This window comes from Edwardsiella piscicida (genome assembly GCF_001896205.1).
Lineage (GTDB): Bacteria > Pseudomonadota > Gammaproteobacteria > Enterobacterales > Enterobacteriaceae > Edwardsiella > Edwardsiella piscicida.
Genome location: NZ_MPNU01000001.1, coordinates 1,446,288 through 1,503,958, shown reverse-complemented (window position 1 = coordinate 1,503,958; position 57,671 = coordinate 1,446,288). Strand labels below are relative to the sequence as shown.

Genomic DNA, 57,671 nt, shown 5'->3' with positions numbered 1-57,671 from the left:
CCAAAGTTCAGCGAGCTGTTCAGGATCGCGCCCTCAACCAGTCCCAGGCTTTCCGCCAGCTGGCTGCCCTGCATATACAGGCCATCCTGCGGCTGACCGGCCACGATCTCCAACGCCCCGTCGCCACAGGCGATCGTCAGCGGCGACGCCGACAGCACTGTACCGGGACGCGCGGCAGGCAGATCGCTGCGCACCCGCGCCTGCCAGACCGTAAACTGACGGTTGCCGGCATAGCTAAAGGCGCCCGGCCACGGCTCCGTCACCGCGCGAACCAGGTTATACAGCGCCCGCGCCGGTTTACTCCACTCCAGGCGGCCATCGGCCGGCGTACGGCGGCCAACGTAGGTGGCGGCGCTTTCATCCTGCGGGAACTCTGCGTAGCTGCCGCCGCGGATCTGCGGCAGCGCCTCGGCCAGCAGCGCGCGGGCGCACTGGCACAGTTTGTGGTGCAGCGTCAGCGCCGTGTCCTCTTCGGCAATCGCGATACAGCGCTGAGCGATAATATTCCCAGCATCCGCACGCGTCTCCATACGGTGCAGCGTCACCCCGGTCTCCGTCTCGCCGTTGACCAGCACCCAGTTCAGCGGGGCACGGCCACGGTAGGCCGGCAACAGCGAACCATGCAGGTTAAACGCGCCCTGCGGCGCCAGCGTTAAAATCGCGTCGCTCAGCAGATGGCGATAGTAGAAGGAGAAGATCACCTGCGGCTGCAGCGCCCGCAGACGCTCAACCCACAGCGGGTGATTCACATCATCCGGCGCAAACACCGGAATATTATGCTGGGCCGCAAGGCGAGCGACCGAGCCAAAGAACAGATTTTCACCGGGAGCATCCTGGTGAGTAACAATGGCAGCGATTTCATAACCAGCATCAATCAATGACTGCACACCGGCACAACCCATATCGTGATAGGCAAAAACAACAGCTTTCATGATCATTTTTCCTGTTCTTCGTCCGGCGGGTTAGCGCGAACGACATTCTGAATAAAATAGCGGGGACGGGCGCGCACGTCGTTATAGATGCGGCCGATGTACTCACCCAGCAGGCCCATCCCAACAAACTGCGCGCCGATAAAGATGAACAGCACGGCAAACAGGGTAAATACCCCTTCCGCAGCCCACTGTGGTCCAAGGGTTAAACGCATCAGGATCAGCAGTACGGCAAAGGCGAAGCCCAGCAGCGCGATAACGCTGCCAAAAATGCTCAGCGCCCTCAGCGGGGTCGTGGTCAGGCAGGTCACCAGGTCGTACATCAGATTGATCAGCTTCATCAGCCCATACTTGGACTCGCCGTGCTCACGCTCGGCGTGTTTCACCGGGATCTCGATGGTGCGACGGGCAAAGCTGTTGGCCAGAATGGGGATAAAGGTGCTGCGCTCATGGCAGTGCAGCATGGCCTTGATGATGCTGCTGCGGTAGGCGCGCAGCATGCAGCCATAGTCGCTCATGCTCTTGCCGGTGGTGCGCTGGATCAGGCCATTGATCATGCGCGAGGCGCGCTTACGGAACCAGCTATCCTGACGGTTCTGGCGAATGGTGCCCACCACGTCATAGCCCTGATCGGCGGTCTCCACCAGACGCGGAATCTCCTCCGGCGGATTCTGCAGGTCGGCATCCAGCGTGATCACCAGATCGCCTTTAATGTGGCTGAATCCGGCCATAATCGCCGAATGTTGACCATAGTTACGGTTCAGCAACACCGCGACTACCCGGCTCCCCGGGCGCTGCGCCGCCTCGCGGAGGATCTCGGCCGATCTATCGCTGCTGCCGTCGTCCACCAGGACTATCTCATACTGTTTTCCCGTGGCATCGCAGGCGGCGATGGTCCTTTTCAACAGCTCCGGCAGGCTCTCCTGCTCGTTGTAAACCGGTATCACCACCGATACAAACTGGATGGTTTTAAAATCACTCATTGTCATATCCAACCGTTACTGCTCAATAATCTCTTTCAACGCGCCGATCACCCGATCTACGTCTGCCTCGGTCATATCCGGAAACAGCGGCAGGGAGCAGATACGCTGTGAACTCCACTCCGTCTGCGCCAGACGTAGCTGTGGATAGGTCTCACGGTAATATTTTTGCGTGTGGGCGGCGCGAAAGTGCAGCCCGCTGCCGATGTTGCGCTCTTTGAGCGCCTGCATCAGCCGATCGCGATCCACGCCGCAGTGGGCCTCGTCGCAACGGATGATAAACAGGTGCCAAGCATGCTGATGCGGCCAGTCGGGCGCGCTCAGCGGAGTGAACGGCAGCTGATGCAGCGCCAACTGCTGCAGATAATAGGCCGCCAGCCGGGCGCGCTGGGCGTTGAGCTCAGGCAGTTTTGCCAGCTGCACCCGGGCTATCGCCGCGTTGATGTCGGCCAAGTTGTACTTGTATCCCGGCGTCACCACCTCTGCCTGCGGCGCCCGGCCATGGGTCTGGCGATCGTAGGCATCCACGCCCAGACCGTGAAACTTCAGACTGCGCACCTTCTGCGCCAGAGCATCATCATCGGTCACCACCATGCCACCCTCGGCACAGGTGACGTTTTTGATCGCATGAAACGAGAAAATGGCGGTGCCGCGTTGGCCGATAGGCTCACCGCGGTAGGCGGTGCCAATGGCATGGGCCGCGTCTTCGATCAGGGCAATGCCGTGCCGCTGCGCCAGCGCGCGGATCGGGTCAAGATCGACGGGGGCGCCGGCGAAATGGACGGGAATAATCGCCTTGGTGCGCGGCGTTATCGCCTCGGCAATAGCCTCTGGCGTCACCATCAGCGTATCGCGATCGACATCGATCATCACGGGGGTCGCCCCCAGCAGCGTGATGATATTCAGGGTGGACACCCAGGTCATTGACGGGGTTATCACTTCATCCCCCGGCCCAATGCCCAGCGCCATCAGGGTAACGTGCATTCCCGCCGTCGCGGAGCACACGGCGATAGCATGACGGGCGCCGATAGCCTGGCAGAACTCTTGCTCCAACGCCTGATTTTGCGGACCGGTCGTGATCCAGCCGGAGCGCAGCACTTCACTGACTGCAGCAATCTCCTCCTCGCCGATAGCTGGCTTGGAGAATGGCAAAAAGTCCTTCATTAACACGTTCCCATATCAGTACTAGAAATGAAAAATGTGATCTCTATCCAACTTACAGCAATCGAGGCGTTATTTCCCTTACGGGACGATAACCTAGATTGATTGAGCATAGCGTACTTTTCTTAAACCAAGATTAAGAAAAAAAGTTATAACCAGCGCCAACTTCAACGCTCCGACAACCGAACCATAATCCCTATTACGACGGCGCCCTGAGGCAGTTTCTTTTCGGCAGTCGATAGCCGCACACGGCCACCAGCAGCGGCATATGTGAATAAAAAAAGGGATTATTATATTAATTTTAGCCCGACCTCGGTGCCATTCTCCCGATTCAGCACCAATATGCAAAAAATATTCTCTAATCAGTGAACTGACCTGTAGTATTTTTACGAGTGCATTATCCAAGGCATAGCGTAGGTTATTTTATCACCACCCCCCCATCTATTCGATAAAGATACATAAGCAATTATTGATATGGAATGAATAAATCCTCGATGCCATTCATTACCCGTGGGATAATAAGCAGTTCATCCTCCCGCTCACGCAGATATTTCGCTAAAGTATTATTAAGGTATTACACCCCTATCGCCTAACGCCATCCCATCACCGACGCCCGCGGATGCCAATGACTCTGCGCGATGAAACTCACGCCTCCCGATGGCAGCGATTTATATGACATAACACAGGGTGCAACTGATTATTTTATTTAATATATACCGTTAAAGAGTGTGGCCACGACAGAGAGGGATAAGAAATGAAGCGACTTGCCATAGCGGGATTGATCGCCGGCGCCGCCTTTATGGCCGACGGCCATCAGACGCGGACGGCAGACTTTGAGCTTATGCAGGCCATTCCACAGAATACCGACGCGGTCTTTCAGCAGGCGGACATTCACGCCACGGCCACCGTCTGGCTACGCATGATACGGCAGGCCAGACACACGCTCGATATCGGCACCTTTTATATAGCCAATCAATCAGGTGAAGCCCTGGAGCCTATCGTTAATGCTATCAAGGATGCCGCACGGCGCGGCGTCAAGGTCCGGATCCTGACCGATGCCATGGCGCTCAGCGGCAGCAGCGATCCCGACCAGCTGTTCGCCGAGCTGCCCCAGATTGCCATCCGCAAAATCGACTATCACAAGATCGGCGGCGGCGTGATGCATGCTAAATATATGATCGTGGATGGTGAGAATATTGCGCTCAACAGCGCCAACTGGAGCTGGATCTCTCTGAGCCAAATTCACAACGTTGGCGTTCGGATCCGTAATCAGCCGTTGGCAATGACCCTGCTGAGCGTATTTAATCTGGACTGGGCGCTTGCTGAAAATACCCATGGCCCAGTCAACCATGCCTTAACCAATAACACCGATAAACACCGCTGGGTTACCGCGCAACGCCCCGCTCAGGTTAGCTATGGTGACGAAACGCTCTTAATTCACCCGGCCTTTAGTCCTGTCGATATACGCCCGCAGGGAACCGATAGTGAAATATCGCAGATGCTGGCGGCGATTAATAGCGCTAATCATATTATCCGTATGCAGGTCATGGCCTTCTCAGGGTTCAAAAAATATGGTGCCGTTGGCTATTGGGGGGAGTTGTATGATGCCATCGCCAACGCGGCACAGCGGGGGGTACAGGTAAAAATTATTGTCGCAGACTGGAATAATACCGTACCGGCCATCGATTTTATGAAGGCGCTGCAGCTAATGCCCAATGTCGCGGTAAAAATCAGCAGCATTCCCCCTATCCCATCACGCTATATTCCCTATTCTCGGGTAGAGCATGAAAAATATTTCGTCGTCGATGATGACCTCAGCTGGATCACCACCAGTAACTGGGAGTGGGGATATTTTTATAACACCCGCGATATTGCGCTGCTGATCAATGGGCATCAGCCGGCCAATATCCTCAGCGCGCTGTTTGAGGCCGACTGGCGCGGCCCCTACACCCAGACGCTGGAGATCGATAAAACCTATCATGCTCCCCAGCATAGCTGAGAGAGGCCCCGCGGCGGAGCACAGCGTGAGAGGCTACGAGGCTAAAACGTCGTTGACGATAAAGGGTAGCCCGAGTGCCCCCGAGCGCAAAGTCGGGGGCGCCGGAGAGCACTCGCGTTTTCAGTAAAGCACAGTCTGTTATCTTCTCGCATCGTTATCATGGTGTATAACAGTAGTATAAAATGTTGGCCGGTGACCATCACCGGCATATCGTTGCCAAGCCGCAATATGGAAAGGGAAAGGGAAAGGGAAAGGGAAAGGGAAAGGGAAAGGGAAAGGGAAAGGGAAATAGCGTCTCATATCTCCGCCACGCGGTAGATTAAACACGATAGAAAAATAAAAACCTTTTCCACCATTCGCATTATAGATATACTGCAGTTGCCTCTATCGATAAATGATAGGCGTCACACAAATATAAATAGAAACAAATAAGTTAATTTATATACAAAATGGCGCTATTTTCCTTACTATTTACTCTCCTCACGGCTAGACGTTCGACGTCATACCGTGACAAAATATACGCCGATCCTACCCACTTCCATTGAATTGCGGCATGTATCACCAGGCAGCATGGTCTTATTTTAGACCAGGCTTTTTTATGACGTTTTTTACGCCACCCTGTTCATATTGGTGTCTTAATAATGAATAATATAGATAAAATCTATAAACAATTACGCTGGCAAATTATCATCACGACATTCCTAACGTATACCGTGATGTATATTTCACGAAAAGCATTTGCCGCAGCGGCGCCACTGCTGATGCAGGATATTGGCATGACCGCAGTACAATTCGGTACTGCCTCCTCTATTTATTATATTTTATATGGTATTTCGAAGTTCAGCTCCGGGCTATTGGCGGATAGAATTAACCCGCGCCTTTTTCTAGCCCCGGTGCTGCTGGTCATCGCCGTGATCAACGTCGGTATCGGCATGTCCAATAACGTTACCGTGCTGCTATCGCTCTACTGCCTGACCGCCGTAGCCCAGGGCTGTGGCTTCCCTCCCATCGCGAAGGCCATCAGCCAGTGGTACTCTAAATCAGAGCGCGGCGGCTGGTATTCACTGTGGAATACCTCCCACAACGTTGGCGGTGCGCTGGCTCCGCTCATCGCCTCCGGCGTTATTGAATATACCGGAAACTGGCGCTATGCCTTCTATGTTCCAGCCGCCATTACCGCCGTCCAGGCGATTATCTCCGCGATATTTATGCGCGCCAAGCCGGAAAAATATGGCCTGCCCAACGTGGGCGAATGGAAGAAAGACACCAAGCAGTTGGCCATCAATCAACGCTCTGAAGGCGGCCTCACCATGTGGGCCATGTTTACCCGCTACATCGTCAACAACCCGATTATCTGGATGGCCATCGGTGGGGATCTGTGCATTTACGTCATCCGCACCGTGACCAATGACTGGGTCAGCGTCTACTTTGTCAAAGAGCTGGGCTGGGATCTGGTAAAATCCAACTCGCTGGTCGCCTGGTTTGAGGTCGGCGGCATCCTCGGGGGACTGACCTCCGGCATCATTTCGGATCGACTGTTTAACGCCGATCGCTGGAAAACCATTCTGATCTATAGCTTCGTCCTGATCGCCGGCATGATTGGCGTCGCGCTGACGATCCACGTCCACTATTACCTGGTCGCCATCTGCTTCTTTATCATCGGCGCGGGGATCTATGCCCCCCAAATGCTGTTCGCGCTGGGGATCATCGAGGCCTCCCATGCCGACGGCGCCGGGGCGGCAACCGGCCTGAAAGGCGGCGTGACCTACATTGGTGCAGCGATGGCTGGGGCGCCTATCGCGCTGATCGAGAAAGCCTACTCCTGGAATGGGGTCTTTATCCTGCTGGCGGCCATCGCCATTCTTCTGGTGCTGCTAACCATTGGCATCATCGGCGTGGATAAACGTTACAATCGTATCAACGCACGCTAATGCCCCTCTCACAGGTCGGGGCGAAGCCCGGCCTGTGACTATTCCCCCGCCCTCTCACCTTATCGCCCGCGCCCTTCCGCCGTCGGCGCAGCAATACCCTGTCATGGGTCACGATATTACAGCCCTATTTTGCTATAAATAAGACTACGTTAACTCATGATCCCGTGGTCTATGGAACCCTTGCATGCCGTCATTCTTACTATCAGCCTGTTCGTTTTGACCTTCTTCAATCCCGGCGCGAATCTCTTTGTGGTGGTGCAAACCAGCCTGGCCTCTGGGCGGCGGGCCGGAATGATGACCGGTCTGGGGGTCGCGCTCGGCGATGCATTTTACTCCGGACTCGGGCTGTTTGGTCTGGCGACGCTGATTACCCAATGCGAGGCGCTCTTCGCGCTTATTAAGATCGGCGGCGGCGCCTATCTACTCTGGTTCGCCTGGAATAGCGTTCGCACTCAGACCTCGCTGCCAATACTCAACGTGCGGCCCTCCGTCAGCGAACCCTGGCACATCTTCTTCCGCCGCGGGCTGCTGACCGATCTGTCAAACCCGCAGACGGTGCTGTTCTTCATCAGTATCTTTTCGGTAACGCTCAGCGCCGACACGCCGCTTTGGGCCAGATTGGCGGCCTGGGGCGGGATCGTGGTCGCATCCATTGTCTGGCGCCTATTCCTGAGCCAAGCCTTCTCTCTCCCTGCGGTACGCCGTCTCTACGGGCGGATACAGCGCGTCGCCAGCCGGGCGATCGGGGCAATTATCGGGCTGTTTGCGCTCAGGCTAATCTATGAAGGGATCGGTCAGCGCTACTGAGCCGCGAGTCCACGGGCGCACGACGCGCCCCGGGTATACGCATTCGGGAAGAGAATATCAACGTGGATATTGGGACGGCAGAAGCGTATTGACACTCGACGCGCGCGAAATGAAATAAATAGCCCCCGGCATCGCCGGGGGCAAGAGACAAAAACAGACGGGGAAATCGTGCCAGCAAATCTTATGCTTGATAAGCACCAGCAGAGTAAGTCAGCTCATAGCTGTGGCTGTAGATTTCGATGATATTGCCAAACGGGTCCTCCATGTAGACCATACGGTATGGCTTTTCCCCCGGATAGTATTCTCGTACTGGCATACGCTGCTTACCGCCGGCAGCCACAATGCGTGCTGCCAAGCCTTCAACATCCGGATCTTGCACACTGAAGTGAAACACGCCGGTTTTCCAGAATTCAAAATTGTTCTCTCGCTGTTCACTATTGGGAAACTCGAACAACTCAATCCCGATTTTATCCCCCGTTGATAAATGCGCGATACGAAACGCCCCCCAGCCGGGGCCAAATACATCGTTACACATCACCCCAATCGACGAATCATCTTCCATAATGGTGGTAGCTGGCATAATCAGATACCAGCCCATTACTTGGGTGTAAAACTCAACCGCACGATCTAAATCAGTAACGGTGATACCAATGTGCGAAAAGCTACGTGGATAAGTCATAAATCACCTGATGTTGTGTTAGAAAACAGGTGACAGAATAGTAAGGATGAGCATAATTAAAAATAAGGTGAAAATAATGGATGCCATAAATATTTATTATGCTAAATCCACTCTGGCTAAAGACACTGATCGCGATACAGGAAACCGGCAGCTTTACCCGCGCCGCGGAGCGACTCGATCTTACGCAGGCAGCCGTCAGCCAACATATCCAGCGTCTAGAAGCGGAGTGTGGTCCGCTGTTACTGCGTAAACCGCGTCAACTGGAACTCACGCCACGCGGCCTGCGCGTATTGGCCTACGCTCGTGAACAACAACGGGCCAGCGAACGTCTGTATGCCGAGCTATCAGAGGATAACCCACACGCGGGGGAGATCCGTCTCTCGACACCCGGCAGTATCGGTCTATTCATCTACCCTTGGCTGCTGGAGCAGCAACAAGCCCACCCGACCCTCAGTATCCAGCACCGTATCGCCCCAGCCACCGACATCATCCGCGCTGTGCTAGAGGGACGCTGCGATCTGGGGATCGTCGATCAAGCGCCTGAGCACCCGAGCTTACATGCAGAGCCCTTTGCACGCGAACCGCTGTGTCTAGTGGTCCCCGCATCTCTTACTGATATCAGTTGGTCAGCGTTGCTGGCGTTAGGGTTTATCGACCACCCGGATGGGCGCGCTATGGCATTACGGCTACTGAGCCGCCAGTTCCCGGGTCAGCATTTAGATGACATTCCAGTGCGAGGCTTAACCAACCAAATCAGTCTGATCCTAGAGCCCGTCGCGCGCGGTCTGGGGTTTACCGTGCTGCCGCGCTTTGCGGTTATTGCATTCGCTAGACCTGAATTAGTCCGCGTCTATCACAGTGAATCGCCAGTTACCGATACGCTCTGGGCCATTCACCGTGCGGAATGGCCGCTACCAGCGCGCTATCAGCAATTATTAAACGACATTAAAATACGAGGTAGTGACTTTAGCTGGTTAAATTGACGTATAAAATTGCTTTTCGTCATGGGCATTCCTCTAAATATCATGACAGGATACCTGAAATGGCCTGCGACGGCGCCGGCGTTCGTGATACTTCCCGGACACTGAAATGGGCCTCAACCCCGTCATCCGAACGTTAAAAAGCGCGCGCCACGACGCATAACCCCATCTCCGGTGGCGCATGCTGACATAGCACTTATCTGTGAGTTCGACGAGCAATAGAGGAGCCAAAAGAGAAGCCCCTGACCGGCAAGATCTTTGCTCAACGCATTGAGCGCAACAGCCTCACACTGAGCGCCCGAATCAGCGTCTGGTCAGCAGAACCCTCTGCGCTTCCCGCGCTGTTGAACTCCATGAAAAAATCATTGGTGCTTTTATCGAAAAATACCTGTTCCACTGATTGGAGACGCCACCGACTGCGTTATGATTGCTAATGGGAGGAGCGATGAAAAAAACACTACGCTTAATCACAGGCCTGATGGTACTGCTCAGCAGTATATATGCCCATGCAGATACCTTACTGGCTTTATCACCCTATGCTAAAATGGACGGGGAGAATAAGTCTGTCGCACTCTATGGTAATTCATTCACGTTTTATAATAACAACATTAATACCCGTCTACGCGATCTAGCAAAGTCATTATTCCCTCACCATGCACAGGGGTATCAATACCGTGGAATTACGATATCCAGTGGTCGGCTAAGCTGGCAAATCAATAACCTAGCTTATCAAAATAAGCTACAAAAATGGGATGTAGTTGTCCTGCAAGGTAATTCAACAGAAACCATCTCAAAGAAAGAGAGCACCCGGGAAAACTTTGTCGCCGCGGCGACTAAAATGGCCGGAATGGCGCATCTGGCCGGTGCAAAAGTGGTCTATTTTATGACATGGGCAAAGCGAGACACCCCCGAGGATACTGCCAAACTGGCTGACGCCTACCTCTCCATCGCACAAAAAACCGGTGGCTATGTTGCACCTGTCGGACTGGCCTTTGCCAGAGCGCGGGAACAACACCCGGAGATTAATCTCTACTATCATGATGGTGTTCATCCCTCAATGGCCGGAACCTATTTAACCGCCTGTGTGTTTTTTGCCACACTGTATAACCAATCACCGGTTGGCGGTGCTCTGCCGATAGATAGCGATATGACGCCGGTTACCGCCAACGCGTTACAACAGATCGCCTGGGAAACCGTCAGCCATTTTCAACAAACGCCCCCCTCATCCAAAACAGAATAAAACAGGCCATACTGCTGCCGGCCCACAATCCTTGGTGGATCGCCTGAAAACAGCATCGCCGGGCTCTACCATCGAAGATCTGGCAGGCCAGATGAATCTGGCTATCAATACGGGAAAGGCCATCATATTATGACGGCCCTTGCCGCCTGCTGAGATAACAGGCTTGTTATCAGGCTGGATACAGCAAGCCCAAGGCCTCATACCGCTTCTCAGCCCCCCGATGAGGCATACCTTCTGTCACCACGGTTTTGTTAAATAAATCAGGTTTTGAGTCACTTTCCCGCAGCTAACCTGATTCTCAGGCAATACGCTCGCTTTCCGGCCTGCCCGCCTTCATCATTTTGTTCATGACCAAAGCCTTTGCCACCTGCCCCCGAGTCCCGCAGCGCCAGTGGGTCCTCCGACGACTGTTTACCCCGGTACATCGCTGTTTCAGTCATTGAACGGTGATAATACTCTGCTATCCATTTCCACCTCCGCCGCACATTTTTAATGCGCCCCAAGCGGGTGGAAAAATGGCATCGTCGCAAAGCACTATCGGTAGATGATGGCAGCAAAATAAGAGGGGGAGACAACACGCCATACTCTCCGAGGAGAAATCATCGTGTCTCATACAAGACGGACGCTGATGGCATACTGGATGGCATACTGAAAAACACAGAAATGAAAAAGGCCCAAGCTAATGAATAGCTCGGGCCTGAATTTTGGCGGAGGAGTAGAGATTCGAACTCTAGGAGCTGTTACACTCGACGGTTTTCAAGACCGCTGCCTTAAACCACTCAGCCACTCCTCCGCGACGGGGAAGACTATATCCAGCGCCACCCCGCTTGTAAAGGCCACCCCGGTGCAAGTGCTGCCAAAATCGGCAATACCGGCGCCGTTTGATCCCTTTTTGCGCAGCGCGGGATAAAAAGCGCGCATCACACCGCCGCAACGGCGGCGAGCGAGCGTAAAGATGGGTAAACCGTCTTTCTGCTTTTTATTCCAATAATTATATTTTAGTCTGGGTTGAGGGATACCATTCGCATTGGGCAGGAAAACAAGGTCTTGCCGCCGTCGCGCTGGCGTCATCTCATCCGATACCTATAACACAACGAGAGAATCTTCGTATGGATCGTATTGTCGTTTCCTCTACCTCTGCGCGCAGTTCACTGCTCAGTACGCATAAAGTCCTGCGCAATACCTATTTTCTGCTGGCGCTGACCCTGGCGTTCTCCGCCTTAACCGCCACCGTCAGCACGGTCCTGATGCTGCCGGCGCCGGGCCTGCTGCTGATGATGGTCGGCTTTTATGGCCTGATGTTTCTGACCTACCGGCTGGCCGATCGCCCGGCCGGTCTGCTGGCCGTATTCGCCCTGACCGGCTTTATGGGCTATACCCTTGGCCCGATCCTCAGCAGCTTTATCGCCAGCGGCGCAGGCGATCTGATCATGCTGGCCCTGGGGGGTACCGCCCTGGTCTTCTTCTGCTGCTCCGCCTATGTGCTGACAACCCGTAAGGATATGTCTTTCCTCTCCGGCATGATGATGGCCGGTTTTGTGGTACTGCTGCTGGCCGTGGTCGCGAACCTGTTCCTGCAGCTGCCGGCGCTCTCTTTAGCCATCAGCGCGCTGTTTATCCTGTTCTCTACCGGCGCCATCCTGTGGGAAACCAGCAATATCATCCACGGCGGAGAGACCAACTACATCCGCGCCACCGTTGGGCTGTATGTCTCGCTGTATAACCTGTTCATCAGCCTGCTCAGCCTGCTGGGATTCGCCCGCAGCAACTGAGTCCGCGCCCCATATCCCCATCTCTACGCCCCGCTTCCGCGGGGCGTTTTTTTTGGCGTGGTTTGGCGCCCGCCGGGCCTTAGGGTACACTGAGCGGCGTTGTTTGCCTGTTAGGATGATTTACCATGTTAGAGTTTGACGGCCGTTGCATTGAAACCGACGCCCAGGGATATCTGCTCAATAGCCAGGAGTGGAGCGAGGCGCTGGCCGAGATCCTGGCGCAGCAGGAGGGGATCACCCTGAGCGAAGCGCACTGGGAGGTCGTGCGCTTTGTGCGTGAGTTTTACCAAACCTTCAACACGTCACCGGCGATCCGCATGTTGGTGAAGGCCATGACGCAAAAATACGGCGAGGAGAAGGGAAACAGCCGCTATCTGTACCGCCTGTTCCCCAAAGGGCCGGCGAAGCAGGCCACCAAAATAGCCGGGCTACCCAGGCCGGTGAAGTGCATTTAATCCTCGCGACGCCGCCGTCGGAGGCCTCAATAGCGGATCTCAAAACGCTGAAAATGCTGTAGGGGACGCGGTTCCGTATCGACCCGATCGACCCGGGCATAGCGGGGACCGCTTTCTGACAGCCAGCGCAGCAGCTGCGCCACCGCCTGCGTGTCACCCTCGGCCACCACCTCGACTCGGCCATCGTCCAGGTTGAGGGCATAGCCGGTCAGCCCCAGCCCCACCGCCTGACGCTGGGTGCCATAGCGAAATCCCACGCCCTGCACCCGCCCGCTGACATAGGCTGCCACACACTCTCTTCCCATTGCGCGCTCCCCCTTGTCCACACCGTTTCCCCCTATCATAGCGCATTCGCGCGGCGCAGATCGCCGGCGCCGTATCCCGCGGCAGGACATAGCCTAGTGCCTCCGCCCACATTCGGCTATGATAGCCGCCCGCCGCTTCCATAACTGTATATTGAAGGTGAATCTTGGCCCGTTTAATCCTCGCCAAAGGACGCGAAAAGTCCTTACTCCGCCGCCACCCCTGGATTTTTTCCGGCGCCGTAGCGCGCATCGAAGGCAATGCCGTCAGCGGTGAAACGCTGGACGTCTGCGACCATCAGGGAAAGTGGCTGGCCCGCGCCGCCTACTCTCCCCAGTCCCAGATCCGGGCCCGCGTCTGGAGCTTTGACCGGGATGAGAACATCGATCGGGCCTTTTTCGAACGCCGTCTACAGCAGGCTCAGCGCTGGCGTGACTGGCTGGTCGAGCGCGATGATCTGACCGGCTATCGCCTGATTGCCGGAGAGTCCGATGGCATGCCGGGGATCACTATCGATCGCTTTCAGGATACGCTGGTGCTGCAGCTGCTCTCCGCCGGTGCCGAATACCAGCGCGCTACGCTGTTAGACGCTCTGCACGCCCTCTACCCACAGTGCGCGATCTACGATCGCTCCGATGTGGCCGTACGCAAGAAAGAGGGGCTGCCCCTCGCGCAAGGTCCGGTATCCGGCGCCCTGCCGCCCGATCTGCTGCCTATCCGCGAACACGGTATGCAGATCCTGGTCGATATCAAGGGGGGCCACAAGACCGGCTTCTATCTTGATCAGCGCGACAGCCGCCTGGCGGCCCGCCGCTTTGCCCGCGATGCGCATGTGCTGAACTGCTTCTCCTATACCGGCGCCTTCGCCGTCTCGACCCTGATGGGCGGCTGCGCCCACGTCACCAGCGTCGATACTTCGCAGGCGGCGCTGGATATCGCCCGCCAGAACGTAGCGCTTAACGGACTGGATCTGGCGCGCGCCGACTTCCTGCGCGACGATGTTTTCCAGCTGCTGCGCCGCTACCGTGACGAAGGGAAAACCTTCAATCTGATCGTCATGGATCCGCCCAAGTTTGTTGAAAACAAAAATCAGCTCGCCGGCGCCTGCCGCGGCTATAAAGATATCAACATGCTGGCCCTGCAGCTGCTGCGCCCCGGCGGCATCTTGCTGACCTTCTCCTGTTCGGGGCTGATGCCGACCGACCTGTTCCAGAAAATTTTGGCCGACGCCGCCGTCGATGCCGGACGTGATATACAATTTATAGAACAGTACCGTCAGGCCGCCGATCACCCGGTGATTGCCACCTACCCAGAGGGGCTGTACCTGAAAGGGTTTGCCTGCCGGGTCATGGGCGATCGCTAGACGATCTCGGCACCGGAACGGCAATAGGCTATTGCGTAGACTTGAAACAGGCATTTCCACCCGCATATTACACGGAGTCTTCCCCGATAAAGTAGACGCAGCGGTTGCAAAGGAGGTCATATGATTACCAGCAAATTTGGCATTGGGCAGCAGGTTCGCCACAAACTGTTAGGCTCGCTGGGCGTAGTGATAGATATTGACCCCGAATATGCCCTGGATGACGCCCCGGATGACGATGATCTGGGCGCCAACGAGGTTCTGCGCCACGCCCCTTGGTATCACGTGGTGATGGAGGATGAGCAGGGCCAGCCGGTACATACCTACCTGGCGGAGGCCCAGCTTGATGGCGAGAGCAGCGACTCACATCCAGAGCAGCCGTCGATGGACGATCTGGCGGAGTCCATTCGGGCCCAGCTGCTGGCGCCTCGCCTGCGCAACTAAGCCTGCCGCCCCCGCCTTGGCGGGGGCCATTTCCCCCTTACGCCTCGCGCGCGATCCCCAGCCGCGGAATATCGATCTTCGGACAGTGGTCCATCACCACCTGCATCCCCGCCGCCTGGGCCAGCGCCTGCGCCTGCGGGCTTATCACCCCCAGCTGTAGCCACAGCACGCCAGCCCCCACGGCGATCGCCTCTTGGGCAACCGCGACGGCGGCCTCGGCGTTGCGAAACACATCGACCATATCGATGGGATCCGCAATATCCGCCAGCGTGGCATACACCCTCTGTCCCAGCAGCGTCTGTCCCGCCAGCTTTGGACTGACCGGCGTTACCCGATACCCCTGCTCCAGCAGGTACGCCATCACCCGATAGCTGGCCCGCTCTGGCCGGTCGCTGGCGCCGACCAAGGCGATGTGATGCACCCGGCGTAAAATCAGCTTAATCGTTTCATCTTCCATTGCGGACTCCCCAGAAAAAAGTGATATTCTCAGCGTAGATCGCTCGCGGGCGACGGGAAAGGTTTTTTGACGAAGCGCGGTGAAGCCCCTTATAATGTAAAAATATGTTAACGGGAAATGTTTTGATACACCTCGTCGAATATTGGCTCCGTTGGCATCATGCCTTTCGCCTGAGTAAATTTGAGGACCCCATGCGATCACGTGTTTTACTGGCTCTAAGCTGCGGCGGGCTGCTCTTTTGTCACGCCCTGTCAGCCACCACGCTGAAATTTGGCAGCGATGTCGAACTGCTGGCCATCGACGGACAGCCGTTGCCTGCGGCGCTGTTCAAAAGCGCCAACAGCCTGGAGCTGGACGCCGGTATCCACCAGATGCTGTTTCGGGTCGCCAAGCCGCTGACGGCAAACGGAGAGCCCCATTACTCGGCTCCGCTGATCGCCCTCTTCGATACCCGCGACGCCACCTCCGTGACTATCAAGCTGCCGCGCATCGGGGACGATCGGGATATTCGCCAGCTGGAGCAAACGCTGAACTTTGAGCTGCTCAACCACCGCGGGATCCCGCTGGAGTACCGCGCGGACGTCCTCAGCTCGCCGCCCGCCGGCGACTATCGCCAGCAGCTGCAGCGCTATAACCACAGCGCCGCCGCCGCCGCCCTGCCTGCGCTCACGCGTTGAGCCGCCGGGCGCCGCCCGTTCACTTTCGCTTTATTGTGCCTTTCTTGCGCCGCGTCGCGGCGCTCCGGCCGATATCCTGATAGGGTATCGCGCGTGTTTCATCGCGGCTTACGCCCTGCCTCGACACAGCGCTGCCAACGCGCCAAACGCCGTGTGCGCAGCGCGTGGGACATCGCGCCGCCGGGGTTAATGCCCCGCGCCGCGGAACACCGCCAATAAGACTACTTTTTCTGATAAAGGCCAACAGCATGGAAATGACCACCCGAACTCTCCCCAGCCGTAAACGCATCGCCCTGGTCGCGCACGATCACCGCAAACAGGCGCTGCTGGAGTGGGTCAGCAGCAACCAGCCGCAGCTCAGCAAACACGAACTCTATGCGACCGGAACCACCGGTAACCTGATCCACAGCGCTACCGGGATCCCAGTACACTGCATGCTGAGCGGCCCCATGGGCGGGGATCAGCAGGTCGGCGCGCTGATCGCCGAAGGCAAAATCGACATGCTGGTATTTTTTTGGGATCCGCTCAACGCCGTCCCGCACGATCCGGACGTGAAGGCGCTGCTGCGCCTGGCCACCGTCTGGAATATTCCGGTGGCCAACAACCGCGCCACGGCGGATTTCCTGATCAGTTCGCCGATGTTTGCCGGCGAGATGCGCATCGCCATTCCCGACTATCAGCGCTATCTCAACGAACGCCTGATCTGATCCGGCTGCGCAGCGCGGGCCGTCAAGCGCCCGACGCTGCGGAAATTACGCCTTACGTCGCGCGACGGCGCCCAGGCGCTGCAGCGCGGCCACAAAGCGTGAGGGCCGCAGCGGATCCTGCAGCAGCCATACCCGATGGCGGGCGCGGGTCAGCGCCACATACAGCAGCCGCCGCTCTTCAGCATCGGGGAACGGCTCCGCCGCGGGCAGCAGCACCTCCTCGATCACGCTGGGGGCCTCCGGCGCGGGGAAACCATCCCGCCCCTCATGCAATCCCAGCACGATCACATAGTCCGCCTGACACCCCTTGCTGCCGTGCAGGGTCATAAAGTGAAGATCCAGCCCCGGCCAGCGCGTCGCGGCGCGATCCAGCAGCGCCGGACGCAGGTGATGATAGCGCGCCAGGATCAGAATGGACTCGTCGGCACGCACATAGCCGCTCAGCTTATCGAGCAGCGCCTCCAACTGGTCCTGCGGCAGCAGGGTGACCGACTGCCGATCGCCATCGCGCAGGGCGTTGAGCGTCTTCTTCGCCTGGTGTGGATTCTGCTGTACGAAACCGTTGGCGATCTCGCCAATGCGGCGATTAAATCGGTAGGAGGTATCCAGCCGGCAGCACTCGCCCTCGCCAAAATAGTGGTGAAAGGCGGTTGTCAGCGTCAGCTGGGCACCGCTGAAACGGTAGATAGCCTGCCAATCATCCCCGACGGCAAACAGCGCGCTGTGGCTGTTCTGGCTGCGCAGCGCAGCCAAAAGTCGCGCCCGCTGCGGCGAGATATCCTGAAACTCGTCCACCAAAATATGTCGCCACGGGCTGATAAAACGCCCCTTCTCCAGCTGCGCCTGCGCCTGCTGGAGCAGCGCCGGGAAATCCAGCGCCCCCTCCTGCTTCAGCGCCGCCTTCCACGCCTTGAGCAGCGGTGCCAACAGGCGCAGACGCTGTTGAAACGGCGCTCGTAGCGCCTCCGACGCCTGTTCGACCATCGCCGCCTGGCTGCCGCCGTGCTCGCGCAGCAGCCCGATCCAGTACGCGAGGCGGGGCGCCAGATGCGCCTGCAGCGCGGTATCCTGCCAAAAGTCCTCCCGCTCAGGGAGCGCGTCGAACAGCAGCGTCAGCCACTGGCGCCACCCGTTGGCCTGGCTTTTCTTCTCTGCGCACTGACGCTGCCACTCGGCGAGCAGAAACGCGTCGCGCGCCTCGCGATCGCTCGCCAGGCGTGAAATGGCCACCGGTCGTCGGGCCGTCTGATTAACAATATACAGCGCCAGCCCATGAAAAGTTCTGGCCTGTACCTCTGCGCAGCCCGGCGTCTGCCGCAGCCGCTGCGTCATCTCCTGCGCCGCCCGGCGGCCAAAGGCCAGCGGCAATATCTGCTCGGCGTCGGTCTGCCCGCCCTGCAGCAGCCAGGCGCAGCGCGCCAGTAGGACGCTGGTCTTGCCGCTGCCGGCGCCGGCCAGCACCAGCACATTCTGTTCGCCGTTGACCACCGCCAGCGCCTGACTGTCATTGAGCGGCGACGGCATGGCCTCGGCAAAAAAATCCGCCCGCTCGCTCAGCACCCGTTGACTCCAGCGGCGGTTGTGCTGCTGACGGCGCTGTTCGCCCTCATCGCGCCACGCCACACAGTCGTGGTACAGCGGAGCACAGACCGGAAACGCCTCTAGCCGCTGCACCGGCAGCGGCAGCGCCTGCAGCGTGCGGTCGATCTCCTGCACCAGGGACGTCAGATCGGCGCGCGTCAGCCAGCCATCGCGCTGCGCCAGCGCCTGTAGCCCTTGACACTGAGCCTGAAGCACCTCGGCGCTGATCTGCGCCATCGACTCGCTCCACGCGTCCCAGCGTTGCATCAGCTGCTGATGAAACCGCTGTGTCTCCTGCCAATCCGTGCCATGCAGGCGGACCACCCGCTGATCAGGCAGCTCAAACTCCAGCTCCCCCCATACCAATCCCCGCTTGCAGCGTAGCGCCATCAGTTGGTTAAACGGGATCAGATACTGGTGCCGCTCTCCGCTGACCTCAATACCGGCGTTCAGCAGGCGCACCCGGTTATACGGATGCTGCGCCAGACGCTGTCCCAGCTTGGTGGCCCTAAGTTCCATGCCGTTTTCTACCTGCGTTGATTCCATCATATCGACCAGTTTACCCATGAATCGACGACGCCTCTAGGCGCGCTCCCACAATTGTACTCACCGTCGCGCCGGGCCGGCGCCCCCTGTCTGCGGAGCAACGCGGCCAAAACGCAATGCGCCACGTTCCGGCCGCCGGAAAAACAGGGTAAACTGCATATAATTATAGCCAGTGTCATAATGAGTTAACCCTAATGAGAACCGTACTGAATATTCTGAATTTTGTGCTAGGCGGCTTTATTACTACCCTGGGCTGGCTGCTGGCTACCGTCGTCAGCGCCCTGCTCATCGTCACCCTGCCGCTGACCCGCTCCTGCTGGGAGATAACCAAGCTCTCCTTCATTCCCTATGGCAATGAGGCCGTGCACGTCGACGATCTCTACCCGGAGCGCAAAAACGGACTACTGAGCGCCGGGGGGACGCTGCTGAACGTGATTTGGCTGGTTCTGTTTGGCTGGTGGCTGTGCCTGAGCCATATCGCGGCCGGCATTTTGCAGTGCGTGACCCTTATCGGCATTCCGGTCGGGATTGCCAATTTTAAGATCGCAGCCATCGCCCTGTGGCCGGTCGGGCGTCGCGTCGTTCCGATTGAGGTCGCGCAGGAAATGCGCCAGGCTAACGCGCGCCGCCGCTTTCAATAAGCCCGCTGCGCCATGTCCGTTTTTGTCACGTTTGCGCCCAGCCTGCGCCGCTATGCCTATAACAGCGCTCTGCTGTATAACCTGCGTATATTTATTGCCCTGGCGGGCGCCGCCGGGGTTCCCTGGCTATTGCACCAGCCGCGGCTGACCATTCCCCTCACGCTGGGGGTCGTGGCCGCCGCGCTGACGGATCTCGACGATCGTCTGGTGGGCCGCCTGCGCAACCTGCTGATCACCCTGGTCTGCTTCTTTATCGCCTCCGCCTCCATTGAGCTGCTGTTTCCCTATCCCTGGCTGTTTGCCGGTGGCCTGATGCTATCGACAGTGGGCTTTATTTTGCTGGGCGCGCTGGGGCAGCGCTACGCGACCATCGCTTTCGGCGCGCTGCTGATCGCCATCTATACCATGCTGGGAACATCCATGTACCAGTTCTGGTATCAGCAGCCGCTGCTGCTGCTGCTGGGCGCCGTCTGGTACAACCTGCTGACGCTGATCGTCCACCTGCTTTTTCCCATTCGCCCGGTACAGGAGGGACTCGCGCGCAGCTACAGCCAGCTGGCCGTCTATCTGGATGCCAAGTCCAACCTGTTTGACCCGGATCAGGAAGAGGATCTGAATCAGCCGCTGATCGACGTGGCGATGGCCAACAGTAATCTGGTCACCACCCTCAATCAGACCAAGCTGACGCTGCTGACGCGCCTGCGCGGCGATCGCGGTCAGCGCAGCACCCGCCGGATGATGCACTACTACTTTGTGGCGCAGGATATCCATGAGCGCGCCAGCTCCTCGCACTTTCAGTACCGGCAGCTGAGCGATATGTTCCGCTACAGTGATGTGCTGTTCCGCTTTCAGCGCCTGTTGATGCTACAGGCCCGCGCCTGCGCACAGCTCTCTCAGAGCCTGATCCTGATGCAGCACTATCAGCACGATCCCCGCTTCGAACGGGCCTTTTGCCACCTGGAATCCACACTGGAGCGCATCGCCACCCGCCATGGTCGCCAGCATACGTTGGTCAAGTCGCTGTTCAACCTGCTGATTAACCTGCGCGCTATCGATGCCCAGCTGGCCAATATCGAGTCGGAGCAGACCCTGGAGGAGACCCGCGAGGAGGAGAGCACCCTCGCCGAGGATCGCATTACCGGCTGGCATGACATGCTGCAGCGTATCCGCTGCCAGCTGACGCCCCAGTCCGCGCTGTTCCGTCACGCGGTGCGCATGGCGCTGGTGCTGGTGGTTGGCTACGCCTTTATTCAGTTCACCGGCATGCAGCACGGCTACTGGATCATGCTCACCAGCCTCTTTGTCTGCCAGCCAAACTACCATGCCACCAAACGTCGCCTGTGGCTGCGGATCGTCGGCACGCTGGCCGGCATCCTGATCGGTCTGCCGGTGCTCTATTTTGTCCCCTCGCTGGAGGGACAGCTGCTGCTGATCGTGATCAGCGGCGTGCTGTTTTTCGCCTTTCGCAACGTGCAGTACGCCCATGCCACCATGTTCATCACGCTCTTGGTTCTGCTGTGCTTCAACCTGCTGGGCGAAGGGTTTGAGGTTGCGGGGCCGCGCGTGTTCGATACCCTGCTGGGCTGCGCCATCGCCTGGGCTGCCGTGACATTCATCTGGCCTGACTGGCACTTCCGCCAGATCCCGGCGGTAATCGCTCGCACTCTGAACGCAGACTGCCGCTACCTGGATGCCATTTTAGTGCAGTACCACCAGGGGAAATCCAATGCGCTGGCGTACCGTATCGCCCGCCGCGATGCACACAACTGCGACGCAGAGCTGGCCTCCGTCGTCTCCAATATGTCGCTGGAGCCGCGCCATTCGGCGCAGTCCCAAGAGGCGGCCTTTCGCCTGCTCTGCCTCAATCATACCCTGTTAAGCTACATCTCCGCGCTGGGTGCCCACCGCCAGCGCCTGGACGACCCCGTCACCCTGGCGCTGCTCAATGATGCCGTCTGCTATATGGACGATGCGCTTAACTATCAGGATGACGAGGTCATTCGTCGCACCCAGCGGGCTATCGAGCAGCTGCAGCAGCGCCTGCTGACGGTCAATCTCCCCAGCGACAGCGCCGGACAGCTGGTGCTGCAGCAGATAAGCCTGATGCTGGAGCTGCTGCCCGAGCTGACCCGCCTCAAAGCCTCTTTGGCATAGCCGCTGAGCGCGCGCCGCCGCGGCGACTACTTTTTGTAGCGCCAGCGGTGCGCGTTCCCCTGCAGCCACTGGCGCAGCGCCTCGCTCACCGGACGCGGCAGCACCGCACTATGACATCCCTGCACCGCCGCCTCCAGATCGAATAGCACCCGATCCCCCACCTGATGATTCGCCTCCTTTAGCTGGCTGAAGGCCTGGGTCGCCCCGACGCGCTCCAAATCGGCCAGCGACCGAATGCCGATCCGATACAGCCGCCGCTCCATATTGATCGAGATATTCGGGCGAGTGTGCAGCCGCCGCATCGCCGCCAGGCGGATATCGTTGTCGCTGCGCGCCTGCTGCAGCGAACGCCGCAGCAGGGTAGCCAGGCGCTGGGGCTGTTGCCATATGGCCGCCTCGACCCGATAGTAGCCCAACCGCACAGGAAAGCCGCGCTTCGTGTAGATAAACGGCTGCATTCCGCAGTCTTCACAGTGGCGCCCCTGTGCATCGCGGGCTCGGAGATAGAGCTCCCCCTCCGCGATCAGGGCAAACATCACCCCGTCACACCATACGCCCTGGCCGCCGAACTGAGAGCGCAGCAAGACCCGCCCCAGCGCCGCAAACAGGGACTCCGCCACCCGGCATTTTTCACCCTGTAGTCCATTCATGTATGTCTCCTTAATAATCATTGTAATCAATGAGCTGTCACCAGATCGCTGCGGACAACCATTAGCAACATAACCAATTCAACCGCAACACCCAATACGCAACCGAGCGACGCCATGCCTTACATCCGATAAATGCGAAGCGTATTCAAAAAAACAGGTTGATCTTCGGACAGGGTAGAATTACTGTATAAGCATACAGTATACGGAACGAGAACATGACTATGCGTACATCCCCGTTGCATCCTGCTACAGACAGCGTCGTATTCAGCCGCCCCGCTTGCCAGAGCGCGCCCACGGTGCCGCAAAGCGGTTTTGTCAGCGAGCTGGGATATGGCGCCCAACAGCCGCTGCTGTCGCTGCTGTTGCCTCCGTTACTGCGCCAGCTGGGGGAGCAGTCCCGCTGGCAGCTGTGGATCACCGCCCAGCACAAACCCAGCAAGCGCTGGCTGTCCGCCTGCGGCGTTCCGGTTCATAAAGTGATGCAGCTGAGACGCGCAGAGGCGGGAGAAGCGATCTATGCGATGGAGCAGGCGCTGCGCAGCGGAAACTACAGCGTTGTACTCGGATGGCTGCCGCCGCTGACGGCCGCCGAACGGCTGCGACTCAACCGCGCGGCGCAGGCCGGTCGCAGCATCGGACTGCTGATGCAGCCGCAAGAGGGTAAATTGGCCGCGGCGGCACCGCCTCAGGCCCATGCCGCAAATCGCGGATCAGCGCGTTACCATTAAATCACTTTAGGATAAATCCAACGCGGATGCGTTCATAATATGAAAATAGGTTATTCATAATGGGGAAATCCCCACCGGTTAAGCGGTTAGACTGGCTGAAAACCATTTCAGTTGCGCGCAAAAAAAACACCACCTGTTTACCAAAACGCAGACGACACTCTTTTTTTTTGGTGAGCATAATCACATCGTACTTGTAAGTTTCTAATCTCGTTGTAGACTTGTTATCGCAGCGGCTGTCCGAGATATCTATAATTGTTACCTGGCTAACAGCGTAATAAACCGAGCGACAGCCGTATAAAAGGTATTAAACCAAGAGCTATAGTTATAGCTCATTGCCTATTTGGATGATAACGAGGCGCAAAATGAAAAAAACAGCGATCGCATTAGCAGTGGCACTGGCAGGTTTCGCTACCGTAGCTCAGGCAGCTCCGAAAGACGACACCTGGTACGTCGGTGGTAAACTGGGCTGGTCCCACTTTATCAGCAACAGCTTTGAAGACATGGGTACAACCAAGTCCCATCCGAATCAGCTGGGCGCCGGTGCTTTCTTCGGTTACCAAGCCAACCCGTACCTGGGCTTCGAAATGGGCTACGACTGGCTGGGCCGCATGGGCTACACCGGTGACGTGAATGCCAAATTCAAGTCACAGGGCGTACAGCTGGCTGCCAAACTGAGCTACCCGCTGATGGACGATCTGGACGTATACACCCGCCTGGGCGGCATGGTATGGCGTTCTGATATCCACGGCGCAGCAGACGGCGGCGACTATACTTCAAGCCACGACACCGGCGTATCTCCGCTGGCCGCTATCGGCGTTGAGTACGCACTGAACAAAGACTGGGCTACCCGTCTGGACTATCAGTATGTCAACAAGGTTGGCACCCGCAGCGAAACCGGCGCACGTCCGGACAACACCATGCTGAGCCTGGGCGTTGTATACCGCTTCGGTCAGGATGAAGTCGCTGCTCCGGCACCGATCCCGGCTCCGGCTCCGGCTCCGGTCGTTGAAACCAAGCGTTTCACCCTGAAGTCTGACGTTCTGTTCAACTTCAACAAATACACCCTGAAAGCCGAAGGCCGTCAGGCGCTGGATCAGCTGTACAGCCAGCTGAGCAGCATGGATCCGAAAGACGGTTCTGTCGTCGTTCTGGGCTACACCGACCGCATCGGTTCCGATCAGTACAACCTGAAGCTGTCTAAGCAACGTGCTCAGACCGTGGTTGACTACCTGGTATCTAAAGGTATCCCGGCAGACAAGATCGCTGCCCGTGGTATGGGTAAAGCTGATCCGGTTACCGGTTCAACCTGTGATAACGTGAAGCCGCGTGCTGCCCTGATCAACTGCCTGGCACCGGATCGTCGCGTTGTTATCGAAGTGAAAGGCATCAAAGAAGAAGTTTCTCAGCCGCAGGCTTAAGTTCTTCCCTTTCATTCAAAACCCCGCTCCGCGGGGTTTTTTTATACCTGCCGATGGGGAAAGTTCGCATCGATAGAAATAGCCGAGGGTCGTCTCACCCTAAATAGCGCCACGGTGCTTTTGGTATTTTCTCATTTCGCCCGCTCAGCGCTGAACGACGGCGCGGTATCACTGAACCACGCCGCTTAACAGAAAAAGAAATTCAGCGAGCAAGAGCCTTTGATAAACGTGGATTATTCTTTTTAGTTTGATCGGACATGCTATTTCTACTTTTTAGGAATATATGAAGAAAAAATAAAACACCAATATCAGAAAAACATTACTTTATATAATGTTCAGGGTAAGCGCAGCGCGGGCTATTCGGTATAAATAGGTATTAATCCCGTTCACTGTGTAAAAATGCCTGCAGATCCTGCTTTAGCGAACTCATCTGACTGGCATACAGCTCTTTACGCTCCGCATCCTCGATAAGCTGAACGATGGTATCGGACAGGGTCGCGCCCCGCCGCTGCGCTAGCGCAGCCAAACGCTGCCAGACCAAAAACTCAAGATCGATGGACTTCTTACGGGTATGCTGATTTTCAGCGTTAAAATGGCGTTTACGTCGGGCGCGAATAGTCTGCTTCATGCGGTTACCCAGCGCCGGATCCATATGTTCGCGGATCCAGGGCAGCACCTTTACCGGCTCATGCTCCAGACGCAGCAGCTGCTCCACCGCCTGCTGGGCCTGACTGAGCTCCTGATAGCGGGTGATCGGCTCCCCTTCCCGGTGTTTTTTCACCAGGTATTTCCACTTCCAGCCACACTCCAGATTTTCAAGCTGTTGATATTTCATATCTGTCTGCCAGTGACACGGTAACTTATCTCTAAGGATAACAATTTTTAGCACTTTTGCCGTCTAAAAATCCGCGTAAAGCGCAAAAAAACGTCACTTAACGACGCAGGCCACAATCCATCCGCTCATCGGACCGAGTTTCCTGTGCAGTCAGGCGGATTCTTGTATAATTGTTTTTTTCCGACTAACGATGATTTGACAACGTTGAGCAACTACCGACTTGAGTGGCAATCGCTACTGCCCGATACAACTCCCTATACCTCTGTGTTCAGCAGTGCTGCCGCGCTGTCGGCGATCACCTTTGCCGAATATCAGCCGCGTCTGGAGAACAGCCTGGCACACTTTTGCCATGCCCATGCCCCCAGCCCGTTTATGCTGGTCAAGGCAGAGACCGACTTTGAACACCTAACGATCCTGCAGCGTGCCGTAGAGACCCTGCTCCCCGCCGGCGGCCTCCACGGCAGCCGGTATCACATCACGCCTGAGCAGATCAGCGTCACCCCCGCAGAGAAGCCAGAGGATAACCTGGCGGCGACGCAGCGGGTGGCGTGCGCCGAATGGTTTGAGGGTGAACAGCTGCTGGGGACCGTGCGCCAGGGCAACAGCGGGCTCCTGCTGCAGCCGGGCCTCGTGCACCAGGCCAACGGCGGGGTGCTGATCCTGTCGCTGCGTACACTGCTGACGCAGCCGCTGCTGTGGGTGCGCCTGAAGCAGTTCGTCACCACCGGGCGTTTCCAGTGGTTTGCACCGGATGAAAGCCGTCCGCTGCCGCAGCCGATCCCCGATATGCCGCTACAGCTGAAGGTCCTGCTGGTCAGCGACCGGGAAGGGCTGGCCGACTTTCAGGAGATGGAGCCGGAGCTGTATGAGAGCGCCCTGTACGGCGAGTTTGAGGTCGACATGCCGCTGGTGGACAGCGACGATATGCAGCGCTGGTGCGCGCTGGTATCGACGCTGGCGGCTCAGCAGCGGCTGCCGTCCATCACGCCGGATGCCTGGCCGTCGCTGGTCCGCAGCGCCGTGCGCTACAGCGGCGATCAGAATCTGCTACCGCTCAATCCGGTGATGCTGGGACGCCTGCTGCGCGAAGCCGCGCTGTATGCCGATCCGCATATCAACGCCGATGCGCTGCGGCAGGCGCAGGAGGCCCGTCTCTGGCGTGAAAGCTATCTGTCGGAGCGCATGCACGACGAAATCGAAGTCGGCCAGTTGCTGATCGATACCGAAGGGGCCGCGATCGGCCAAATCAACGGCCTGTCCGTGCTGGAATACCCGGGACATCCCCTGCTCTTCGGTGAACCCTCGCGCATCAGCTGCGTGGTCTATCAGGGCGACGGGGAGTTTACCGACGTCGAGCGCAAGGCCGAGCTGGGCGGTAATCTGCACGCCAAGGGCATGATGATCATGCAGGCCTTCCTGATCTCCGAGCTGGAGCTGGATCAGCAGCTGCCCTTCTCCGCATCGCTGGTGTTCGAACAGTCCTATGGCGAAGTCGACGGCGACAGCGCCTCGCTGGCCGAGCTCTGTGCCCTGATCAGCGCCCTGGCCATGGCGCCGATCAACCAGCAGATCGCCGTCACCGGCTCCGTCGATCAGTTCGGTCACGTCCAGCCCATCGGCGGCGTTAACGAGAAGATCGAAGGTTTCTTTGAGGCCTGCCAGCGTCGGGGGCTGACCGGTAAACAAGGGGTTATCATCCCCACCACCAACGTACGCCACCTGTGCCTGCGCGATGACGTCGTTGAGGCCGTCAAGGCCGGAACATTCCATCTCTGGGCGGTAGAGAACGCCGAGGACGCGCTGCCGCTGCTGACCGGCGTCGCCTATATCAGCGAAAACGGCCCCAGCCTGCTGGGGACTATCCAGGCGCGTATCGCCGCCGCCAGCCCACTGCTGGATCGGCGCATGCTGCCCTGGCCGATACGCTGGTTAAACTGGTTTAACCGTGGCTGATCGGACTTGTTCAGCGTACACCTGTTAGCTAAGATGGTCATCTCACTGAATAAAGGCTGACGAGAATTATGGTAGATAAACGCGAGTCCTATACCAAAGCGGATCTGGAAGCATCCGGTCGTGGAGAACTGTTTGGCGCCGGCGGGCCGCCGCTGCCGTCAGGCAACATGCTGATGATGGATCGCGTCATCAAAATGACCGAGGACGGCGGTAATCACAACAAAGGCTATGTCGAAGCCGAGCTGGATATCAATCCGGACCTGTGGTTTTTCGCCTGCCACTTCGTTGGCGATCCGGTGATGCCGGGCTGCCTCGGCCTGGATGCCATGTGGCAGCTGGTCGGTTTCTATCTCGGCTGGCTGGGCGGCGAAGGCAAAGGCCGTGCGCTGGGCGTCGGCGAGGTCAAATTCACCGGTCAGGTACTGCCGACGGCCAAGAAAGTGACCTACCGCATTCACTTTAAACGCGTTATCAACCGCAAGCTGATCATGGGGATGGCCGACGGCGAAGTTCTGGTCGACGGCAAGCTTATCTACACCGCCAGCGATCTGAAGGTCGGCCTGTTCAAAGACACCAGCGCCTTCTAAATCCGCGCGTCATCGCCGGGTAGACAAAACGCAGCCTCGCTGCGTTTTTTTATGTCTACGCCGTAGGGCCTCATGTAAAAACCCCCGACGCGGGGGGTTTTTACGCTCGAATTGTGTGGGGAGTACTACGCTACCGCGACCAGAGACCTGTCTTCCATGGCCTGCCGCCAGCCTCCCAGCCAGTAGGAACGAGCGTCCAGAGAATGATAAGGACAAAGCTCCTTGGAACGACCAGCAATACCCGCTTGATAGCCACGGGCCTGCGCCCTTTCCAGACGATCGCGTTTCTGTCTCTTCATGCCTTTTTTCCCTCATAATTACGCTGGTGGAAAGAAAACAGTGGTCAGCGTACGCTGCCACCCTTAACCAATAGCCACTTTTACCCGTTGGGTCAATGGTGAAAAATTATCCACCCGTCACAATTCCGCGCTAAAGTCGCGATCATATTTTCGACTCCAGGCCGGGGTGATAGCGTAATTCACTGAGGGATCTCAAAAAAAAACGCCCCTCGCCTTTGTCGGCAAGGGGCGCGGCTTTTACACGCGGTAACGCATTTTAGTTGGCGTGGGCTATCTGGCCGGCCATGCTGGCGATCTCCTGCTGCCACCCCTGCGCCAGGGTGCGCACCAGCGCATCATAGCCATTCCCCTGCTGCGGGAGCACGATGTGGAACGCCTTCTGCGTCAGCGTCCCCTGGTGGCTCAGCAGCCACTCCCCGGCCACCACCACCTTACCGTCATAGCGTCCATAGAACGCGTTGACGTTAACGGTCAGGGTATCCTGTCCCATCTCCAGCGGCTGAGCTGACACCAGCCACCCGGGCATCCCGGCGCTGAGGCCGGCCACCAGCGACTGGGTCAGCTGCTGGGCCAACGGACTGGCCCACAGGTTATTGCTGGCCGTCACGAACTGCACATCGTTCTGCTGGTAGACCACCCCCATTCCCCCGAGCAGATCGGTGACGTTCACCGGCTGCACCCATAGCTGGCGCGCCTGTGGCGCCGTCTGGACTACGCTGGCTTTGGCCGCCGACGTCGTCGGCAGCTGATAGTAAGACTTCTGATCGCTCGCGCTACAGGCGCTCAGCGCCAGTACCGCCAACAGCATCATCCCTCTCTTCATGGTTTGGCTCCCTTGGGATGCGGATCTTTACCCGCCGGTGCCTCAAACACCAGCGCGTTGCTCTTCTGATTCAGGGTGCGCAGCACCGGCTGCAGCTCGCGCAGCACCTGGTCCAAATGCTGCATGTCGCTCACCATCTGGTTATAGGCCGGAGAGCCCGGCTGAATCCCCTTGATGGTTCGATTCAGCTCGATCAGCGAGCGCTGCAGATCGCTCGGCAGCGACTGCATCGCCTTGCTGGACAGAATATTATTCAGCTGCCGCAGCGTCTCCTGCGTCTTCAGCATCGTCCCCTGGCTGGTCTTCAGCGCCCCTGTCGCCGCCGAGATCATCGGCTCCAGCGGCAGCGCATTCAGCTTATCCAGCACCGCCGTGACCTTCTGCTGCAGCTGTGCCAGCCCGCCGCTCACCGTCGGCATAATCGGGATCCCGTTGATGACGTCAGGGCCTTTCCACGGCTTGGCATTGGGGTAGAAGTCCAGATCGATATACAGCGCACCGGTGATCAGGTTGCTCGACTTCAGCGCCGCGCGCAGACCGCTGTGGCGGATCCCCAGCAAATGCTGGCGCAGGTCAAAGTTGTCACCCATGTTCTCTTCAATGCGCTCAGGCTCAATATGCACCAGCACCGGAATGCGGTAGTTGGCATCCAGACGCTGATCCAGCCCTTTCACATAGTAAGGCACCTGCGCCACGGTTCCCAGCCGGATACCGCGGAACTCCACCGGCGCCCCGGCCTGCAGGCCGCGAATCGAATCGGCAAAGAACATCAGCACATCAAAGTGCTCGGTGTAGAGCGAATCCTGAATGCTATTCTGGTTATCGTACAGAATATAGTCGCTCAGGTTAGCCACCTCCTTGCCTGGCGTCAGGCCCTGCGGCACGTCGAAGCTGACGCCGCCGCTCAGCAGCGTCGCCAGCGACCCCATCTGCACCCGCATTCCCTGCGCCGACACATCGAAGGAAATCCCGCTGTCCACCCAGAAGCGGACGTTTTCGGTCACCAGCGTGTCATACGGCGCCGCGATAAACAGCTGATAGGTGATCTTCCGCGCCTTGGTATCAAACCCACTGGTCTCCACCGACCCCACGCGCAAACCGCGGAACAGCACCGGATCGCCAGGATTCAGCTGACCGGCCTTATCGCTGACCAGCATGATGCGGATGCCCTTGGCATCCGGCGGCGCCAGCGGCGGCTGATCCAGCAGGTTGAACTCATGCTGCTCGCTATCGCTCGATCCCGGCTGCAGGCCGATATAGGCGCCGGACAGCAGCGTCCCCAGGCCTGAGATCCCTTCACGGCCAACCTGCGGCTTCACCACCCAGAATACGCTATCCTTGCGCAGTAGCTTCTCCATGCCGGTTTGCAGCCGCGCCTTGACGATCACCTGATTCAGGTTATCGCTCAGCGTCACGCTCTCCACCGTACCGACGTCCACGCTGCGGCTCTTGATCGCCGTTTTCCCAGCGATGATGCCCTCAGCGTTTTGGGTTATCAGCGTGACCTCCGGCCCCTGATGGCTGAAGTGGTAAAAAATAATCCAGGCGCCGATCAGCGCGGTCAGGATGGGAATAATCCAGACCGGTGACCAGCGCTTGATACGCTCGATTTTAGCCGTTGTTTGTTCATCCACCTTCAATTACCCCTACTCCCCTGTTGGTACTCTGCTCTCGCGATCCCACAGCAACCGGGGATCAAACACCATGGCGGAAATCATGGTAATAATGACCACGGCGGCAAACAGAATGGCGCCGATATCCGGATAAATACTCATTAAACGCCCCATGCTTACCAGCGACGAGAGCACCGCGATCACAAATACGTCGATCATCGACCAGCGGCCGACAAACTCGACAATCTCATAAATAACGTGCATGCGCTCACTGTCCCGCCCGGCGCCGTGGCGCGATGCCCAGCACAGCCAGGCGATGGACAGGATCTTCAGCGACGGCACCATGATGCTGGCGATGAAGATCACCATCGCTACCGGGTATGAGCCCTCGCCCCACAGCAGGATCACCCCGGCCATAATGGTCGAGGTCAGCTTACTGCCCAGCGCCTGGGTGACCATGATCGGCAGCAGATTAGCCGGGATATACAGCAGCAGCGCCGTCACCAGCAGCGACAGCGTCCACTGCAGACTATTGCGCCGCCGGGCATAGCCCGTCGTCAGGCAGCGCGGACACTGATGCTGATCCGCTGGCAGGATCGCCGTACAGCAGGCACAGGAACGCAGCCCCTGTCGCAGCCCGGTTTCGCCGCAGCGCTGCGGCAGATCACAGGGCGGCGCCGCAGCGATGTCATCCCACAGCAGCCGGCGATCCACCATCTGGAATGCGCGGACCTGAAGCAGGCAAAACAGGCAGTAGGCCCAAAAACTGCTGCCGACCCCCACGTCGCCATACGCCATCAGCTTAACAAAGCTGACCAGCACGCCGGCGAGAAAAATCTCCACCATACACCAGGCGCGGCACTGCAGCAGGACCCGCGCCAGCCCCACCCTGAGCATCGCCGGCAGCGGCACCCGTAGACACAGTAGGATGATCACCACCATACAAAATGCGGGGATCACCTGTACAAAGATCATAAACAGCGTGGCGATACTGACGTAGTTTTCAGACATCAGCATGCCGGGGATCTGGATCAACGTAATGGCATTGCTGATCCCGGCCACCGACATCGTGACGAATGAAAACAGGTTAGCCACCGCTAAAAGAAACAGCGCGCTGGCCGCATACAGCGCCGGCTGCAGATGCGGATGCCGCCAGCGCATTGCCAGCGTCGTACCGCAGCGCGGACATACGCTCTTGGTGCCCCAGGTCAACCGAGGCAGCGCAACCAGCATGTCGCACTGCGGGCACAGCATATGGGCGTTTTCCGAATCCTGTTGACTGCACATTAGATTATCCGGTTATAAAAAAGCCTGATACGCTGCACGCTGGCAGCCATCAGGCTGATGATTATCCCTGCGACTATAGCCTCAATCAGCTGGCATTTTTTTGCGTTTCAAGGGATTCCCAGCGAGCATACGCCTGTTCCAGCGTCTGCTCGCACTCCGCCAGCGCCTGCAGCACCGGCTGCGTCTCGCCGTGCGGCAGAGAGAAGAAGTCCGGTGAGGCGACCTGCGCCTGCAGGGCCGCGAGCTGCTCCTCCTGCGCCTCAATCTGCTGCGGCAGCTGCTCCAGCTCCCTTAACTGATTGTAGCTCAGCTTATTGCTGCTGCGACGCCGCTCTGTTTTCGCCTCGGCCTTCAGCGCCTGCGGTGCGGCATCCGACGCCGCCGGCTGACGCAGCGCCTGCGAAGCCGCCTGCTGCTGATGGGCATCGGCATAGCCGCCGGTATAGCGGGCAATCACGCCATCGCCCTCAAAGATCCAGCAGTCGGTCACACAGTTATCGACAAACTGACGATCGTGGCTCACCAGCAGCACGGTTCCCGGGTAGTTGGCAACCAGCTCTTCCAGCAGCTCTAGCGTTTCGATATCCAAATCGTTGGTAGGTTCATCGAGCACCAGCAAATTGCTCGGTTTTAGGAACAGTCTCGCCAACAACAGTCGGTTACGCTCCCCGCCGGAGAGCGCGCGCACCGGCGTCATCGCCCGCTTGGGATGGAACAAGAAGTCCTGCAGATAGCCCAGCACGTGTCGAGCGCGTCCGTTGACCATCACCTCCTGCTTGCCCTCGGCCAGGTTATCCATCACCGTCTTGTCCGGATCCAGCTCGGCGCGGTGCTGGTCGAAATAGGCGATCTCCAGCTTGGTGCCGCAGCGCACGCTGCCGCTGTCCGGATTAAGCTGACCGAGCATCAGTTTCAGCAGCGTGGTTTTACCGCAGCCGTTGGCCCCGACCAGGGCGATCTTATCGCCGCGCAGCACCTGACCGGAAAAGTCACGCACCAGCGTCTTATCGCCGCAGCGGTAGCTGACGTTCTCCAGCTCGAAGACGATTTTCCCAGAGCGCAGCGCCTCTTCGGCCTGCATCCTGGCGTTCCCCTGCTGCGCCCGGCGCTGGGCATGCTCCTGACGCATCGACTTCAGCGCACGCACGCGTCCCTCGTTACGGGTACGGCGCGCCTTGATCCCCTGACGGATCCACGCCTCCTCCTGCGCCAGTCGGCGATCGAACTCAGCGTTTTGCAGCTCTTCCACCCGCAGCGCCTCTTCCTTCCCGGTCAGGTAGGCGTCATAGTCTCCCGGCCAGGAGACCAGCTTACCGCGATCGAGGTCGACGATGCGCGTCGCCATGGCGCGAATAAAGGCGCGGTCATGGGAGATAAAGATGATGCTGCCGTTAAACTCCTTAAGGAACCCCTCCAGCCAGGTAATGGTATCGATATCCAGGTGGTTGGTCGGCTCATCAAGCAGCAGGACGTCCGGCTCGCACACCAGCGCGCGCGCCAGCGCCGCCTTGCGCAGCCAGCCGCCGGAAAGCGCCGAGAGCGGACTGTCGGCCTCCAGACCCAGCTTGGTCAGCACATCGCGAATGCGGGCATCCATACGCCAGATACCCTGGTGCTCCAGCCGCTCCTGCAGCTCCGCCAGCTGACGCAGGTGCTGCTCGCTGGGATCGCGCTCGACCTTGCGCAGCAGCTCATGGTAATCGCGCAGATGCTGCGCCTGTTCGGCCACGCCGCCGGCCACAAAGTCGAATACCGAACCGGCGACGTCGCGCGGTGGATCCTGCTGCAGACGCGACACCACCAAATCCTGCGCATACACGACGCGCCCATCATCCAGCGCCAGCTCGCGTCCCAGGATCTTCAGCAGGGTCGATTTCCCCGCGCCGTTGCGTCCGACCAGGCAGACGCGCTCATTGGGCTCGATATGCAGCTCGGCATTATCCAGCAGCGGCGCATCGCTAAAAGAGAGCCAGGCGCCGGAAAGACTAATCAAAGACATGGAATTACTGCTCCTCGCCGGCGTGGGTCACCAGCCAGCAATTGTGGATCTGGCGGTTACGGGCAAAGTCGGCAGAGAGCGTGCGCTCGGTGATCTCCTGCGCCTGCAGGCCCAGCTGCGCCAGCCCGGCCAGATCCATTTTGAAACCGCGTTTGTTGTTGGAGAACATGATAGTGCCGCCCGGACGCAGTATCCGAGCCAGATCGCGCATCAGATCCAGGTGATCGCGCTGCACATCAAAGGTCCCTTCCATCCGCTTCGAGTTGGAAAAGGTCGGCGGATCGATAAAGATCAGATCGAACTTATCCTCGCAGTGGTGCAGATAGCTCAGGCAGTCCGCCTGAACCAGGCGATGCTGACGCCCGGTCAGCCCATTCAGGCGCAGGTTGCGCTCCGCCCACTCCAGATAGGTTCGGGACATATCGACCGTGGTGGTCGAACGCGCGCCGCCCAGCCCGGCGTACACGCTGGCGCTGCCGGTATAGGCGAAGAGGTTCAGGAAGTCCTTACCGCGGCTCATCTCACCCAGCATCCGACGCGCAATGCGGTGGTCGATAAACAGCCCGCTGTCCAGATAGTCGGTCAGGTTGACCCAGAAACGGGCACCGTACTCATGGACCTCCATGAATTCGCCCTTCTGCGCCAGCTTCTCATACTGGCTTTTTCCCTTCTGCCGCTCACGGGTTTTCAGGATCAGATTATTGCCTGAAACGCCCATCACCGACTGGGTCACGCTGACCACGTCAAATAGACGCTGGCGCGCCTTCTGCGCATCGACGCTCTTCGGCGGCGCATACTCCTGGACCACGATCTTTTCCCCGTAGCGGTCAACCGCCACGTTGTACTCTGGCAGATCGGCATCGTAGACTCGGTAGCACGTCAGCCCCTCTTGCCGCGCCCACTTATCAAACTTTTTCAGGTTCTTACGCAGACGGTTGGCATAGTCCTGCGCCACCTCGCCGCCGCCGGCCTGCGGTGCCGCGCTCAGGCGGTAGTTCTTCTGGACACACTCCAGCGGGCCATTCTTCGCCTTAAACTGGCGCTCGGCGCGCAGCTGCAGACAGCTCAACAGCTCCGGCGAGGCGCTGAACAGCGACAGCTGCCAACCACCGAACTCCCGCTTCATGATGCGCCCCAGCGTGTTGTGCAGCGCGATCAGCGCCGGTTCGCTCTCCAGTCGCTCCCCATAGGGCGGGTTGCTCAGCACCGTCCCCTTCGGCCCTTCCGGCAGCGGATTGTGCAGCTGAGCCACATCGCCACCGTTAAAGGTGATCAGGGCGGCCACCCCGGCGCGACGGGCGTTAGCGCGCGCCATCTCCAGCACGCGGCGATCGAGATCGTAGCCAAAGAAGCGCGAGGTCGTCTGCTCCAGCCCCAAACGGGCGCGGCGCTGCGCCTCTACGCGTACCTCCTGCCACAGATCGGCGTTGTGACCGAGCCAGCCCATAAAGCCCCAGCGCTCACGCTGCAGCCCCGGCGCCCGATCGGATGCCATCATCGCCGCCTCGATCAGCAGCGTGCCGGAACCGCACATCGGGTCGACCATCGGCGTACCCGGCTGCCAGCCGGAGCGCAGCACCACGGCCGCCGCCAGCGTCTCCTTCAGCGGCGCCTGGCCAGTCAAATCGCGATAGCCGCGCTGATGCAGCCCATCGCCGCTGAGATCCAGCGATACGATCGCCGTTTCGCGCTGCAGATAGACGCTGATGCGAATATCGGGATCCTGCTTGGCCACGCTGGGACGCGCATCGATGCTCCGCGTAAAGCGGTCAACGATGGCATCCTTCACCTTGAGGGCGCCATACTGGGTATTGCGGATCTCCTCATTGGTGCCGCTGAAGTGCACCGCAAAGGTCTTATCGATGCCAAACAGCGTCGGCCAATCGATCGCCTGTACGCCCAGGTACAGATCCAGATCGCTGTAAACCTTAAACTCACCCAGCGGCAGCATGATGCGCGACGCCAGACGGCTCCACATCAGACTCTGATAGAGCAAACGCCCATCTCCCCTGAAATGCACGCCACCCTGGACAATCTGGCAGTCATGCGCACCGAGCCCTTCCAGTTCATTTTTCAGTAGTTCTTCGAGACCGCGCGCGGTGCTGGCAAAAAGAGATTTCATGTTTTCACTATCGCTATCAGTCAGTTATGGATGATATTCGCCCACATTGGCTCAGGAAACACCTGGCGAACGACGCGAAAGCGCGCCGGTTGGGGGGAATAAACCCGATATTTTCCACTTTTCCCCGCCGCCACGCCATCCCCACAGCGTTTTTTTACGTATTTTCTCCTCCGCCCCTCGACGACGGCGTCGACATTGGCGCCCGCGCCCGTCGCTATCCGCAGGTCTGCGCCCTCTGCAACGGCCCCCTCACCGCGAGCCCGGACACGGCCAACGCCGGCGCAGCAGACAAAAATCGCCTGATGGAGTAGGCTACTCCACTTTGGTGAGGCAACGCCTCTCAGGCTTCTAGGCAAGGCTCGACGATTATGCGTAGGCTGAAACACCCCACTCAACACGCCTCATGGAAGGTCAGGGCTGAACAACATCAGTTTTGCTGGCTGTTTATCTCACTGATCGGCGTATTCTTTATTAACCTGATCCCGAACCTTGGCGATCTGCAGTCCAAATCCCTCATCTGCCTGACGCTGCAAGGGATCGCCGGGTTTAATGTAGTTCTGCGCCGCAATCGGGCTTTCGTCACGGTTCCGATCGTACTCAATATCATCATCTTTCTGTTCTTTCCCCACTCTCTTCCCTTCATCTTATTAGGGAAGATGCTGTACCTGTATTTCTTTACGCTGGTCACCGTCGTCGTCGTCCGCAAGGTTATCCGCGCCGCCTCCGCCGACGGCGAAATGGTATTTGCTGCCCTCAGCGGATTTCTGCTGATCGGCTATATCGGCCTCTTTATCTTTTCCAGCATCGAGGTACTACAGCCGGGCTCGTTCAAAGGCATCAGCGACAATCCGCAGCAGATGTTTAACGACCTGTTCTATTACTCGTTTATCAGCATATTGACCGTCGGCTACGGCGACATCGTCGCCGTCTCTTGGCCCGCCCGCAACGCCACGATTTTAGTCGTATTGATGGGCTATATTTATTCGCTGGTCTTTATTGCCAGGATCGTCAGCGACTTCCCTAAGCTGGGGCCGTTGTGCGGCGATGATGATAACAAGACTGAGGAGAAACCGCGCGCCACCGACGGCGGGGAGCCGCCCAGCGCCCCACGCGACGGCGCAGCCGGCGGTGCGGATAGCAAGACGGAGAAGATAACCCCACCCCGCCGACGGCGGTGAGCCGCCCAGCGCGGCGGCGCAGCCGGCGGTGCGGATAGCAAGGCGGAGAAGATAACCTCGCCCCGCCGTCCGATAAAAATGGCGCAGCAAAGAAAACGGCCCGCCGCCATAGGATGGCGAGGCCGCCCCCCTATGGCATACCCATCGAGCCCCGTCGCACGCGCATTCTATATCGCGTTGCGCCCCAGCGACGCCATCACGCGCTGCACATCGCCACGATCTATCATGCTAAGAGTAATCAATTTATATTAATCACTCTCATTTTTTATATTTTAAAAATTCATCCCAAAGCTTAATTAATCAAATATTTCCTCTATTCCCTCTTTAAGGATATATATTGATAGATTTACTTTAGATTACAATCGCACGCCAATCATGGCCTTTGCCATAAAACGCCCTCTTTATCCAATCAATATCCCGTCATGCCGCTTATTTTTGGTATTTTTTATCGTTAATTAACAATATCACGCTCATTTAAACCATTTTGGCGACGGGGAAATGAGCGCACTCACCATCTTCACAAGAAAAATATTTTGAATATACTACGATTGCTTTCACAGGAAATTAAGTTCAATTCATTACACATAGAGCAAAAGAATTAATACAACAAAACAAATATAAATAATGAATTATCAGGATGTTTTATGGATAAGGGAACGCCATTACGTTCAGAAATAAGATGCTTTGCTACTGCGACGAGAAAACAGAACCGACTATGTTCGGGTGAGCTCTCCGAAAATCAATTCTGGCTATTGGTTGAAATATCCCCCATCAGCAGCGAGAAAATTATTGATGCGATGTGGGAGTATTTAATACTTGGCCGTACCAGAAAAGAGATCTGCGAACGGATTGGCGTCAGCAATGGATATCTTAGCACCAGCCTAGGACGCCTGTCGCATATTCATCACATTGTTTCGTGTCTTGCCTGCTACTACAAGACATAGGTGTACAGCGCTTTAACGATAGCCTCACTGTTACTAACGCATCATCGAATGCGCCGTGAGCCTCCGCTGCAGAACTATTGGAATAGCGCCGCAGCAGTACATTATATAGTTAATTGATTTATAAGCTCTCTCACCTGAGAGATAACAGGACTTATTACATGTCAACTAAATACTTCGTATTCGCGGCGCTGGTATTCCCCCTTATCGGCAACGCCGTCGCGCTTGATACACAAACGAGAAGCTATAGCATAACCCTAGGCGCATCTCGGATCATTTTTGATGCTGACAGCGATAGCTATAATCTCCCCATTGAGAATCAGCAATCCTATCCTATTCTGGTCGAGTCTCGGGTTATGGATGAAAAGTCCGAGAAGAAATCCCCAGACTATATTGTGACACCACCGCTGTTCCGCTTGGACAGTGGGCAAAAGAACACCATATCGATCATTAAAGTCAGCCCCCATTTCCCTCACGACATTGAGTCCATGCACTGGATCTGTGTTAAGAGTATTCCACCAACCGAGGGAAGCGCCTGGAGCGATAACGATAAAAACAGCGGCAAAGGAACCTTAAACGTCAACGTCATGGTGAATAGCTGTATTAAATTAATTACCCGCCCATCCTCTTTGAATATCAAGGATGCGAGCTATGCGTCGGCGCTAACCTGGCAACAGAACCAGGGTGCGCTTACCGTTACAAACCCAACCCCCTATTTTATTAACTTCAGAGGTATAAAAGTTAATGGTCGAAACATAACGCCACCGATCGCCATAAAGCCACAGGGAGTCTATCAATTTCCACAAAAAAATATTGCCAATAAAGGGGAAAAGATTACCTGGAACCTGATTAATGACTACGGCGGTACGACCCGTGACTACCAAACCCTGCTCAACTGAATACTGCGGACGAATATAAATTAGCGCTAAGTTAGCCCAGCCCATACAGACAAGGAAGCGTCAACAATGAAAACAAAGATCAAACCGCTTATCGGGTCAATGATATTGGCTGGATTACCCTACAGCGCAAGTTCACTCGCGCAGTCAGAAACCTTCTTTTTTGATTCCGCGCTGGTGAATGGTCATGACGTCAGCCGTTTCAACGACGGTCAACAGCTGCCGGGGACCTATCTGGTCTCTGTTGCGGTGAACGATTCCAGAAAGAAAATAACAAGCTATCAGATCGAGTTCGGCTACGTGGATAGCACGCTAACGCCCAATCTGAAAAAAGAGGATTTAGTTTTATTCAATATTAACCCTGATGCGCTGAAACTACGCTATCGACCGGGGGAGAAGTACATCGACTTCCGTCAGGGCGATCTACAGTTTAGCTTCGCATTTTACGGCATGAGCCTGGTGCTGTATGCGCCGGCTAAAGCAATCATGAATAAGCCCAGTGAGCTAGCGCATGAGTCTCAATGGGACGATGGCATTACCGCATTCATTTTAAACTATGATGCCAAAGCCTGGCACCGTGAGGTTAAGTTTAACGCCCCGTCCAGCGAATCTTATTCGCTCTCACTGGCCCCGGGTCTTAACGTGGGCAGCTGGCGTTTACGCAACTCGGGTCTATGGCAACGCAGCTACAATGGCGAGAGTACCTACCAGAACGCCTATACCTATGCGGAAAGCGATATACGATCGTTAAAAAGCAAGCTGTTGATCGGTGAAAGCAGCTCCGGCTCTGATATTTTTAACAGCATCCCCTTCAGAGGCATCAAGCTGGCGACCTCTGACAGCATGATCCCCTTCTATGACAGAACGTTTGTCCCGGCCGTACGGGGCATTGCCAGCGGCGTCGCGCAGGTAGAGGTACGCCAGAATAATTACCTTATCTACAGCACCGAAGTGCCGGCCGGCGCCTTTGAGCTCACGGATATTCCCGCGCTACGGGGCGAAGATATGGAGGTCACGGTCACCGAAAGTAACGGCACCGTCCAGCATTTTACGGTTCCCTATAACACCCCGGCCATTTCGCTCAAGGCCGGTAGGTTAAAGTATGAGATAACCCTGGGGAAATACCGCCCTTATTCAGATACAGAAAACGACGACTTTTTTAGTAACGCCACGCTGATTTATGGCTTCAACGATTTTCTTACCGGGTATACGGGTCTCCAGGCCAGTAATAAATTCTGGTCTGGGGCGCTTGGGCTGGGGTTTAATCTGTATCGTTTTGGGGCACTGTCCATCGATGGCGTGTCTTCTCGCAACGGCTATCATGATAATGAAACCGGCAGCGCCCTGCGTATTCGATACAGCAAGCTTATCAACGAAACCAATACTTCGTTCAATCTGGCCAGCTATCGGTACGCCTCAAACGGCTACAGCACATTCACCGACGCCATGGCGCCCCGGCGCACTCGCTCCCCAGACCCATGGAGAAAGAAACACGATAGCAGCATCAGCCTGAAGCAGGATCTGTCCCGCTTTGGTTCTCTGGATTTATCCTTGCGAGCCACCGACTACTGGGATAAAAAATCCGAGTCGTATGCCAACGTAAACTACAGCACCTCTCTCTTTGGACGCGCCAGCCTATCGCTGGGCTGGAACCGGGTTCTCAACGCTGACTATCGCCATCAGGAAGATATATTCTCCGCTGCTATCTATGTCTCTCTGGGAAGTCTCATCGGCGCCGGAACCAACTCCAGCCTGAGATACCAGATCCTCTCCGAAAGGGATCGCAGTATCAGTAACTCTCTCTCGCTGAACGGCATAGCCTATGACAATCGCCTGTCATGGAATATCAGCCAGGGGATTAATAGTAAAAACGACGACAATAAGAGAACCTCGCTCAGCGCTGCATTAACCCATCCCTTTGGCGCTATTAATGGCATGTATAACTATAGCCCATCGGTGACGCAGTTTGGCGGTGGAATTAACGGCAGCATGGTCTTACACCGCGGCGGAATCACGCTGGGGCAGCGGATCTACGGTGCGGCTGCGCTCCTGGATGTAGACAACGCCGCCGACATTGCGGTCACCAACCGCAGCGGGGTGAAAACCGACGATAACGGTTTTGCCCTTGTTACCGCGCTCAACACCTATCGAAAAAATGACATTTATATCAAGCAGGCTGACTTAAACAGTCAAACGGAGATTAAACAGACGGTCTCCTCGGTTATTCCTACCGATAACGCCCTGGTACTCGCCAGCTATAAGGCGGTCAGCGGTAAAAAGGCGCTATTCCACCTCAGCGGCAGCGATGGCAAGCCACTCCCCTTTGGCGCGGTGGTCGCCACAGAAAACCAACATAGCGCAGGTATCGTAGGTGACGTTGGCGAAGTCTTCTTAAGCGGATTATCGGACAGCGGCGTACTCCATATTCGCTGGGGAAACCATAGCGGACAGCAGTGTCGTATTTCCTATGCACTGAAAGAGAAAAACTCCGTTGGCTTATATATATCGGCGCTCACCTGCTCATAGTCTTTAGTTTTACTCGGTTTTATTCCTGGGCTGAGTAATGGGTAAATAGTTGGACAGGGATCAACTCACAATCAAGCTTACTATAGAAATGAGGTTTACTATGAATATGACCAAAACATTAGTCTCTGCATTTGTTGCCGCTTCCTGCCTGGCCGCCAGCGGCGCGGCGATGGCCCGCTACGCTGATTTCGGGGAGAGTAACCCATTTGTCAAAAGCTATATGGAAGCAACGCTGACCACCAACGTGCTCGATAGCACCACCACCCGCATTGTTGCCACACCGTCCCCCTTTACCGTCAGCACAACCGATGCCTCTCGGCCGGGCACCACGCTGGCCACTTTATCTATCAACGCGATGGATATCATTGGCGGTGACTCAGGTAAGTCAGACGTGAGGGTCGACATTCACGACGACTACTATGATGACGCTAGCCAAAACTGGCTTTTTAAAAACGCGAACGGCGATACCATCAAAGTACGCCCCCAGGGCGATACTGGTACTTGGTCGAGCAACGGCGGACGGAATATTGCGGCACACACGACCGGCTTGACTGACCTCAATAGTGAAGTCCAGTTCGTTACGGTACAGGAGGATGGTAATATCGCCCCAGGCAGCTACTCCATGCCGGTTGTTGCCACGATCAACTCCTTCTAATACTTTATTCCTGCATTATCCTGTGATCTCAAGCCCCCGTATTGGGGGCTTTTTATTTTTCTCGCCGCATAGCGCAAACAATGGGTAAATTAACGCCTGTAATCTACCGCCATCGGACAGCAAAAAGCCAGTGCCTAGGCACTGGCTTTTGGGACAAGATAAAATAAGGCCGCGTCGTCGCGGCCTACGCCTGCTTATTTAGCAATAGCGCGCATGGCGTTATCGATCGCCGTGATCAGCAGCATCTGCGGATCCGCGGCGCACGCCTGATTCAGCTTGTCGACAACGGCTTTATCTGTATCCGCGGTCTTGGCAATTTTCAGACCACGACTTTCAACGCTGGCGTTGCCCATAATGGCCACGATTTCCGCAACCCCCGCGCTATCGGTCTTCGCCATTTCACCCGCATCGGCGCAGGTCATATACACTTCCGCCGGCAGACCCGATTTAATATCGTAAGACTGTGCCCATACGGCCGGCGCCGCCGCCAGCGCAGAGACCAAGAATAATACCTTTTTCACATTCAATTCCTTCTGTTTTATTGGATCCGGCCGATGATCGCGCCGCCGGCGCCGCCGACGACCGCGCCCTTGATAGCCCCTTCGATACCGTTGCCGGACAGAACGCCGGCGACAGCGCCGACGGTCGCACCAATGGTAGCGCCTTTACGGGCTTTCTTGCCTTTATGGCCTTTCTCACTGATAGCCCCGACCCCGGCACCCAGCGCCGCACCTTTCAGTACGCCGTTGACGCCGTTACCGGACAGCAGTCCAGCCGTAGCCCCCAGCAGCGCACCCTTGGTAGTGCGGCTCGGACCGGCCAGCGACGCCGTTGAAAAAGCCAGCAGCGACACGGTTGTCACTGCGATCAGCGTATTTCTCACCGCCGACGGGAATCTCCCTGACGCGTCAAACATATCAACCTCCCTTGATGATCGTGACGTTTGGCATGCGGCGCATCATAACATGAAGAAAAACGGGATTGCCCGCCTATTACCGGATATTCGTCCAAATAAAGAACAAAACAGCACAGAATTGAGCGATTTTCAGATTATTACCTAAACATCGTCATAGCACGCGGCGCACGTGAGGTGCATCGGAGAAGGGCGACAGTAAAATATTTACCCTGCGTAGGCCAGCGCGGTATCGTCAGACGACGTATCCTGAGCGCACAGCGGCAGCAAGCGGTCATGCATCACCTTAATGGCCTCCCCCAGCATCAGCGTCTTACCGGACAGCGCCAGCGAGGGCTGCGCCAGCAGACACAGGCTGGCGCTGGCGCCCGGCGCAATCACCAGCAGGCGGCCCCAGGCCGGCGTATCGAGCAGCTGCACGCCGACCAGCTCTCCCGGGGCAGGCACATAGCGGCCGGGCTGCGGCGCAAAGTACCAGCTTTTAGGCATCATCGGCTTCAGGAAGCGCTGTGCGACCAGGGCATTCAGCACCAGCTCGGCACGCTGCGCCGTATCCAGCCCGCACGCCTGACAGCGCTCGGCAAAGTGGTAGTAGCTCGCGGCATCATCAACACAAAAGGTACTGACATCAAAGGCATCCGGCGTCAGCATTTTAGAGGGAAAGCGGGAGCGAAAGACCATGCCATTCGCCAGATCCAACATCAGACGATCGTGCTGCCGGTCAAAGAACCAGCGCCAGCGATCTCCGGGCTTTATATTCATGCATTGACCCCCACGCCAAAAAAATCCATGGCAACATAACGGTACTGCCAAGCAATGTCACGCGACGCTACGTGGTTAACTCAGCATTTGAATAAATAAGCAGCGCACTGTTGAAAATATAGACTAGCCCGCGACGAAAATAAAGTCCCGGGCTAAATAGGCAGGATTAAAAATTAGATATGGTTAACGATTTCTTTAACCAGGCCCGGTCCTTTAAAGATAAAGCCGGAATAAATCTGTACTAAGGATGCCCCCGCCTGCATTTTTTCGCGGGCGGCAATCACTGAATCAATGCCGCCGACGCCAATAATCGGCAGTCGTCCCTGCAGCTCGGCAGAAAGCTGGCGAATAATCTCGGTGCTTTTTAACTGCAGCGGGCGTCCGCTCAGGCCACCGCTTTGGGCGCAGTGATTGAGCCCATTGACCAACGAACGATCCAGCGTTGTATTGGTGGCGATCACCCCATCAATTTGATGACGCACCAGGCTATCGGCAATCTGTACCAGCTCTTCATGGCTAAGATCCGGCGCAATTTTTACGGCAACCGGCACATACTTAGCATGCTTTTGCTGCAGCTCGGCCTGCTTGGCTTTAATCGCAGCCAGTAAATCATCCAGCGCCTCGCCATATTGCAGCGTACGCAGCCCCGGCGTATTGGGAGAGGAGATATTCACGGCAATATAGCCAGCATAGGAATACACCTTATCCATGCAGATCAGGTAGTCATCTTTACCCTGCTCTACCGGTGTGTCCTTATTTTTTCCGATATTAATCCCGAGAATGCCGCCGAAGTGAGATTTTTTGACATTCTCCACCAGGTTATCCACGCCCAGATTGTTAAAGCCCATGCGGTTAATTAACCCTTCCGCCTCAACAATGCGGAACAGACGCGGCTTTTCATTACCCGGCTGGGGGCGCGGCGTAACCGTGCCCACTTCGATCGATCCGAATCCCATGGCGCCTAGCGCATCAATGCACTCACCATCCTTGTCCAACCCTGCGGCCAGACCGACCGGATTTTTAAATGACAACCCCATGCAGCTGACCGGTTTGCTCGGCACCGACTGGCGGATCAGTCCGATGAGCGGCGTGCCGCTGATACGATGCAACTGCTTGAACGTAAACTCGTGCGCGCGTTCCGGATCGAGTTGAAAGAGGGCCTTCCTGATAAAAGGGTAGAACATGAGATCTCCTGATTCCCGTTGCCAAACGGGGCGCTATTATCAGGGAAGTCGTCATCAATTGGAATTGATTAAAGACAAAAAGAGCCCTATAAAAGCAAACGTTTTACTCAACCGCGTCAACGGCGATGATTCCCCGCGCATTGATTAGCTATCATATTGTTTGTAAATAACATTATAAAGGCCACGCCGGAGAGCGCGTAAAACGCCGCGGGACCGCGGCGGCCCGACGCCCTGCGGCGTCGTTTCCCCAGCGCGCGTACGTACGCGAACCACTTACCGGAGCCGGCGTGAAACGGCCCCGCTGTGCGAGGCCGGGGTTAATCCCGCCGCTCATCATCCAGATGAAACTGATGCAGAATACGGTGAGCCAGCGGCGCCAAGATCAGCCCCAGCGTCGTCATAAACACCAGGCTGGTGAACATGCCATAAAAGGCAAAGAAGATCTTCCCCGCCAGGCTCTGCGGCACAATATACGGACCGATGCCGTTGGCGATAAAGGCGCTGTTGAGCGTCGCGTCATGCCACGCGATAGCGTCATCGAACAGAAGATGCCCCGCCACGCCGATCGCCAGGGTAATAATAATTAACAGCAGCGCGCCGGCAAAATGCAATAGCATCCGCTTAATAAACGCTCTCAATGATATTAATGGCATATCACGAGATTCGTACATGTTCACTCCCCCGCTGAATCCGCTGACGCAAAAAATAAAGCCCCGTTCAACAGCGCTCGCCGGGGCGCGGCAGAAACGCGCCAACGACGCGCCCGTTAACTCTAGCTTAGGCGGCTTTATGACATTGGCCCATGCGGCGCGGGCCTCTCGCCGCTATTTCGCACGTTTTGCTCCGCGACGATCACGGCCATGAGTATGGCAGACGCAGCGCCAGATTGACTGCGGCGACTACGGCATGGGGAGCGCGACGCATAAACGTGCGCGGCCAAGTCCCTCTATCGCGCGACTCCGCGCGCTTTCCCCGCCGCGCTGTTCACTAAAAGGTGTAGGTGAAGCTGCCAGCAACCAGCCCGTCACCATCGGTATTGAGCGATGCCCCCGCGGCGATAACGGCCTGCGGATGAAGGCTTAGGGCCGCCTCCAGATAGCCGGTTGCCAAGCCATGCGGATAGCGCTTTACCGGCGCTGGCATCAGACGCCGGGCATCGAGCACTCGGTACGCCTCGGCCCACTTTGCCGTGTCCATCAGCTCATACTGGTAGCTGGCTTTGGCCGTCAGCGTCAGCGCGTTCGATTGCATGATATGAAGCCGCTTGCTGAGCTGTCCATCGAGCAAAAGCTGGTTCGAGGCGTGATCGGCGGAGTCCACGCTCGCATTATTCCAACCGTTGCCTCCCCTCTCCTGAATCGCGCTGTGACTGAAAAACGTGGAGTGGAGCCCCGACGCGACGCCGGCGTAAAAACCATCGGCAAGGTAAATGTCTTTGGCCAGCATATTTTTTATAGCCACGCTATAGGCGTTAAAATCGGCCTTACGCCCTAACCCCTCTCGACGATTGCGTGAGAATCTGTTTTCACCATAAATCGTATTGACCATCAGGTGATAGGATAAGACGCCAAAGTCATGTTGATATGAATAGCCAGCCAGCACCGACTTAACTTTATTAGCAGCGTCATTGTCGTATTGAATATCACTATGCTGATAGCCGACAAAGACATTATCGCCAGAGAATAAAATATCATCTTTGGCCAAGGTCAGCGACACATCGCTATTGGTATATTGGATAGTCCCGGGCACACGCTGACTATTCTCGGATTGCCTCGCGAAAAACACCCCCAGCTTCCCCCAGTCATCGGCATACACAAATTCGGCATCTGACGACGCATGGCTACCATAGCCCCCCTTAATATAAGACGACGCCGTCCTGAGCTTGGTGGCGATATCGAATAAATCGTTGCTGCGATTTAAGATTGTGGCGCTGATATTGGCATAGTCTCGCGCGGCGATGTCATAGCGCTGAAGATAGATATCCCCTTCGCCTTCAAACAGGATATACAGGTTATCCTCATCCTTTGTCATTGAGGTATAGCCATAGGAGGGTGAGTCATACACCTGGATGGTGCGCCCGGTATTGGTGGTAATATAGATACCATCACGGTTAGCCCGCTCCGTCGCCGTGCTGTAGCCAACCAGATAAACGCTGTCATCCAGAGAGAGCGAGCTCGTCTCGGCGCGGGAAATATTCTCCGGCAGGAATGCTTCCTCTACCCGCTCCCAGCGCTGGCCGTTGTCCTTTGTCCGATAGACGACCCGCGACTTGATCTCCCGCGATGTCTCGGACTTGGCGGCCAAATAGATATGACCATCGTGGTGGAATACGCTGCTCTCGGAGGTGATGTCGGGGAGATCGTCCACTCCCGTCCCCGGGGCACCCACAATTTTATCATCGGGGCGTAGCCAGGCTGAATTCCACGTTACGCCATTATCCGATGAGTAGAGATATCCTGAGGTTACCGTCGCACCGCTTCCCACCAGGCTACTGTCCCTATCGTGATGCCACGCCTGAGCGGCGAGATAGAGCGTGCCGTCGTGATACATCCCGGAGCCCGGGCCCTGCAGTATATATTTGTAGCCCGTCGGCGCCAGATCGTACAGACTGGTGCCCCGATCCCATGTTTTTCCGCCATCGTCAGAGGTAAACATAAAGAAATCAGAAACGCGGCTGAGCGGTTTACTGGTGATAAAGCGATCGTTGTAATAGCCGAACAGAAACGTACTCCCCGAGTCTGGGTTGTACACGATGGCCGGATCGGAGATTTGTCGCTTACCATTAAAACTGGGGGCGATATCGTGGATCTCACCCCAGGTGTCCCCCCGATCGTAGGATATTCTATAGCCAAAATGCACATCCTGATTCTGACCTATATCGCTGGTACCGACCGCCCGGGCATCGCTGACGGCAATAAGCGCCCCACCCTGCGTGACCGTAATCGCCGGAATACGCCAGCCATTATTTGCCGTTCGATCGTGTTCGGCAAAAATCAGCATGGGTGCATGCCAGCCATCATGTGGCACCCCGCTCTCCATCACGCTCACCGCACGTACACCGGACGAAAGGCTTAATAGGCAGCCCGCCGTTAGTAATAATAAATTATTATTCATAGCATGATACCCATATCAATAAATGGTTTTAATAATAAAAAAGGTGTCTTCAAAACAGACATATCCTTATCCGTACAGCGCCGTATATCTGATGCAATAGGCGCCGCGCCGGATCCAATTTAATAGACTGGGGCAATCTACTATTATAATTATTGTTCTATAGTTATCCCGTTTTGAATCTATATGACAGAGTGCTTTTTTAAACAGAGGATTTATTTGATATCACCAAGTTATCCCTACGCTGTCCAATATTAGCGAAGTCGCAGAGTTACGCTCCCGGCGGCGCGTGGGGCGTGATGAAACGCCGGCGCAGAGCATCACGCCCCGGCGCTATACGGGGCTCGCCGTAGGAGCGGTCGGCATCGGCTACGCGCCCGCGGCGAGCGGCGGTAAGATCCGTTGCAACGGCGCCGCCCCGCTCGCGCGGAAACGCGGATGGGGCCCGCCGGGATCCCCGCCGCCGGCAAGCGCGCGATCCCAGAGGCGATCGGCCAGCCACGCGTAGACGCTCGCCTTCAGCGCCGCGCGGTGGCGAATGCACCGCGGATTGGGGGCAACGCGGGGAGTGTCAATCAGCGCCGACGGCACCATCAGATGACGCCGCGTATGATCGCGCTTATCGTTGTCGGCACCGAGCACGCGGCTGCGTCCAGACAGCGGAGGGCGTCATCGGGGGATGATTGATTCATTATTATTCCCCCGCGCCTCGGGGGAAAGGAAACCGCGAATACCGTCCATGGCCAACCGCGGTAACCGTCGCGTTAGATGGTGATGCTCTCGATAAGCCCATCTATTATTTATATACGCTAATCTCGACCAGATTGCCGTCGGGATCGCGCAGGTAGAGGCTATCAATCGGCCCCTGTGCGCCGGTGCGCGGCACCACCCCTAGCACAATCTCCAGCCCGCGGCTTTCCAGCTCGGCCTTGATTTGCTCGATATCGCCTTCGGCGACCAAGCAGATATCCATGCTGCCATAGGTCACGTGTTGCGCCGCCGGGGTAAATTCGGCCTTCTGGCGGTGAATATTTATTTTTTGATGACCAAACGTCAGTGCTAGGCGACCATGGCGGCTGTCCAGCGACATCCCCAGACCGGCGACATAAAACGCCAGCGTTTTCTCCACATCCTGCACCGTAATCACTACATGATCTATGCCTGTAATTAACATAAAACACCTCATGATAAATCAGCGTAATAAATATAATGTTCCCTGGTATTTCATCCACGGCGGCAGCAACGAATGAATAGGCTTACACTAATCGGCGCGCCGGACGCAGGCAACGGAATTTTACGCCATCGCCGATCCCACAGTGGAAACCGCCGCGCGTCGCCGGCGGATATCCCCGCCCTGGGGGTGGCTCGACCATTTCAGCAGATAGCGCGATACAGCCTCCACGCTGCGCCAGATCACGGCCTGCCGCCTGCCTGCTCAGCGGCGACAAAAAAATACCGGCCCGTAGGCCGGTAGCGTCATGGACAGGTGCGCCGTAGGGCGCCCCGCGGCAGGCGATCAGGCCTCCAGCGCACGGGTGATCTTCTCATACAGATCGCCGGAGAGATTCTCCAGCGCCAGCAGGGACTCCAGCTGCTGACGCATCAACGCCTGGCGCCCGGCGTCATAGCGCTTCAGGCGGATCAGCGGATCCACCATGCGAGCGGCGACCTGCGGATTGCGGGTGTTCAGATCCGCCAGGATCTCCGCCAGGAAAGCATAGCCAGAACCGTCCGCCGCGTGGAACGCGCGCGGGTTAAGCTGGGCAAAGGCCCCCACCAGCGCCCGGGTGCGGTTGGGATTGCTCAGGGTAAATGAACGGTGCTGCAGCAGCGCGCGCACCTGTGCCAGCACCCCGTCGTCCGGCGCGGTCGCCTGCAGGGTAAACCACTTATCCATGACCAGGCCATCCTGATGCCAGCGCTGGTCGAACTGCGCCATCAGCGTATCGCGGCAGGGCAGCTGTGCGGCAACCGCCGCCGACAGGGCGCCGAGTGCATCGGTCATATTATCCGCCTCGTGATACTGGGCGCTGACCAGGGCATCCGCCTGGGCCACGTCGTCGCCAAACGCCAGGTAGCGCAGGCAGACGTTACGCAGCGCCCGCTTGGCGATATCGCCATGCTCGATACGGTACTCCGGCGTGGCGTTGCGCTGATACGCTCGCAGCCACCCCGTCGCCAGCTGCTGGGCCAGCAGGCGGGTCAACGCCTGGTGCACCTGGGCGATGGCCTCGGGATCGATCTGGCTGAACAGCTCGGCCATCTCCACCTCTGACGGCAGGGTCAGGATCTGCGCACGCAGCGCCGGATCCTGGCGCTCATCCGCCAGCACGCTGCCAAACGCCGCCACCACGTGCTCCGGCAGCGACAGCGGCTGCCCCTGCTGGCTGCGCGAGACGTTCAGGCGCACATACTTGGCCAGCAGCATCTGCGCCGCGTCCCAGCGAGCAAAGTCGTTGCGCGCGTGCTGCATCAGGAAGGTCAGTTGGCGATCGCTGTAGGGGTACTCCAGACGCACCGGCGCGGAAAACTCCCGCAGCAGCGACGGCGTCGGCGCCTGCGGCACGTTGTCGAAGGCGAAGCTCTGCTCCGCCTCGGTCACGCTCAGTACGTTGCTGACCGGCGCGCCGTCCATCACCAGCGGGATCACCTCGCCCTGGTCGTTATACAGCTCAATATCCAGCGGAATATGCAGCGGCCGCTTTTCCGTCTGATCCGCCGTGGCGGGGGTCGTCTGGGTCACATACAGCCGGTACTGCCGCCGCTCGGCGTCATATTCGTCGCGCACCGTCAGCAGCGGGGTACCAGACTGGCTGTACCAGCGGCGGAACAGCGTCAGATCGATGCCGGAGGCGTCCTCCATCGCCTGGACAAAGTCGTCGCAGGTCGCGGCGCTGCCGTCGTGACGCGTAAAGTAAAGCTGCATCCCCGCCTGGAACTTCGCCTCTCCCAGCAGGGTGTGCATCATACGGATCACTTCGGCGCCCTTCTCATACACCGTCAGGGTATAGAAGTTATTCATCTCGATCACTTTGTCGGGACGGATCGGGTGCGCCATCGGGCCGGCATCCTCGGCGAACTGCGCGCCGCGCAGCACCCGCACGTTGTCGATGCGGTTCACCGCCCGCGACCCCAGGTCGGAGCTGAACTCCTGATCGCGGAAGACGGTCAGCCCCTCTTTCAGGCTCAGCTGGAACCAGTCGCGACAGGTTACCCGGTTGCCGGTCCAGTTATGGAAATATTCGTGGCCGATCACCGACTCGATATTCAGGTAATCCTTGTCGGTGGCCGTCTGCGCCTTGGCCAGCACAAACTTGGCGTTGAAGATGTTCAGCCCCTTGTTCTCCATCGCCCCCATATTAAAGAAGTCCACCGCCACGACCATATAGATATCCAGGTCGTACTCCAGGCCAAAGCGCTGCTCGTCCCAGCGCATGGCGTTTTTCAGCGAGGTCATCGCCCAGTCGGCGCGATCGAGGTTACCGCGGTCGACGTACAGCTCCAGCGCCACCCGGCGCCCGCTGCGAGTAATAAAGGTATCGCTCAGCCGATCGAAGTCGCCGGCCACCAGGGCGAACAGATAGCAGGGCTTCGGGAACGGATCTTCCCACTGCACCCAGTGGCGCCCGTCCTCCAGCTCGCCCTGGCCTACGCGGTTACCGTTGGACAGCAGGTAGGGATAGCGCGCTTTATCCGCCACGATGCGGGTACGGAACCGGGCCAGCACGTCGGGGCGATCCAGATAGTAGGTAATATGGCGGAACCCTTCGGCCTCGCACTGGGTGCACAGCGCCTCGCCCGACTGGTATAGCCCCTCCAGAGCGCTGTTTTGCGCCGGATGAATCTCATTGACGATGGTCAGGGCAAACTGCGCCGGCAGCCCGTCGACGATCAGCTGATTGCCCTCAATGCGGTATTCCGTCCAGGCGACGCCGTCCACGGAGAGGCTGCGCAGGGTCAGCGCCTCGCCGTCGAGTACCAGTGCCGCCCCCGGGCTCCCCAACCGCATCACCTGACTAACGGCCGTCACCGTGGTGCAGTCCGCATCGAGTACAAAATCCAGGTCCAGATCGGTGATGGTGTAATCCGGCGTTTTATAGTCGCGGCGATATTTCGCCTGTGGTTGTTGTTGCGTCATAGCTACCCTTAATTGGCTGTCTTTGGAGGGGGCCAGGCCGCCCGACCCCGTCGGCCGGTTTACCTGTGCAATCCATACGGCGCCGTATCAGTCCGGCGCCGCACACGCCCCGCATCGTCGCAGCATATAGCGTGCGATGGGATAGTGCCATACTACCCAATCGACAGCGTTAACACACCGCGCAGAGTGCGATCGGCCGCCGCGCCATCCGGCCGCGCCGCGCGAACAGGGGCGCCCAATCCGCAACCTGTCAGGCGCCATTTGCGCAGATTATCGGTTCATTCTGCGTATAAACTAGGTATACTCCTTCGACTTTTGTCAATAATCCCTGACGAGGATGCAGTAACGCGCCATGACTCAAGATGTCTCCCCGATTATCACTTCGCTGCTGGACACCGACGCCTACAAACTGCATATGCAACAGGCGGTGTACCATCGTTACCGCAATGTCAGCGTTGCGGCGGAGTTTCGCTGCCGTGGCGATGAGCTGCTGGGGGAATACGCCGACGAGATAGCCAGCCAGGTCAATCTGATGGGGCAGTTGGCCCTGACGCAGGATGAGTATGACTATCTGGCCGCCCTTCCCTTCTTCCAGCGCGACTATCTTGACTGGCTGCGTACCCTGCGCCTCGATCCGCGCCGGGTGGCCATCAGCAACGATCGCGGACGCCTGAACATTCGCATCAGCGGTCCGTGGCGTGAGGTGATCCTGTGGGAGGTTCCTCTGCTGGCGGTGATCAGCGAGGTGGTGCACCGTCACCGCTCGCCCCATATCACCCCGGAGATCGCCGTGGCGCAGCTGCAGCGACGCCTGAGTGAGTTCCGCCATCTGAGCGCGGACGTCGATCTGCGCGGGTTCCGCCTGATGGACTTCGGCACCCGCCGCCGCTTCTCGCGGGCGGTGCACCAGGCCATCCTGACGACCCTGAAGAGTGAGTTCCCCTACCTGAGCGGCACCAGCAACTATCTGTTTGCCAAACAGATGGGGCTGACGCCGCTGGGCACCCAGGCCCATGAATGGTTCCAGGCCCACCAGCAGATCTGTCCGGTGCTAGCCAACAGCCAGCGGGCGGCGCTGCAGTCCTGGCTGGATGAGTACCCCGATCAGCTGGGGATCGCCCTGACCGACTGCATCACCATGGATGCGTTTTTACGCGACTTTGGCAGCCAGTTCGCCGGTCACTATCAGGGGCTGCGCCACGACTCCGGCGATCCCATCGCCTGGGGCGAAAAAGCCATCGCCCACTATGAGCAGCTGGGGCTCGACCCGCAGGATAAAGTGCTGGTCTTCTCCGATAATCTGGATCTCCCCAAAGCGCTGGCGCTGTACCGCCACTTCCATCACCGCATCAATCTCAGCTTCGGCATCGGCACCCGCTTAACCTGCGATCTGCCCGGCGTACGTCCGCTGAACATCGTCATCAAACTGGTGGAGTGTAACGGTAAACCGGTGGCCAAGCTTTCCGACAGCCCGGGAAAAACCATCTGTCAGGATGCCGCCTTCGTTAAGGCGCTGCGTAAGGCGTTCGATCTGCCGCTGGTCAAACGCGCCAGCTGAGTCCCTCCCCCGGCGCAGCGCCGCTGGCGCTGCGCGCCCGGCCTCTCGCCCCTGCCATAACGCCGTTCCCGGCGCAAGGACGCCAAATCCACGAAAAAGTTGCCCCGCGGGCGCTTAATTCCGCTTGTGTCTGTTTGCATGACAAGTAACATAGCATCATGCCCTCCACCCGTGAGGGGGTAAGGTTATTTGTCAATCAAGATTAATATAAAAGAGAGAAATCTATGAGCGTAGTGCCTGTAGTCGACGTACTGCAAGGCCGCGTGGCGGTAGACACTGAGGTCACCGTTCGTGGCTGGGTACGTACCCGGAGAGATTCTAAAGCCGGTATCTCCTTCCTCGCCGTTTATGACGGCTCCTGCTTTAATCCGTTACAGGCCGTCGTGAATAATTCTCTGCCGAATTATGAAGATGAAGTGCTGCGCCTGACCACCGGCTGCTCCGTGGAAGTCAGCGGCCGGGTCGTTGCGTCGCCGGGCGAAGGCCAGAGCTTCGAGCTGCAGGCCACCGCCATTAAGGTGGTCGGCTGGGTCGACGATCCGGATACCTATCCGATGGCCGCCAAGCGCCACAGCATCGAATACCTGCGCGAGGTCGCCCACCTGCGTCCGCGCACCAACCTGATCGGCGCCGTCGCCCGCGTGCGTCACACCCTGGCACAGGCTATTCACCGCTATTTCAACGAAAATGGCTACTTCTGGGTCTCGACGCCGCTGATCACCGCGTCGGATACCGAAGGCGCTGGTGAAATGTTCCGCGTCTCCACGCTGGACATGGAAAACCTGCCGCGCACCGACGCGGGCAAGGTGGACTACAGCGAAGACTTCTTCGGCCGCGAAGCGTTCCTGACGGTGTCCGGTCAGTTGAACGGTGAAACCTATGCCTGTGCGCTGTCCAAGGTGTACACCTTTGGTCCGACCTTCCGCGCCGAAAACTCCAACACCAGCCGCCATCTGGCCGAGTTCTGGATGGTTGAGCCGGAGGTCGCCTTTGCCGACCTGAACGACATCGCCGGCGTCGCCGAGGGCATGCTGAAATATGTCTTTAACGCGGTGCTGGAAGAGCGCGCTGACGATATGGCCTTCTTTGCCCAGCGCGTGGATAAAGACGCCATCGATCGCCTGCAGCGCTTTGTCTCCTCCGATTTCGCCCAGGTGGACTACACCGATGCCATCACCATCCTGGAGACCTGCGGCAAGCAGTTTGAGAACCCGGTATTCTGGGGCGTCGATCTCTCCTCTGAGCACGAGCGCTATCTGGCCGAGCAGCACTTTAAAGCACCGGTGGTGGTGAAGAACTACCCGAAAGACATTAAGGCGTTCTATATGCGCCTCAACGAAGACGGCAAGACCGTCGCCGCCATGGACGTGCTGGCGCCGGGGATCGGTGAAATCATCGGCGGTTCGCAGCGTGAAGAGCGTCTCGACATGCTGGATAAGCGTCTGGATGAGATGGGCCTGAAGAAAGAGGACTACTGGTGGTATCGCGATCTGCGCCGCTACGGCACCGTGCCGCACGCCGGCTTCGGTCTCGGCTTCGAACGCCTGGTGGCCTATGTTACCGGCGTTCAGAATGTGCGCGACGTTATTCCGTTCCCGCGCACCCCGCGCAACGCAACATTCTAATCAAGTCCGTAGCGTAAAAAGTACAAATTAGCAACAAAACAGGGGGTCAGCACAGCTGACCCCCTGTTTTTTAAACTTAGACCTGTGTCACAAAGTCCCCCAATTCTTACAATTGGAAACACATTATTTCATTCTGTTACCGCTATAAGATATTTGTATCATTTTGCCGGTGGATTATCCGCGGTACGAATGGAACACTGCCAACCAGACACAGGAAGACACCATACTCTCTAGCTTAGTTCCGTAGGGGGTTAAAAAAGTTCCCGATGGGATCAAATTAGGCAGTGGCAGGTGTCAAAAAAATAAAACCAATGAGGGTAACAATGATGAAACGCAATATTCTTGCAGTGGTAATCCCGGCTCTGCTGGTTGCCGGCGCGGCCAACGCGGCCGAGCTGTACAACAAAGACGGCAACAAGCTGAGCCTGTATGGTAAAGTTGACGCCCGTCATAAGTTCACCAGCGACAAGTCTGACGACGGCGATCACACCTATGCCCGCTTTGGCTTCAAAGGCGAAACCCAGATCAACAGCGAACTGACCGGTTACGGCCAGTGGGAAGCTGAAGCGAAAGCCAAAAAACCGGAAAGCGATTCCGGTAACTTCAAAACCCGTCTGGGCTTTGCCGGTCTGAAATTCGCCGACTACGGCTCTCTGGACTACGGCCGTAACTACGGCGTCGTATACGACGTAGAAGCCTGGACCGACGTGCTGCCGGTCTTCGGCGGTGACTCCTACACCTACACCGACAACTTCATGACCGGCCGTACCAACGGCGTTGCAACCTACCGCAACAACGGCTTCTTCGGTCTGGTTGACGGCCTGAACATGGCTCTGCAGTATCAGGGTAAAAACGGCGCCAAAGGCGAAAGCAACAACGGTCGTGACGCCCTGTCCGAGCAGAACGGCGACGGCTTCGGTATGTCTGCCTCCTACGATCTGGGCTGGGGCGTGAGCGCTGCGGCGGCTTACTCTACCTCTAACCGTACCCTGTCTCAGAAAAATGCCGGTGGCCTGATTGCCAGCGGTGACAAGGCTCAGGTATGGACCACCGGTCTGAAGTACGACGCCAACAACGTCTACGTTGCCGCCATGTACGCCGAAACCCTGAACATGACCCCGTACGGTGACGACGGTATCGCCAACAAGACCCAGAACTTCGAAGCCGTGGCTCAGTACCAGTTCGACTTCGGTCTGCGTCCGTCTATCGCCTACCTGCAGTCTAAAGGCAAGCAGCTGGGTGTAGACGCTAACCAGGACAAAGATCTGGTTAAATATGTTGACCTGGGCGCGACCTACTACTTCAACAAAAACATGTCCACCTACGTTGATTACAAAATCAACCTGCTGGACGGTAACGACGACTTCTACAAAACCAACGGCATCACCACTGATAACGTGGTTGGCGTAGGTCTGGTTTACCAGTTCTAATCCCGCGCGGCCACCGGTCGCCATGGATATCCGATCAGGCAGGGCTTAGGCCCTGCTTTTTTTTGTTTTTTTGCGCGACGCCGACGCTCAACGCCATGCTGCTTGCGTTTGTTTTTACAGCATTAATTCCGTATTCCCCGCCCTGCGCACCACTTTATCGTCTTTTTCAGCCAAACGGTTGGCAAGGGTTTTCCATAGCGGTAATCTGTCTCTCCACTGGCTTAACTGGACACATGGAAGCTCTCGCATGTTTGAAAACATCCCTGCTGCACCCGCCGATCCAATCCTGGGGCTGGCCGACCTGTTTCGCGCCGATGCGCGCCCGCATAAAATCAACCTGGGCATCGGCGTCTATAAAGACGAAAGCGGTAATACGCCGGTGCTGACCAGCGTTAAAAAGGCCGAGCAGTACCTGCTGGAGCATGAGACCAGCAAGAACTACCTGAGCATCGACGGGATCGCCGCCTTCGGCCAGCGAACCCTGGAGCTGCTGCTGGGCAGCGACAGCCCGATTATCGGCGCCGGGCGAGCGCTCGCGGCGCAGACGCCCGGCGGCACCGGGGCGCTGCGCGTCGCCGCCGACTTCCTGGCCAGTAAAACCTGTGCCAAACGTATCTGGGTGAGCAACCCCAGCTGG

52 protein-coding genes, 1 tRNA gene and 1 pseudogene (2 of these 54 cut by a window edge) are annotated in these 57,671 nt (G+C 57.4%); 28 read left to right on the top strand and 26 right to left on the bottom strand.

The window, feature by feature from the left end:
* The 3 genes in view from arnA to arnB are tightly spaced (at most 15 nt apart) and all read right to left on the bottom strand, a layout consistent with a single transcriptional unit that may run on beyond the window.
* Positions 1-932, bottom strand: partial view of a bifunctional UDP-4-amino-4-deoxy-L-arabinose formyltransferase/UDP-glucuronic acid oxidase ArnA gene (arnA, locus tag BRD58_RS06835; RefSeq protein WP_073382039.1) — the start only. Its footprint begins 1,048 nt before the window's first position; the window shows 932 of its 1,980 coding nt (coding positions 1-932); its start codon is at positions 930-932; its stop codon lies off the left edge, out of view.
* Positions 933-934: 2 nt separating this feature from the next.
* Positions 935-1,912: an undecaprenyl-phosphate 4-deoxy-4-formamido-L-arabinose transferase gene (arnC, locus tag BRD58_RS06830; protein ID WP_015461282.1), complete on the bottom strand. Its 978-nt coding sequence runs from the start codon at positions 1,910-1,912 to the stop codon at positions 935-937.
* 15 nt (positions 1,913-1,927) lie between these two features.
* The gene (gene arnB / locus BRD58_RS06825) at positions 1,928-3,073 is read right to left on the bottom strand and encodes a UDP-4-amino-4-deoxy-L-arabinose aminotransferase (protein WP_073382033.1); all 1,146 of its coding nucleotides are present in this window, start codon (positions 3,071-3,073) and stop codon (positions 1,928-1,930) included.
* Positions 3,074-3,824: 751 nt separating this feature from the next.
* On the opposite strand from arnB, the gene BRD58_RS06820 reads away from it, so the two are divergent.
* The 3 genes from BRD58_RS06820 to BRD58_RS06810 all read left to right on the top strand — a co-directional run bounded on the left by BRD58_RS06820 (position 3,825) and on the right by BRD58_RS06810 (position 7,807).
* Positions 3,825-5,069 (top strand): phospholipase D-like domain-containing protein, encoded by a 1,245-nt coding sequence (locus BRD58_RS06820; protein WP_173790608.1) that lies wholly within the window; start codon positions 3,825-3,827, stop codon positions 5,067-5,069.
* Positions 5,070-5,710: 641 nt separating this feature from the next.
* The gene (locus BRD58_RS06815) at positions 5,711-7,000 is read left to right on the top strand and encodes an MFS transporter (RefSeq protein ID WP_015461279.1); all 1,290 of its coding nucleotides are present in this window, start codon (positions 5,711-5,713) and stop codon (positions 6,998-7,000) included.
* Positions 7,001-7,171: 171 nt separating this feature from the next.
* Positions 7,172-7,807, top strand: a complete 636-nt coding sequence (locus BRD58_RS06810) for a LysE family transporter (RefSeq protein WP_069578435.1) — start codon at positions 7,172-7,174, stop codon at positions 7,805-7,807.
* Positions 7,808-7,988: 181 nt separating this feature from the next.
* Here BRD58_RS06810 and BRD58_RS06805 read toward each other — a convergent pair whose 3' ends face one another.
* Positions 7,989-8,486, bottom strand: a complete 498-nt coding sequence (locus BRD58_RS06805; RefSeq protein ID WP_069578433.1) for a lactoylglutathione lyase family protein — start codon at positions 8,484-8,486, stop codon at positions 7,989-7,991.
* Positions 8,487-8,584: 98 nt separating this feature from the next.
* Here BRD58_RS06805 and BRD58_RS06800 point away from each other — a divergent pair, with 98 nt between their 5' ends.
* The 3 genes and pseudogenes from BRD58_RS06800 (at position 8,585) to BRD58_RS06785 (ending at position 10,706) form a co-directional block, all read left to right on the top strand.
* Complete coding sequence (locus tag BRD58_RS06800) at positions 8,585-9,469, top strand: LysR family transcriptional regulator (RefSeq protein ID WP_069578431.1); 885 nt, start codon at positions 8,585-8,587, stop codon at positions 9,467-9,469.
* Positions 9,466-9,866: pseudogene (locus BRD58_RS17850) on the top strand (IS1 family transposase). The gene BRD58_RS06800 and the pseudogene BRD58_RS17850 overlap by 4 nt, the downstream one beginning before the upstream one ends.
* A gap of 45 nt (positions 9,867-9,911) precedes the next feature.
* A complete protein-coding gene (locus BRD58_RS06785) occupies positions 9,912-10,706 on the top strand; it encodes an SGNH/GDSL hydrolase family protein (RefSeq protein ID WP_069578429.1) in 795 nt (264 codons plus the stop codon).
* A 705-nt stretch (positions 10,707-11,411) separates the two neighbouring features.
* Here the strand turns inward: BRD58_RS06785 and BRD58_RS06780 are convergent.
* Positions 11,412-11,499 (bottom strand) — tRNA-Ser (locus BRD58_RS06780).
* Complete coding sequence (locus BRD58_RS17845; RefSeq protein ID WP_129985649.1) at positions 11,463-11,777, bottom strand: hypothetical protein; 315 nt, start codon at positions 11,775-11,777, stop codon at positions 11,463-11,465. Before BRD58_RS17845 ends, BRD58_RS06780 begins: the two co-directional genes overlap by 37 nt.
* Positions 11,778-11,815: 38 nt before the next feature.
* On the opposite strand from BRD58_RS17845, the gene yccA reads away from it, so the two are divergent.
* Both yccA and tusE read left to right on the top strand, forming a co-directional pair.
* Entirely contained in the window at positions 11,816-12,478 is a 663-nt protein-coding gene (gene yccA / locus BRD58_RS06775; RefSeq protein ID WP_012848141.1) for an FtsH protease modulator YccA, read from the top strand.
* A gap of 125 nt (positions 12,479-12,603) precedes the next feature.
* Entirely contained in the window at positions 12,604-12,933 is a 330-nt protein-coding gene (tusE, locus tag BRD58_RS06770) for a sulfurtransferase TusE (protein WP_012848140.1), read from the top strand.
* A 26-nt stretch (positions 12,934-12,959) separates the two neighbouring features.
* On the opposite strand, the gene yccX is transcribed toward tusE, so the two are convergent.
* Positions 12,960-13,238: an acylphosphatase gene (yccX, locus tag BRD58_RS06765; protein WP_034168138.1), complete on the bottom strand. Its 279-nt coding sequence runs from the start codon at positions 13,236-13,238 to the stop codon at positions 12,960-12,962.
* Between the two features lie 176 nt (positions 13,239-13,414).
* On the opposite strand from yccX, the gene rlmI reads away from it, so the two are divergent.
* Both rlmI and hspQ read left to right on the top strand, forming a co-directional pair.
* A complete protein-coding gene (rlmI, locus tag BRD58_RS06760) occupies positions 13,415-14,599 on the top strand; it encodes a 23S rRNA (cytosine(1962)-C(5))-methyltransferase RlmI (protein WP_172454882.1) in 1,185 nt (394 codons plus the stop codon).
* 120 nt (positions 14,600-14,719) lie between these two features.
* The gene (gene hspQ, locus BRD58_RS06755) at positions 14,720-15,040 is read left to right on the top strand and encodes a heat shock protein HspQ (protein WP_012848137.1); all 321 of its coding nucleotides are present in this window, start codon (positions 14,720-14,722) and stop codon (positions 15,038-15,040) included.
* A gap of 37 nt (positions 15,041-15,077) precedes the next feature.
* On the opposite strand, the gene BRD58_RS06750 is transcribed toward hspQ, so the two are convergent.
* Positions 15,078-15,497, bottom strand: a complete 420-nt coding sequence (locus BRD58_RS06750) for a CoA-binding protein (protein WP_069578427.1) — start codon at positions 15,495-15,497, stop codon at positions 15,078-15,080.
* Positions 15,498-15,688: 191 nt separating this feature from the next.
* On the opposite strand from BRD58_RS06750, the gene BRD58_RS06745 reads away from it, so the two are divergent.
* Together BRD58_RS06745 and BRD58_RS06740 are read left to right on the top strand one after the other, a co-directional pair.
* Complete coding sequence (locus BRD58_RS06745; protein ID WP_012848135.1) at positions 15,689-16,174, top strand: YccT family protein; 486 nt, start codon at positions 15,689-15,691, stop codon at positions 16,172-16,174.
* 248 nt (positions 16,175-16,422) lie between these two features.
* Positions 16,423-16,881 (top strand): methylglyoxal synthase, encoded by a 459-nt coding sequence (locus BRD58_RS06740; RefSeq protein ID WP_012848134.1) that lies wholly within the window; start codon positions 16,423-16,425, stop codon positions 16,879-16,881.
* Positions 16,882-16,926: 45 nt separating this feature from the next.
* Here BRD58_RS06740 and helD read toward each other — a convergent pair whose 3' ends face one another.
* Entirely contained in the window at positions 16,927-18,981 is a 2,055-nt protein-coding gene (gene helD / locus BRD58_RS06735) for a DNA helicase IV (RefSeq protein ID WP_073383872.1), read from the bottom strand.
* Between the two features lie 221 nt (positions 18,982-19,202).
* On the opposite strand from helD, the gene BRD58_RS06730 reads away from it, so the two are divergent.
* Together BRD58_RS06730 and yccS are read left to right on the top strand one after the other, a co-directional pair.
* Positions 19,203-19,649, top strand: coding sequence for a YccF domain-containing protein (locus BRD58_RS06730; RefSeq protein WP_012848131.1), 447 nt, complete (start codon positions 19,203-19,205; stop codon positions 19,647-19,649).
* Positions 19,650-19,661: 12 nt separating this feature from the next.
* Positions 19,662-21,803 carry a YccS family putative transporter gene (gene yccS, locus BRD58_RS06725; protein ID WP_012848130.1) on the top strand — a complete coding sequence of 714 codons (2,142 nt, stop codon included), beginning with the start codon at positions 19,662-19,664 and terminating at the stop codon, positions 21,801-21,803.
* A gap of 26 nt (positions 21,804-21,829) precedes the next feature.
* Here yccS and BRD58_RS06720 read toward each other — a convergent pair whose 3' ends face one another.
* Positions 21,830-22,453: a TfoX/Sxy family protein gene (locus BRD58_RS06720; protein ID WP_012848129.1), complete on the bottom strand. Its 624-nt coding sequence runs from the start codon at positions 22,451-22,453 to the stop codon at positions 21,830-21,832.
* A gap of 215 nt (positions 22,454-22,668) precedes the next feature.
* On the opposite strand from BRD58_RS06720, the gene sulA reads away from it, so the two are divergent.
* Both sulA and ompA read left to right on the top strand, forming a co-directional pair.
* The gene (gene sulA / locus BRD58_RS06715) at positions 22,669-23,181 is read left to right on the top strand and encodes an SOS-induced cell division inhibitor SulA (RefSeq protein WP_249975182.1); all 513 of its coding nucleotides are present in this window, start codon (positions 22,669-22,671) and stop codon (positions 23,179-23,181) included.
* A gap of 362 nt (positions 23,182-23,543) precedes the next feature.
* The gene (ompA, locus tag BRD58_RS06710; RefSeq protein WP_012848126.1) at positions 23,544-24,599 is read left to right on the top strand and encodes a porin OmpA; all 1,056 of its coding nucleotides are present in this window, start codon (positions 23,544-23,546) and stop codon (positions 24,597-24,599) included.
* A 376-nt stretch (positions 24,600-24,975) separates the two neighbouring features.
* On the opposite strand, the gene matP is transcribed toward ompA, so the two are convergent.
* Complete coding sequence (gene matP / locus BRD58_RS06705) at positions 24,976-25,434, bottom strand: macrodomain Ter protein MatP (protein WP_015461267.1); 459 nt, start codon at positions 25,432-25,434, stop codon at positions 24,976-24,978.
* Positions 25,435-25,638: 204 nt separating this feature from the next.
* Here matP and BRD58_RS06700 point away from each other — a divergent pair, with 204 nt between their 5' ends.
* Together BRD58_RS06700 and fabA are read left to right on the top strand one after the other, a co-directional pair.
* The gene (locus BRD58_RS06700; protein ID WP_172454880.1) at positions 25,639-27,387 is read left to right on the top strand and encodes an AAA family ATPase; all 1,749 of its coding nucleotides are present in this window, start codon (positions 25,639-25,641) and stop codon (positions 27,385-27,387) included.
* Between the two features lie 68 nt (positions 27,388-27,455).
* Complete coding sequence (gene fabA / locus BRD58_RS06695; RefSeq protein WP_012848123.1) at positions 27,456-27,974, top strand: bifunctional 3-hydroxydecanoyl-ACP dehydratase/trans-2-decenoyl-ACP isomerase; 519 nt, start codon at positions 27,456-27,458, stop codon at positions 27,972-27,974.
* A 125-nt stretch (positions 27,975-28,099) separates the two neighbouring features.
* On the opposite strand, the gene rmf is transcribed toward fabA, so the two are convergent.
* The 6 genes from rmf to rlmKL all read right to left on the bottom strand — a co-directional run bounded on the left by rmf (position 28,100) and on the right by rlmKL (position 36,117).
* Complete coding sequence (rmf, locus tag BRD58_RS06690; protein WP_015461265.1) at positions 28,100-28,273, bottom strand: ribosome modulation factor; 174 nt, start codon at positions 28,271-28,273, stop codon at positions 28,100-28,102.
* A gap of 256 nt (positions 28,274-28,529) precedes the next feature.
* Positions 28,530-29,096: a membrane integrity-associated transporter subunit PqiC gene (pqiC, locus tag BRD58_RS06685; RefSeq protein ID WP_069578424.1), complete on the bottom strand. Its 567-nt coding sequence runs from the start codon at positions 29,094-29,096 to the stop codon at positions 28,530-28,532.
* Positions 29,093-30,736: an intermembrane transport protein PqiB gene (pqiB, locus tag BRD58_RS06680; protein WP_015461263.1), complete on the bottom strand. Its 1,644-nt coding sequence runs from the start codon at positions 30,734-30,736 to the stop codon at positions 29,093-29,095. Before pqiB ends, pqiC begins: the two co-directional genes overlap by 4 nt.
* A 6-nt stretch (positions 30,737-30,742) precedes the next feature.
* A complete protein-coding gene (gene pqiA / locus BRD58_RS06675) occupies positions 30,743-31,996 on the bottom strand; it encodes a membrane integrity-associated transporter subunit PqiA (protein WP_012848120.1) in 1,254 nt (417 codons plus the stop codon).
* A gap of 85 nt (positions 31,997-32,081) precedes the next feature.
* Complete coding sequence (locus BRD58_RS06670; protein ID WP_015461262.1) at positions 32,082-33,995, bottom strand: ABC transporter ATP-binding protein; 1,914 nt, start codon at positions 33,993-33,995, stop codon at positions 32,082-32,084.
* 4 nt (positions 33,996-33,999) lie between these two features.
* Positions 34,000-36,117, bottom strand: coding sequence for a bifunctional 23S rRNA (guanine(2069)-N(7))-methyltransferase RlmK/23S rRNA (guanine(2445)-N(2))-methyltransferase RlmL (gene rlmKL, locus BRD58_RS06665; protein WP_073382029.1), 2,118 nt, complete (start codon positions 36,115-36,117; stop codon positions 34,000-34,002).
* A gap of 26 nt (positions 36,118-36,143) precedes the next feature.
* Between rlmKL and BRD58_RS06660 the strand changes: the two genes are divergently transcribed.
* The 6 genes from BRD58_RS06660 (at position 36,144) to BRD58_RS06635 (ending at position 42,313) form a co-directional block, all read left to right on the top strand.
* On the top strand, positions 36,144-36,428 hold the full coding sequence (locus tag BRD58_RS06660; protein WP_015461260.1) for a hypothetical protein: 285 nt from the start codon (positions 36,144-36,146) through the stop codon (positions 36,426-36,428).
* A gap of 57 nt (positions 36,429-36,485) precedes the next feature.
* Complete coding sequence (locus BRD58_RS06655) at positions 36,486-37,295, top strand: potassium channel family protein (RefSeq protein ID WP_073382024.1); 810 nt, start codon at positions 36,486-36,488, stop codon at positions 37,293-37,295.
* A 644-nt stretch (positions 37,296-37,939) separates the two neighbouring features.
* The gene (locus BRD58_RS06650) at positions 37,940-38,239 is read left to right on the top strand and encodes a PapB/FocB family fimbrial expression transcriptional regulator (RefSeq protein WP_071840960.1); all 300 of its coding nucleotides are present in this window, start codon (positions 37,940-37,942) and stop codon (positions 38,237-38,239) included.
* 158 nt (positions 38,240-38,397) lie between these two features.
* A complete protein-coding gene (locus tag BRD58_RS06645) occupies positions 38,398-39,135 on the top strand; it encodes a fimbrial biogenesis chaperone (protein ID WP_012848113.1) in 738 nt (245 codons plus the stop codon).
* A gap of 66 nt (positions 39,136-39,201) precedes the next feature.
* A complete protein-coding gene (locus BRD58_RS06640; RefSeq protein ID WP_041692731.1) occupies positions 39,202-41,658 on the top strand; it encodes a fimbria/pilus outer membrane usher protein in 2,457 nt (818 codons plus the stop codon).
* Positions 41,659-41,758: 100 nt separating this feature from the next.
* A complete protein-coding gene (locus BRD58_RS06635) occupies positions 41,759-42,313 on the top strand; it encodes a pilin (protein ID WP_073382019.1) in 555 nt (184 codons plus the stop codon).
* Positions 42,314-42,507: 194 nt separating this feature from the next.
* On the opposite strand, the gene BRD58_RS06630 is transcribed toward BRD58_RS06635, so the two are convergent.
* From BRD58_RS06630 to pepN, 9 genes are all read right to left on the bottom strand, one after another.
* Positions 42,508-42,834, bottom strand: coding sequence for a YmgD family protein (locus BRD58_RS06630; protein WP_012848110.1), 327 nt, complete (start codon positions 42,832-42,834; stop codon positions 42,508-42,510).
* A 17-nt stretch (positions 42,835-42,851) separates the two neighbouring features.
* Entirely contained in the window at positions 42,852-43,196 is a 345-nt protein-coding gene (locus BRD58_RS06625; RefSeq protein WP_015461257.1) for a glycine zipper family protein, read from the bottom strand.
* 237 nt (positions 43,197-43,433) lie between these two features.
* The gene (locus BRD58_RS06620) at positions 43,434-43,988 is read right to left on the bottom strand and encodes a cell division protein ZapC (RefSeq protein ID WP_012848108.1); all 555 of its coding nucleotides are present in this window, start codon (positions 43,986-43,988) and stop codon (positions 43,434-43,436) included.
* Positions 43,989-44,161: 173 nt separating this feature from the next.
* Positions 44,162-45,172: a quinone-dependent dihydroorotate dehydrogenase gene (gene pyrD / locus BRD58_RS06615; protein ID WP_012848107.1), complete on the bottom strand. Its 1,011-nt coding sequence runs from the start codon at positions 45,170-45,172 to the stop codon at positions 44,162-44,164.
* Between the two features lie 317 nt (positions 45,173-45,489).
* Entirely contained in the window at positions 45,490-45,789 is a 300-nt protein-coding gene (locus tag BRD58_RS06610; RefSeq protein ID WP_015461255.1) for a hypothetical protein, read from the bottom strand.
* A gap of 370 nt (positions 45,790-46,159) precedes the next feature.
* Positions 46,160-48,286, bottom strand: a complete 2,127-nt coding sequence (locus BRD58_RS06605; protein WP_236721580.1) for an exo-alpha-sialidase — start codon at positions 48,284-48,286, stop codon at positions 46,160-46,162.
* Between the two features lie 366 nt (positions 48,287-48,652).
* Positions 48,653-48,925, bottom strand: a complete 273-nt coding sequence (locus BRD58_RS06600) for a hypothetical protein (protein ID WP_015461253.1) — start codon at positions 48,923-48,925, stop codon at positions 48,653-48,655.
* A 154-nt stretch (positions 48,926-49,079) separates the two neighbouring features.
* Complete coding sequence (locus BRD58_RS06595) at positions 49,080-49,457, bottom strand: VOC family protein (RefSeq protein WP_012848103.1); 378 nt, start codon at positions 49,455-49,457, stop codon at positions 49,080-49,082.
* A 342-nt stretch (positions 49,458-49,799) separates the two neighbouring features.
* Positions 49,800-52,421, bottom strand: a complete 2,622-nt coding sequence (pepN, locus tag BRD58_RS06590; RefSeq protein WP_073382011.1) for an aminopeptidase N — start codon at positions 52,419-52,421, stop codon at positions 49,800-49,802.
* 352 nt (positions 52,422-52,773) lie between these two features.
* Between pepN and pncB the strand changes: the two genes are divergently transcribed.
* From pncB to BRD58_RS06570, 4 genes are all read left to right on the top strand, one after another.
* Positions 52,774-53,979 carry a nicotinate phosphoribosyltransferase gene (gene pncB / locus BRD58_RS06585; RefSeq protein ID WP_015461250.1) on the top strand — a complete coding sequence of 402 codons (1,206 nt, stop codon included), beginning with the start codon at positions 52,774-52,776 and terminating at the stop codon, positions 53,977-53,979.
* A 224-nt stretch (positions 53,980-54,203) separates the two neighbouring features.
* Positions 54,204-55,604, top strand: a complete 1,401-nt coding sequence (gene asnS / locus BRD58_RS06580) for an asparagine--tRNA ligase (protein WP_012848099.1) — start codon at positions 54,204-54,206, stop codon at positions 55,602-55,604.
* Between the two features lie 323 nt (positions 55,605-55,927).
* Complete coding sequence (gene ompC, locus BRD58_RS06575; RefSeq protein WP_078057718.1) at positions 55,928-57,034, top strand: porin OmpC; 1,107 nt, start codon at positions 55,928-55,930, stop codon at positions 57,032-57,034.
* 247 nt (positions 57,035-57,281) lie between these two features.
* Positions 57,282-57,671 carry the 5' portion of an amino acid aminotransferase gene (locus BRD58_RS06570; protein ID WP_069578415.1) on the top strand. 804 nt of this gene lie beyond the right edge of the window, so 390 of the gene's 1,194 nt are visible here — the first part of the coding sequence; the start codon lies at positions 57,282-57,284; its stop codon lies off the right edge, out of view.

Coding starts and splice junctions, on each gene's coding strand:
- helD (WP_073383872.1), bottom strand. CDS start 18,981: ATGGAACTTAGGGCCACCAAGCTGGGACAGCGTCTGGCGCAGCATCCG.
- BRD58_RS06635 (WP_073382019.1), top strand. CDS start 41,759: ATGAATATGACCAAAACATTAGTCTCTGCATTTGTTGCCGCTTCCTGC.
- tusE (WP_012848140.1), top strand. CDS start 12,604: ATGTTAGAGTTTGACGGCCGTTGCATTGAAACCGACGCCCAGGGATAT.
- BRD58_RS06805 (WP_069578433.1), bottom strand. CDS start 8,486: ATGACTTATCCACGTAGCTTTTCGCACATTGGTATCACCGTTACTGAT.
- BRD58_RS06645 (WP_012848113.1), top strand. CDS start 38,398: ATGTCAACTAAATACTTCGTATTCGCGGCGCTGGTATTCCCCCTTATC.
- BRD58_RS06745 (WP_012848135.1), top strand. CDS start 15,689: ATGCGATCACGTGTTTTACTGGCTCTAAGCTGCGGCGGGCTGCTCTTT.
- BRD58_RS06640 (WP_041692731.1), top strand. CDS start 39,202: ATGAAAACAAAGATCAAACCGCTTATCGGGTCAATGATATTGGCTGGA.
- pncB (WP_015461250.1), top strand. CDS start 52,774: ATGACTCAAGATGTCTCCCCGATTATCACTTCGCTGCTGGACACCGAC.
- yccA (WP_012848141.1), top strand. CDS start 11,816: ATGGATCGTATTGTCGTTTCCTCTACCTCTGCGCGCAGTTCACTGCTC.
- BRD58_RS06595 (WP_012848103.1), bottom strand. CDS start 49,457: ATGTTAATTACAGGCATAGATCATGTAGTGATTACGGTGCAGGATGTG.
- pepN (WP_073382011.1), bottom strand. CDS start 52,421: ATGACGCAACAACAACCACAGGCGAAATATCGCCGCGACTATAAAACG.
- BRD58_RS06655 (WP_073382024.1), top strand. CDS start 36,486: ATGCGTAGGCTGAAACACCCCACTCAACACGCCTCATGGAAGGTCAGG.
- BRD58_RS06810 (WP_069578435.1), top strand. CDS start 7,172: ATGGAACCCTTGCATGCCGTCATTCTTACTATCAGCCTGTTCGTTTTG.
- yccS (WP_012848130.1), top strand. CDS start 19,662: ATGTCCGTTTTTGTCACGTTTGCGCCCAGCCTGCGCCGCTATGCCTAT.
- ompC (WP_078057718.1), top strand. CDS start 55,928: ATGATGAAACGCAATATTCTTGCAGTGGTAATCCCGGCTCTGCTGGTT.
- BRD58_RS06740 (WP_012848134.1), top strand. CDS start 16,423: ATGGAAATGACCACCCGAACTCTCCCCAGCCGTAAACGCATCGCCCTG.
- BRD58_RS06720 (WP_012848129.1), bottom strand. CDS start 22,453: ATGAATGGACTACAGGGTGAAAAATGCCGGGTGGCGGAGTCCCTGTTT.
- pqiA (WP_012848120.1), bottom strand. CDS start 31,996: ATGTGCAGTCAACAGGATTCGGAAAACGCCCATATGCTGTGCCCGCAG.
- BRD58_RS17845 (WP_129985649.1), bottom strand. CDS start 11,777: ATGACGCCAGCGCGACGGCGGCAAGACCTTGTTTTCCTGCCCAATGCG.
- arnB (WP_073382033.1), bottom strand. CDS start 3,073: ATGAAGGACTTTTTGCCATTCTCCAAGCCAGCTATCGGCGAGGAGGAG.
- rlmKL (WP_073382029.1), bottom strand. CDS start 36,117: ATGAAATCTCTTTTTGCCAGCACCGCGCGCGGTCTCGAAGAACTACTG.
- BRD58_RS06610 (WP_015461255.1), bottom strand. CDS start 45,789: ATGCTATTGCATTTTGCCGGCGCGCTGCTGTTAATTATTATTACCCTG.
- asnS (WP_012848099.1), top strand. CDS start 54,204: ATGAGCGTAGTGCCTGTAGTCGACGTACTGCAAGGCCGCGTGGCGGTA.
- hspQ (WP_012848137.1), top strand. CDS start 14,720: ATGATTACCAGCAAATTTGGCATTGGGCAGCAGGTTCGCCACAAACTG.
- BRD58_RS06730 (WP_012848131.1), top strand. CDS start 19,203: ATGAGAACCGTACTGAATATTCTGAATTTTGTGCTAGGCGGCTTTATT.
- arnC (WP_015461282.1), bottom strand. CDS start 1,912: ATGAGTGATTTTAAAACCATCCAGTTTGTATCGGTGGTGATACCGGTT.
- matP (WP_015461267.1), bottom strand. CDS start 25,434: ATGAAATATCAACAGCTTGAAAATCTGGAGTGTGGCTGGAAGTGGAAA.
- BRD58_RS06670 (WP_015461262.1), bottom strand. CDS start 33,995: ATGTCTTTGATTAGTCTTTCCGGCGCCTGGCTCTCTTTTAGCGATGCG.
- BRD58_RS06660 (WP_015461260.1), top strand. CDS start 36,144: ATGGATGATATTCGCCCACATTGGCTCAGGAAACACCTGGCGAACGAC.
- BRD58_RS06650 (WP_071840960.1), top strand. CDS start 37,940: ATGGATAAGGGAACGCCATTACGTTCAGAAATAAGATGCTTTGCTACT.
- ompA (WP_012848126.1), top strand. CDS start 23,544: ATGAAAAAAACAGCGATCGCATTAGCAGTGGCACTGGCAGGTTTCGCT.
- fabA (WP_012848123.1), top strand. CDS start 27,456: ATGGTAGATAAACGCGAGTCCTATACCAAAGCGGATCTGGAAGCATCC.
- BRD58_RS06620 (WP_012848108.1), bottom strand. CDS start 43,988: ATGAATATAAAGCCCGGAGATCGCTGGCGCTGGTTCTTTGACCGGCAG.
- pyrD (WP_012848107.1), bottom strand. CDS start 45,172: ATGTTCTACCCTTTTATCAGGAAGGCCCTCTTTCAACTCGATCCGGAA.
- BRD58_RS06800 (WP_069578431.1), top strand. CDS start 8,585: ATGCTAAATCCACTCTGGCTAAAGACACTGATCGCGATACAGGAAACC.
- BRD58_RS06815 (WP_015461279.1), top strand. CDS start 5,711: ATGAATAATATAGATAAAATCTATAAACAATTACGCTGGCAAATTATC.
- BRD58_RS06750 (WP_069578427.1), bottom strand. CDS start 15,497: ATGGAAGATGAAACGATTAAGCTGATTTTACGCCGGGTGCATCACATC.
- BRD58_RS06785 (WP_069578429.1), top strand. CDS start 9,912: ATGAAAAAAACACTACGCTTAATCACAGGCCTGATGGTACTGCTCAGC.
- yccX (WP_034168138.1), bottom strand. CDS start 13,238: ATGGGAAGAGAGTGTGTGGCAGCCTATGTCAGCGGGCGGGTGCAGGGC.
- pqiC (WP_069578424.1), bottom strand. CDS start 29,096: ATGAAGAGAGGGATGATGCTGTTGGCGGTACTGGCGCTGAGCGCCTGT.
- BRD58_RS06605 (WP_236721580.1), bottom strand. CDS start 48,286: ATGAATAATAATTTATTATTACTAACGGCGGGCTGCCTATTAAGCCTT.
- sulA (WP_249975182.1), top strand. CDS start 22,669: ATGACTATGCGTACATCCCCGTTGCATCCTGCTACAGACAGCGTCGTA.
- BRD58_RS06820 (WP_173790608.1), top strand. CDS start 3,825: ATGAAGCGACTTGCCATAGCGGGATTGATCGCCGGCGCCGCCTTTATG.
- rmf (WP_015461265.1), bottom strand. CDS start 28,273: ATGAAGAGACAGAAACGCGATCGTCTGGAAAGGGCGCAGGCCCGTGGC.